Source organism: Streptomyces sp. NPDC096205 (genome assembly GCF_044763135.1).
In the GTDB taxonomy this organism is placed as follows: domain Bacteria; phylum Actinomycetota; class Actinomycetes; order Streptomycetales; family Streptomycetaceae; genus Streptomyces.
On record NZ_JBIWFS010000010.1, the window covers coordinates 1 to 56,783 of the forward strand.

Consider the following 56,783-nt stretch of genomic DNA (forward strand, 5'->3'; position numbering starts at 1 on the left):
ATCAATCCGCCACGACGGCTCGGGATCCTGTGACGATCACTAGATCAGCAGCTCAACGCATCACTCATGCAGTGATCCTCCGTGGATTTGTCAGATGACCGATAACACCACCGTGGCCGCGGCCGCCGCCGCGTGTCTCAGCATGCCGTCCCGCCCTGGGGGTTGATGCCGGTCACCATCCAGGGGCCGCTCCGCCGTCGCCGTGACGACGTACCGCCTCGGCTGCGCGGTCGGCAGCGGAACCACCTTCTTCGCCCGCGTGTCGTACGTCTCGTAGCGTGAGAGGTCGACGCAGTCCTCGAGGAGCGCCTTCGGCGTCTTCGCGTCCAAGGACATGCTCGTCGCCTTGGCGTCGTGGCCGACCTCGCCGCGCACCACGGCCCCCGACTGCCGGAGCCGGGCGATGTCGTTGCGGATCTGCCCGAGCGCATCAAGGGTGGCGTACCTCTCCAGTGCGGTGCCCTCGTCCGACGCCTGCCGGTACACCCGCGCCTGCTCCCACCAGCTCAGAGCACCACAAGCCCGCCAAGCGGCACCAGCAACCCGTTCTCACCCAACCCGCAACACCCCAGCTCACCCCACACACCACACCTCAACTCCCACCCCCACCAATGTCAGGAACCCGTCGTGGCCGGCCGACTGGCAACGCCACTACGCCGCCCTCCACACGATGGTCGCCGACGAGGACGGCCCCGTCGACGTCCCACCAGGCATCACCCTCCACGGCATGGACATCGGCAAATGGCTGGCCCGGCAACGCAAGCCCGAGGTCTGGGAGGCCCTGACGGACGGGCAGCGCGAGCGCCTGGAGCAGCTCGGCATCACACCGCTCACCCCGGCGCCGGAGGACCCCGTCAAGGCATCCACGACGCCCGTGAGCGCCTTCGAGCGGGGCATCGCGCCTGACGCAGTAAAGACCCCGAACGGGCTCCGTGACCGTCCCCAGAGGCCACGTAGAGGCGTTGCCGGACGGGGGCGAGGTCAAACTCGGAGTGTGGATCATGAACCAGAAGGGACGCCGCGCGAAGCTCACCACCGACAAACTCACCGCACTCGCCCACCTCGGACTCGAATGGGCGACGACACCGCGCTCAAGGCATCGTCCCTGTCCCTGTACGCGGCGGAGGGCCGGAACAGGGGAAGCGAACTCCAGCAGCTCGCCGCCCTCGGGCTCAACTGGGCTGGGCTGTGAGTGCGGTCCAAGCGCTGGCCGAGGTGCGGCACCAGCGTGCCAGGCCCACCCTCGTTGAAGACGGCAGGAGCAGGGCGTTTCCTGTGGCCCAGCGCCCTCGTTGGTCGGACCGAGCCGCCCGGGGCCGTCCTGGACAGGACGGCCCGAAGCCAGGCGGTCCGGCAACCAGCGAGGAGGCAGCGATGAGCAGCGGTTTGAGCGTCAACGAGGACGTGGTCCTGGAGCACAAGAAGCTCAAGGAGGGGAAGATCAACTACCTGCTGTGCAAGGTGGCCGACGACAGCTCCGCGATCGTCGTGGATCGCAGCGGCAACGCTGGCTACTACGAGTTCCGTGACCTCCTTCCCGGGGCCGCCCCGCGCTTCGCGCTCTACAACTACGAGGTGACCGCCGACGCCGCGAAGACGACCAAGACCGTGCTGTTCGTGTGGCAGCCCGAGGGCGCACCCGCCAAGGCGGAGCAGATGTACGCGGCCGCCCTTCCCTACTTCAGTGCGGCCCTGGACGGCATCGCCATCAAGCTCCAGGTCGGCGATCCATCCGACCTGGACCAGCAGAGTGTGGAGTCGCGCCTCCGCTTTAACCGCTGACCCACCCGCGGCCGGGCACGCCGGCCGCACCCGCCCCGGCGCCCCGTCTTGAGCGGCACGCTCCGACTCAACGCGGTCGGTGTCGGACACCTCCAAGGTGGAGCTGTCCTGGCCAACGTATCCGGCGAACTGGGCGAACAGCGTGGAGTCGGCGGCGGTGAGACCGGCGACAGGACCCCGGAGCGCACGAGCGGCCCGGGGTCCTTCTCTGTCCGGGCCAGCGGCACCGCTCCCAGGCCCTACACGCACTGGGGTGCGATGCCCGAGGGTTCTGAGCCGCGAGCATCGCACTGGTGTGCGTGTAAGCCCTGGGATCTTCAAGGCACTCCCCCGGCGAACTACGTGGTGGCCGGAGCGGGTTCGGTGAGGCGGTCCTGCCGGGTGTAGAGGGCCCGCACGAGTCAGGCTCGGTTCGGGCTGGGGTGGAGCCAGGAGGAAGCGGCCCAGCGGCTGGGCTACCGGGCCCTGTCGACGGTCAGCAAGATCGAGAACGGCACGCAGGGAGTCAAGCTCCAGTCCCTCGCCCACTTCTTCGAGGTTCTCCAGATCCACGACCCCGCACCCTCGACACCCAAAGCATCCTCTGGCAGTACGAGCCCGAGCGAATAACCCTGCCGTCAGGCGCGCATTACCTGCCGGACTTCTGGCTGCCCGAGATCGGGACATGGCTTGAGGTCAAGGGACCAGCCACCCCGCGCAAGCAGAAGGCCGTCGAACTGGGCAAGGAGCGCGCCTGCCGCTGCGACGGCCCCTACGCCTGCGCGTGGCCTCAGCAGCGCCGGGGCATGGAGATGCGGCCGGCCCCACCGGACTGGCTGATCCAGTACGGCCTCAACCGCACCAACGTGGACGCGGTGCACACCGGCGACTGCTGGGCGGCGGCCAAGAGCGGCCGGTGCAGCCCGGCGTCCCGGCAGCAAGCCCTCGACGCTCTGCGCCAGCAGGTACCGCCGTGCATCCACTGCCGGCCCGACACAGTCCTCGGCGTCCTTGACTGGGAGCCCCGCTCAAGCCGCGGTGGTCACTAGTAGCAGCGGGTGGGGCCTGGTTCCTGCGGGCGGGCAGCAGCACGCTTCTCGTCCGCGATCCGCTGCTGGTCCCGCTGCTGGGCGTCCGCTCGGGCCTCGGGGGTGAGGGGTGGACCGAGGGTGATCGCCTCGGTGCCGGTCACCGGGGTCAGCGAGTACCGGAGGGGCGATTTGCTGGAACGCGTGGGCAGGTGAAGTCAGGCCACACCTGCCGGGAGCTCGGCACGCAGCGCTCCGTGCCAGCGGATCCACAGCGATGGGCGCCCGCGGAGTGCCTCGTCTCGGAGCTTGTCCACGGCGGTGCTCTCGTCGGCGCGGTCGATCTCCATGGCGATCGGTGGGCCGTCTTTGCGGATCACGCGAAGGTCAAGGTAGGCAGACCAGGACGGCGACCAGTAAGCGGTGCAGCCTCCGTCCTTCAGGCAGGGCGGGTCGATGTAGCGCATCTGCGCCTCCGTTCTGCACCTCCACCCGGACGCTCCTACCCACTGCACCACCGCCCGGGTGATGGACTGGGTCGCCTCCTTGCCGGTCAGGCCACTGAAGGAGAAGCCGGTCTCGGACAGGTACGTGCGTAAGGAGACGGCGAGGGTCTCGGACTCGCCGGCATCCGTCGGTTCATGGGCCATCCGGCGATTCTCCACTCGCCCACTGACAACGGCCGGAGGCATCGTCAGGGCGCATGACCGGACTCTCCGGCGGTGATGCGCTCCAGCCTGGTGACCTCGGCAAGGGCATGTCAGTGGCGCCCCCTACGGTGCGTGCTCATGACACGTCGCACCCGTTTCCTGGTCAACGAGCACCCGGCCATCGCCGCCCAGTGGCATCCGGAGTTGAACGCCGACCTGGACCTGGCGCAGATCGGTCCCGGCTCTCACAAGGCTGTGTTCTGGCAGTGCGACGACGGGCACGTCTGGCAGGCCCAGGTCCATTCCCGTGTCGCCGGAACCGGCTGCCCGCAGTGCGCCGGGTACGTGCCCCGTGGCCGGACCACGCTCAGCGAGCACTCCCCTGACCTGGTAGCAGAGTGGCACCCGCGCAACGACGCTTCACCGGACCAGTTCGGGCCCGGCTCACAGCGCAAGGTCTGGTGGCGCTGTCCGGCCGGGCACGAGTACCAGGCGCGAATATCCAACCGCAGCCGCGGCACCGGCTGCCCGGCCTGCGCGAGGGCCGGCCGCGACGCACCGGCCAGGCGTTTGGCCGACATGCCCGAGCTGTTCGCGCAGGTGGACCCCGACACCGCACCGGCCGACGCGGCCGACGTGGCAGAACTGCTGGTCAACTCCCGCATACGGCTGGGATGGCGCTGTTCCCGGGGCCACCGCTGGGAGGCGAAGGTGAGCCACCGGACCGTCGCCGGGTCGGGCTGCCCGGCCTGCGCCCGCAGGAAGCGTGCTCCCGCTCTGCCCGAGGCACGGCCGGACCTGGCGGAGCAGTGGCACCCCGAGCGCAACGACGGACTGACGGCCGAAGCCGTCACCGCCGGTTCTCACCGCCTGGTCTGGTGGAAGTGCACCGTGTGCGCCGGCGAGTTCCGGGCCAAGGTGTTCCACCGCGTCCGCGGCATGGCCGCGTGCCCCTCCTGCTCCGGCAGGGTGCGCTACCAGGCGGTGTCGAGCGAGAGCCCCGAACTGGCGGCGCTGTGGCACCCGTCCCTGAACGGGGCCCATACCCCGGCAGAGGTGACCGCCGGGGCCAACGTGCCGGTCTGGTGGCTGTGCCCCGCCGGACACGAACCTTGGTCCGCCCAGGTGGCGCACGTGTTCATGGAAAGGCAGGGCTGCCCACGCTGCCGGAAGCGGACAAGCGTCTCCCGGCAGGAGACGGAACTGTTCGCCGACCTCCAGCTCGTCCTCACAGGCGGAGAGCAACAGTACGCGCTGCAGACGCCGCACGGCCGCTACCGGCTCGACATGCTCTTCCCAGCAGACCACGACCAGGCCGTGGCCATGGAGTTCGACGGCTCGTACTGGCACCGCGACGGCGAGGAACGCGATCGGCTCAAGGCATAGGCCGTAGAACGCCACCGGCCCGGCTGGAGGGTGGTGCGGGTGCGTGAGGAGCCCCTGCGGCCGACCCGGCATGGCGACGTGGTCGTGCCGTACCTGGCAGACCCGTTCACGGCAGCCAGCATCGTCGTCGAGCACCTGATGCCGCTGGCGTCGTGGCCCGACAACATCCGCCGGCGTACGCGCGCCTACCTCAAGGGCGGGCGCCGTCTGGGTGCTGCGCTGGCCCAGCGTCTGATCAACGAGCGGCAGGCTGCTGCTCCAGCGGCCGACGACCGGCCCGCACCCGGGCCTCTCTCGGGACGGATAGCAGGCGTGCAGTCTGCCTTGTGGTGAGGGCGGGCTACTCGGTCACGTTGTCGGGGTGGGGCAGTCGGGGCGGGAAGTGCCGCTCCAGGATCTCCGCCCACTCGTGGAGGACGACGAAGCCGGTGGTGCCAGCCTGCGCCTGGACCAGCTCGGACAGCCTAAGGATCATCGTGCGGCTACTGCGAAGCCTCCCGGGGGGCGCATTGCCTCCCCAGCCCCCACTCACAACCGCCGACAAGGCGCTGGCCGACCTCGGGCTGGAGTGAGAAGCATAGGGGGCCAGGATATGGAGCGTGGGGTGGCGTTGGCGTCACGGCCGCACCCACACGCCGGTCAGATGCCGCTCAGAAAGATCACATGCTGGTGAGCGCAGATGGACAGCGCTCTGGCTCGGCACGGACAACAAAGACGCCTGGTCCTTCGGGTTCCGAGGCGCGGCGCACCCGTTCTTCCCACATGGCAGGCCAGCATGTTTCCGCACTCCATCTCACTCCTTCGAGAGGAATCCATTCCAGGTCAGTACTGCGAAGGTCGCTGTCCACGAAGTCGCTCACGATCTCAGTGAGTGCCTCATGCACCAAGTGCAGATCACCTGCCAAGCGCAGCACCTCCTGGCAGGCACGGACGGTGTTGGCAGGAAGCTTGTACGAGAAGGCGTCGGCCATGGCACGCGTCATCGGCCCAAGGCGATCATTGCCATGAGCCAAAGCACGGACGCGGGCGAGGCTGTAGGCAAGATCGCGTCTGAGAGCGTGTGCCCACCGCCCAGCCCCCTCCAGCGAACCTACGTCCAGTGCTTCTGCGAGCGCGTTGGCGTCGAGCGTCGCTTCAGCGAAGGTGCGGACGATCTCCAAGACCGTGCTACGCAGCTCCATGCGCATTGCCGGGCTCCATGACCATAGTTGGCGGGCCTCGTCAGCAAGGGAGCCAGAGCGGGACCGGTCGAGGGAGCAGGTGGGACCGCTCGTTGGTGTGGAGCGCTGGCCCGCAGCATCGTGGAGCCGCTCGCGGATGCGGTCTGGGATCTGCTCCCTGACGCGGCAAACGTGCTCGGTCCCAAGACTGGAGGCGTCCAGCAATGCCTCGAAGTCATCGGTAGCTGGCGCAGTGTTCTCACCGTGCGTTGTGGCCATGGTTACTGACCTCCCGCCCGCTCGTCGAGTCCCAGGGTGCGAAGCTTGTGGCGGCTTCGGCTCAAGCGCCGTTCCATGGCCTTTTCGGACAGCCCAACCGATGCCGCTGCTTCCCGTTGGTTGTATCCCAGCGCGCGCCTCACCAGCCCATTACGCAGCTGCTGATCCGAAAGGGCAGCGAGTGCGCGCCTGACTTGATCCTGAATGACAGCAGCCCGAGCCGGGTCGACCGCTCCCTCGTCTACGAGGTCCCCGTATGCGGGCTCATCCTCATGCAAAATATTTCCCATCACCGTGCTCTGCGACCGATCTCGGAACCACTGTTCGTACACAGGACGGAACGACCGGACGCAGGCCCCCACGTAATAGGTCGTCAAACTCGCGCCCCCTGCCTCTTGCCACCGCCTGCCTACCAGCCCGTAGGTCCGGAAGAGCTCCAGACCGGCCATCACCGTCTCCGTCGCGAGCACGTAGCGGTCATCCTGGCCCCAGTCGGGGACATGCCGCACGCGAATCGGCCGCCCCGCCAATCTGCTCTGCCGAAAGATCTCCCCGCTGTGTATCCAAGCGAGCATGATCGGCCACCCGTACTCCATCAGCCGATGAGCGAATCGGTCATAACGGGGGCCAGCGAATCCGTCGCCCCGCAGCGCCGCAACAAGACGGCCATCGGCTGCAAGGCGGGCCACCCGTTCATCAACGGATAGGTCTCTGTCCCCCAGGGACGGAAGGTGTTGAACCAGCCCCCCGCCTGCTCGGGGCGGCTGTCCGCCGTCCGCTTCCGGACGGTCGGCATCGATCCCTGGACTGTTCCTTGACTCGTGACGCCTGAGAACGTGCCGAGACGGGCGTGGTTCGCTCACATCTACGGTCTTAGCGGCCGGGTAGGCCAGTCCCCCCGCGAATCACCAAAGTTTCTGAGCAGAACCTCGTGACATGGAGCACAGGGGGGAGAGGGTCGCGAACGGGCTACAGCATCAACACCGGAAGCCTGGCGATTCTGTAACGTCGCCCCAATCAATCGGAGTAGATGTGAACAGCCAAGGGCAGGGCCCTCTTCTGAGTCAGCGGGCTGCCATCGTGTTCGTCCTCGGCACACTTGCCGGGCTCAGTGCGGGCGTGCTCACAGCCTTCAACGGCGGCAGTCCAGCTGCTGCACTTCTCGCCGGAGGCGCGGCGTGCGCGGGCGCCGTCCTGTTTTTTCACACGATCATCGGCTGACGTGCAGCCCAGCTATGCGCGCACCCCCGAGCCGAGCCCCAGGGACGATTGTGAAGCATTTCCCAGTCCTGGGGAGCCGGAGCGGCGGCCGCCGTCCTGGAAGTAGACCTCCTTGGCCAGGTCGCCCCCGTCAGCAGAGCCGAACCCAGTTCCCTGCCCGGACCGGACCGGACCGGCGCGGGGCCGAGACGCACGGGCCCCACACCAGTCAGTCGAGGACGCCCAGCTCCGTGTCTGGCCGGCATGCGCCGCACGCTGAGGCCGCCGGTGACGGGTGATCTGGCGGGCGCGGCGCGTGCGCGCTGCGGCGCGCCCGTTCGGGGAGGGCCCTGGGCCAAGGGGAGAGCCTCACAGGCCCAGAGCCTCCCGCCCGGAACACAGCCCCTCGACCAACCGACCCAGCCGCTCGAGGTGTGCATGCGCCGCGCTCCACCCCGTCCAACGAAACGATTCTTCTCAGGACACGCCAGGCCACCGAACGGGATCACGTGCGTGTGCCGGGCCGCGGCTGTGGGACCACAGCCGGGAGGGATGTCCCTGCGCCTGGGCCCCGGAGGAGTCCTGGAGGGAAACGTTCATGCCAGGACGCCGACCACCAGCGCGGCCATCACCGTCAGCACCGCGACGGGCAGCAGGAACCCCCGCAGCCGGCCCATCCCGCCAGCGGTGCCCTTCTCGGTGTCCGCTGCCGACGGACCGCTCGCGGTCCTCGCCCGCTGCTCATCCGGGATGGCCCCCGGATGGTACCGGAGGTACCATCGGTACCATGACTCAGCCCAAAGCGATGAACCTACGTTTCCCCGATCCGGCCCAGCGGGCCGCGATCGAGGCCGCGGCGCGGCAGGAGGGCGTCAGCCTGCAGGAATACATCCTGTCGGCGGCCTACGCTCGTGCCACCGCCGTGGAGACGCACTTCCTCGAAGCCTTCCGCGCGTCGATGGCCCGCAGCGGCGACGCCTTCGCGGAGGCCGCCGACGCGGTCGGCGACGGGGAGCGCCGGGCTGAGGAGCTTGCCGCACGGCGTGGTCTTGAGGAGCAGGAGCGGGGTCACGCCGCGTGACGCAGCACGAACCGCTTCACCCTCTGGATGTGACCTTCCTGCTGCACGCTGCGGAGTTGCTGCCCGGTGATCCGCAAGTGGACGACTACGGTCCTCTGTACGCGGCTGTCGCCCGGGTCAATGCCCGGGCGATGGAGCGTGACGTCTACGGGTCCCTGCATCTGAAGGCGGCGGCGCTGCTGCAGACGCTGGTGCGGCTGCCGTGCCTGGAGCACTCCAACGAGGCATTCGCCTGGCACTGCGCGGAGGCGTATCTGGTGCTGAACGGGTGCCGTCTGGAGTATCCGCCGAAGGAGGCGGTCGCCTTGGTGCGGGACGCGGCTTCCGGCGTGATGGGGGTGGGCCTGATCGGCCGTCAGTTGCGTGTCTGGAGCGCTGCCTGACCTGGCTGATGTCTTGAGCTCTCTCGGTGCTCGGCGTTCGTTGCGCTCCAGGGGGGGAAGGCGAGCTTGCCTGAGGGCTTGCCGAAGGTCGGTGGAACTGCTTTCCGCATCATGACAGGTGTGCCCTAGTCTCTCGTTGACTCAGGGGAGGCAAGGGGTGGGAACGAAACGTGTAGTTGCCGTCGTCGCGGCTACCGTTATTGCGCTGGGTGCGTCGCTCGCGGGCTGTGGTGAACGGAGAGTGCCCTACGGCAGCCCGGAGGAGGTACCGGAGAAGCTAGCGGCCGACGGCACGACCATCGTCGTCGGGGATCCGTCGGCTCCGGTGACCGTCCATCTGTACGAGGACCCTCGCTGCCCGTTCTGCGAGGAGTTCGAGACTGGTGGCGCAGCGCAGTTGCGGGAGGCGACCCTGAGGAAGAAGGCGGTGGCCGAGTACACGCTGGCTTCCTTCCTCGACGACCGGGTGGGCGGCGGCGGCTCCAAGAGGGCGGTCAACGCCCTGCGGGCCGCCCTGGAGGCGGGCAAGTTCGCCGAGTACCACAAGGTGCTCTACGCCCACCAGCCCGAGGAGGCCGTCGACGGTTTCACCACCGCCTATCTGCTCGAGCTGGCTGACGAGGTCGACGGACTCCGCAGCCCGGCCTTTGACTCAGCGGTCGAGAACATGAAGTACCGCGCCTTTGTGGCCGCTTCTCAGAAGGCCTACCAACGCGTGGGAGGCACAAAGGAGCCCGAGGGACCGGGCACACCCACCGCGGTCATCAACGATGTACGCCTTCCGCCCAACTTCACGAGCCTGATCTTCGACGGTGACGCCTTCGCCGGACTCCTGGAGGGGATCCAGGACAACCCCGACGACTGGCAGGACCATGAATGGCCCGAGGTCGCCTGAGACGCACGAGCGAGCGCTGCTGCCTGGGGGTGATGGCGGGCTCTTTCCCCGGCCCGGTGCCAGCGTGCGTGCCGCCGCCAGCGGCTCAAGGCGACGAGGGCGACAGCCGTGACCTCGAGCTCATCCCCGCGTCGGGGCGCAGCCCTGCGCAGGAGCGCGGGCCGGCATGGGGCCGGCCGGCACCAGCACGGATGACAACGGCGCACCCCAGGCGAAGGAACGGAAGCAGCAGGGCGGGAGGCTGAGAACGGATGCGGTCCGCACCCGTGCGTGGTGGTCCAGGCGTCACGCCTTGACGTCGTGGTCGTCTGCGTCGACAGCCTCGGTCCAGTTTCGCAGGCGGAGCCAGGCGGTCGCCCCAGAGCCGCAGGCAGCGGCCGCGGTGCTGAGTCTGGCTTTGTTCACTTCTACCGGCAGCATTTGTCCGCCGGTTTGGGCATCAGTTGCGGATCTTGGTGCCGGTGAATATTCAGGAGAAATAGCAGCGCGAGCGACGCGCGGCGCGTCGCTCGTCGTGTACGCGGGGGCGTCACTGCTTGGCGTGTGGCCGGGTGAGTGCGGTTCCGACCTTGGTCAGCATCTGCCCGAGCAGGTGGAGGGCTCGTGCCCGTGTCGGCACCCCGCGCGCTGTTCCCGTCCAGTACGCGTCGGTGAGCTTCTCTGCCGCCGCGCCGGTCTGTTCCTCGTCCTGGGCGGCCAGCACAAGGACGAACCGCACATAGTCGCCGATGTCGGTGCCCTGGGGGTGCTGGTGGAGGAAGGTCTTCAGGCGCGGTGTCAGGGCGGGCAGGGTGCGGTCCGTCGGGAAGACGACGGCAAGGCCGGCGAGGGCGAGGCGAACCGCAGGGCATTCGGCCGACCAGCGGGTCAGTAGATCTGGAACGTGAGCCCGGACTGCGCTGCGGGCCCGGGCCTCGCTGCCGGGATCGGCGTGTGGCGGGGTGGTCGGCCAGGCCTCGGCAATGTGGCGCTCGGCGACGGTGGCGGCGCTGAACAGCAGGCCGAGGGCTTGGAACCGGTGATGGGCGGGAATCCGGTCATCGACGGCGAGGGTGGCGGCCAGGGCAAGGCCGTCGGCAGTGTCAGGCCGACAGGTGTCCTGGTGGAGGATCTCGTTGTAGAAGTCGCCGAGGAAGCTCTGGTCGTCCCAGTAGGGGTCGACCTCGGCATCGAACAGCATCGCGGCCTGAGGCGGCCTGGGGCTCGGCAGGCGATCGGCGATGACGTCCCGGAAGAGCCGTCGGATCGGCGGACCGGAAGCGATCGCGTTGCTCCGGATCTGTTCGGGTTCGGCGCTCGTATTCATGGCCAGCGCAGCCTACTGAAGCACCTCCGGCTGATCGCCCGATCCCTGAGCGAACCGGCAGGCCGTCGGTCACCTGCCAAGGACCCCCGTAACGTCAAAACTCGGTTCTGGCACAGATCTTGGGGAGCGGTAGCGGAGCGTCACCGGGGCAGGACGAGTTGGGTCAGCCCGCAGGGAGGTTTGCCGGGATAGTTCAAATTTCCGGGCACTCTCGCGAGCCGTGTTGGCATCGTATGAACCATGACCGCGATAGATGACACATCCGAACCTGACAGCCCTGTCCGCAGCGCCTATCCGCCCCTGGAAGAGGCAGCGTGGCTGTATCAAGCGGATCAGATGTGTCCGGAAGACCTGCCGATGACCGCTGCCCAGGCACTCGCCATGGGAATGGACAGGCCGAGCCTGTGCGAGCTCGCCGGCCTGCCGCGTCATGCGGACCCTCGGGACATCCGCGATACATTTGAGCAGGCTCTCGAAGAATTGGGGATCATTCTGCCCGATCACCACCTGGCCCGACGATACGCGCTGCGCAAGCTGGCCACGCGATTCACCACCGGGGAGGTCGATCTCGCCGAGCTGGCATCGGACGAGTGGTCGGAGATGCAGGTCGAGACCGCTGAGGCCGTCGATGATCCCGGTCTTCCCGCTGGCGCCGAGATGGTCGACCACGTCGGCCAGGGTCCGCAGCCGCACGCCGGGGCTGACGCTGCAGCCTCGCTCGGCGAGCAGGGGCCGCATCTCGCCGATGGCCCGAGTGATGGTGGAGCGGTCGACGCCGAACCAGCAGGCGAGCACGTCGTGCGTGGTGGCGTGCTGGAGATGCACGAGCGCCGCCAGGAGCCGGTCGACGAACACCAGCCGGTGCTTCGCGCCCGCGCCCACAGCCCGCTTCCGCGGCCTGGATGCGAGCTTGCTCTGGTGCCGCTCGTGCCATAACGGGCCTACCTCAGCTACGAGTTCAGCTATCACATCAGCCGACAGGCCAGTGATCCTCCGGTCGCTGATGATCGCTGCACGAGACGCGTTCCCCACCACATGACCATGATCGACGATCAGGAGCGCGACGTCTCGCCGCTTACCGTGCACGAACTCGTAGAGGTTGTCCCGTAACCGGTGGGGTGGTTGGTGCGTTGGCTGGGCATGGGTGGGGTGATCTCAGCGGATGATCCGAAGTGGATCGAGCCGTTCTCCGGGCTGACCGAGGTGCAGTTCGCCAGGCTGGTGGCGTTGGTGCGGCGTCGCGGTGGTGACGTTCAGCGTGGCCGTCCCTGGCGGCTGCCGCTGGAGGACCGGGTGTTGCTGGTGGCGACGTACTGGCGCACGAATCTGACGTTGCGGCAGGTGGCGCCGTTGTTCGGGGTCTCGAAGTCGGCTGCTGACCGCATCCTCGATCACCTGTCGCCCCTGCTGGCCATCTCGCCGGCCCGTCGGCCACGCAAGGACACCGTCTACATCGTGGACGGCACTTTGGTGCCCACCCGCGACCGCAGCGTGGCCGCGTCCAGCAAGAACTATCGCTACTCGACCAATCTGCAGGTCGTGATCGACGCCAACAGCCGCCTGGTGGTGGCGATTGGCCTGCCGGTGCCCGGCAGCCGCAATGACTGCCGGGCCTTCACCGAGTCCGGCGTCGATCGGGCCTGCCGCGGAACCCCGACCATCGCCGACGGCGGCTACCAGGGCACCGGCCTGCTTATCCCGCACCGCAGACGGCGGGGTCAGACGCACCTCAGCCCACAGCAGGAAGCGGAGAATGCCGTCCACCGCCGGGCGCGAGCGCGGGTGGAACACGCCCTGTCGCGGTTGAAGAACTGGAGGATCCTGCGGGACTGCCGACTCAAGGGCAACGGCGTTCACCAGGCCATGCTCGGCATCGCCCGGCTCCACAACCGGGCCCTCACCGGATAACTCACGCCCCATACGGGACAACCTCTAAAGGGTGTTGCAGAACAGGCTGTGAAGATCGCGCAATGCCTGGCACGGGAGATCAACGAGCGTCGCCAGTCGCCATGAAACTGGACAGAACGACTCGTGTGACGGACTAGATCATGGCGGGAAACGAGCGCTGATCCGGTTCTGCAACACCCTTTAGGCCGTGTTTTGGAAGCCGATCATCTGGCGGCGGTCGGCGATCCTCGCGGGATGCCCGTCGGGTCCGGAGACACGCACGTCCGTGCTCCGCAGTCTGGTCTGGTGGATGCGAAGTGGATGATGGTTCGGTGACGAACATCAGTGACGACCACGTGAAGGTCCATTTCCGCATGGAGATAGACGAGGACGGATGGCCGCCGGCGAGTGTCGAGAGCCTGTGGGCTGTCGACCTCGGCGACGGCACGGTGCGGCTGGACAACACCCCCTGGTTCGTCCGCGGAGTCGCCAGTGGTGACGTCATCCGGGTTCAACCGGATGATGATGGCGTTCTCTGGGCCGGAGAAACAGTGCTGCCTTCGCAGAACTGCACCATCCGGCTCATCGTGCTGAAGGACGCCGGCTCAGCCGCCGCCCGGCAGAGCGTGCTGGAGGTCTTCCATCGCCTCGGCACGACGGGCGAAGGCATCGAGCGGTTCGGGATGGTGGCTTTGGAGGTCCCGCCGCAGGCAGACCTGCTGAAAATCCGCGAGCTGTTGGAGCACGGCGAGACGAAGGAGTGGTGGCACTGGGAAGAAGGGTGTGTCACTGCCGCCTGGGAAGCCACTGCGCGACCGTGAGGGCAGCGGTGCCCCGTCCCAGCCCGCAGTGAGCCAGGCTGCATCGTTCTCGTGCAGGAACCGACCCGCTCGGGCCCGTCGACGCCTACGGCATCCATCGCCGAGCCAAACCAGCCCGCGACACCATCGTCATCGACCACGAGGACTCCCTCGACACCCAGACCGGCCGGGAACGCGACATCCTGCACCGCGCCGAGCGCGGCGACTACTCCTGATCCACCCGTACGAGCCGGCCTCAGGGCGGCTGAACGGCAGCTGAGCAGTCGATACACGCCGGGCGCCTCCCCTGGAAGGGGAACCGGGCCGTGCTTGCCCCGGCGCCGTCAAGGCGCCCACGCCCACGTACCGCTCCCCCGCCTGAACGCCTCGGGCCCCATGCACAGGTCACCGAGCGGGGTGGCGCCGTAGTCGAGTTTCCTGCCTCGCTGGTGGGTGCGTCGGGGATGGTGCAGCCGTCGGTGACGTGGGAAGGCCGGAGTCCTCGGCGACGACGGCCGCACGGTGCCGGTCACGCCCACTGCCGGCTGTCCCGAGGTCCTGGAAACAGCCGTCGCTCGATCGCATGGCGCGGGTTGTTTTGCCCGCGTAGTCTCGAACAGCCCGCCCGAAGGGCGGTGGAAGGGGGGCGCGATGGGCATCGCGGGGGCTCGGAGGAAAACGGCCCGTGTGGCGATGGCGCTGCGGCGGCCGGGTACGACCTCTGCCATGCGCGGGCTGGCCCGCGATCTCTCCACAGCGCTCGGAGCCAGGCCTCGGCCGCCCGCCGATGTGCACGAGCTGTGCCGCGTGCTGTGCGAGGAGATGAGCGCGCTGCGCGGCGGAAGGCCCGTGAAGCTGCGCTTCGAGCGGTTCCCGGACGACATCGAAGTGACCGGGCTGTGCGTGCAGTTCCGCGACTTCGACCTGGTGATCGTCGAGGAACGGGCCGAGGCCTCCCAGCAACTGGTCATCCTGGGGCACGAGCTGTGGCACCTGCACGCCGGCCACCGCCACCACCACGGGGTGAACGAGGCGGCCGCCGCCCGGGCGCTGGCCCGCTGGGGCGGCTCCCCGCTCGCCGTCGCCGCCCGCAATGGCTCCCGACAGGCCGACGAGGCCCAGGCCGACGACTTCGGCCACCGCCTCGCCACCGCCATCCGCCCCCTGCTGTCAGACCGCCCGGAACCGCACGCGCCGCTCGATACGGTCCAGCGGTCCATGGGCTACCGGAGACGCGGGAGTTCGGCGCAGTGACGTACATCCCCCTCAGGCGTACGCAGTCGCTGGGACTGGAGCCGTTGCGGCTGCTCACCGACCTCAACGTCTCCGTCTGGCTGGCGGCAGCGGTGCTGGCCGCCGCGCTGGTGATCAAACTTCCCAGCATCGTCAAGATGTGGCGGGATCCGCTGCTGCGCGCCGTCGGCGGCCTGCTGCTTTTCGGCTGCGTGCTCTTCGTCTTCGCCGCGCCCTCGACGATCGCCTGGACCAACCGGGTCACCGGCGTGCCCAACATCGCGGCACCCTGGGTGTATTCGCTGATGACCGCGCTGTGCGCGTCCTGGCTGCTGCTGATCGTCGTCTGGCGCAACGGCCCTGACCGTGCCGACGTCACCCGCAGGGTGACCCGCTGGGTCGTCACCGTCTACGCGGGCGTGGTCGCCACTTTGTGGATGCTCTTCGCGCTCGCCGACGCCCCCGTGGAGCGGACGCGGGACCTGGACACGTACTACGCCAACACGCCCTTCATGCGCGAGCAGATCCTGCTCTACCTCCTCGCGCACACCCTGGCCTGCTCCATCACGGCCCGGCTGATCTGGAACTGGATCCGCGGTGACGGCCTGGATGCCTGGCTGCGCTGGGGCCTGCGGATCCTCGCCGTCGGCTACAGCCTGAACCTGCTGTACGACGCGACCAAGCTGACCGCCGTGACGGCCCGCTGGGCGGGCCATGACCTGGACTGGCTGAGCACGGATGTGGCGTCCGCGGCCGCATGCGTGGCCGCGATCCTGGTCGCGATCGGCTTCATCGTCCCGCACGCCGGCCAGTACCTGCAGGAGAAGTGGCGTCTGCGCACCCTGCGCCGCCGGCTGCGGCCCCTCTACGTGCTGACGCGCTCCGCCACGGGCAGCCGCGAGCCCTTCAATCCGAGCGCCACCGGGGATCTGCGCCTGCTGCGCCGCGAGACCTTCATCCGCGACGCCCTGCTGCAGCTGTCCCGCTACCTCGACGAGGACCTGCACGCACGGTCCCACACCGCCGCCCTCCGCCTCGGCCACGGGCCCGAGCGGGCCGAGGCGCTGGCCGCCGCGGTGACGCTCCTGGACGCCGTGGACAGGCGGCGGCGCCACCCGGACTCCGAGGGCAACGGCTCACCGGACACCGCGTACCTGATGCGAGAGATCCAGGCCGTGTCACAAGCCCTACGCCACCGTGACGAACTCGAGGCGGTACGCGCCCACGCGACCACCCCGGCAGAGAACGCCCGCGCATGAGAGAACGTTCCCTCTCCGACGGCCTCCGACCCTGACGCGCCTGTACGAGGTACTGGACTGCGAGCCAAGCGACCTCCTCAGTTACCGCCCGCCTGAGCACCGACCCAACGAGGAAACCAGGTCAAGGGCGACAGCTCGCGCACGGAAGCAACAACCAGCGCGAACTCGGCCGCGGTAGAGGAGCCTCTGTCGATCAGCAGCAGCACGGTGGCGAAGAGTGCCATCGGGAAACTAACGCCGACTCCTCGGCCAGTCGCTCGAGCGGTGGCGCCGGCGCATACCGGTCCACGGTGCGATCACGTCGGCCAAACTTCCATGGGCTGGTTTCCGATACCTGACTTACAAGGACCCATCGGCGATCCTTGGCACATGCTGCTTCCGATCGCCCATGAGAAGGCCCAGCTGATCGAAGTCGTCTGCATCACCGATCCGGTGGGACAGAGCATCGCAGAGGACTTGACCGGTGACGAGGTCGCTGTCTGGTCAGGGACCCAGCTTGATCGGGCCCTGGCTCTGATCAGCGACCTGCCAGGCAGCGACTTGATGCGCTGCTTTTTCCCAGGCTGGGGTGTCCGGGTTCGCAGCACCACCGAACTGCTCTTTCAGATGGCCTTCTGCTACAAGTGTCACGGAGTACGGCTGTGGGGCCCGCAAGTACCGTCCGGACAAGTGGGATTACATGCCTTCGACCCAGACAGCACCCCCGCCCGTGAGCTGCTTCGGGGGTTCCGCGAGGCCGGGTCCGGCTGAGTCCTCTGGCACTCGCAATGCGGCGGAGGTGGTCGATCCGGCACCGCCGGCAGGTTCGGCATCGCGACTGTGCTCGCCTGCTGAGGTGGCCGGGGACGGACGCCAACGCGAAGGTAGGTGACGCAGTCCTCGTCGCTCCCCTCGTAGAGCACCCCGCCCTCCGCTGGACACCGGGAAGAGTTGGCCGCCGCCGAAGCCCGCAACCTTGCGCGTCACAGACCGGCCGGGGACGCGACATCCTCCACCGCGCCGACGAGGCGCGACTGCTCCGGTCCCGCCCCGCATGAATCGACGTCAGGGCGGCTTTATGGCAGCTGACCAGTCGATGCCAGGCGGGCCCCCGCCGTTCGCAGGGGGCCCGGCTGACGGTGTCTCCGGCTTGGGCACCTTGCCTGCGCAACTTTCGTCAAGCGCGGAGACAGAGGGCCATGCAGCGCTCGTTGGTGCCTCGCGACAAGCCGGTGGGCTGTTGGCCTGCGCCTGTAGCAGGCAAGGAGTGACGTCTTCCTGACCGTCACCGATCGCCACGACGCCCCCTCCCACGCGGAACGCAGCCTTTGTCAGCACACGGTGCCAGCCGGGCCGCTCACACACCTATGTAACAGCCGTCGTCCACCGCATGTCGTGCCGGGCGCCCGAATTCTTACGGGTTCGTCAGGATGCCAGTTCCGAGTACACCCTGCTCGACGGAACACTCATCAAGTGCGACCGGCTCGGCGGCAGCCGGGCCAGCTTCTCCCAAAACAATCACCGCCACGGCATGAACGTGCAGGTCGTAGCCCACCCACGGGCACGCTGCTGTGAATCTCCCCTGCACTGCCCCGGCCGCACTCACGACCCGACCGCGCCCCGCAGCCACCGGATCATCCGGATCTGGGGCGTTCTTGCCCTCGCTGACCGCGCCGACATGAGCCGGTTCCTGGGTAACCACGCCGATCAGACGGCTTCCTCCATAGGACACAACCCCGACCCGGCGGAGGACCAACCGAGCCCTGTTCGCGGGGCGAGCACCGGTCGAACGAAGCGTCGCGAGGCTGAAGATCTGGCGTATCCTTCGCCGGGCCCGATGCAGCCACAAAAGCCTCTCGTTAATCTCCGCAGTCGTTCTCACTCTGAGCGCCGACGGCGAAAGGTCTAATGGTTGACGTCTATGACGATCCGATTTGGAGCGGTCAGCTTGAAGACCTTGTACGAGGAGTGCGCCCCCAGGGCCAGGCCGAAGGTATTGCTGTCCTCGAAGCTATAGACGAGAGCCTGTCCCTTTAGGCTTGGGTAGTTGAAGGACTGGTAGCTGGGGCTGTTGTACGTGGACTTGTAGTTCAGGTCGAAGGTCTCAGCAGGCAGGAGCGTGACCTTCAGGTAGGAGTCACCGCTGATCGGTACCTGCGTCTCGCTTCCCTCCCAACCCCAGTAGAGCGGGGTGTCCTGGACAGTGGTTGTCCAGCGAGGTATGTCGCCCTCACCGAAGTCGATGACCAGACGGTCATACGTGTCATGCGTTGCCGTTCGTACACCGAGGATGCAGATGTCGGCACAGGCGGGAGTCGTCCCCACCGCCGCAGCCGCAGTGGTACCGGACAGAGCGGCGGCGAAGGCGATCGTGCTTGCCAGAATGGCGAGTGCAGTCTTGTGCATAGCTAACTCCTCCTAATTTGAAAACCGTCAGGCTGTGGTAGCTGTGACATCGCTCCGCTTCTTCGTGACTCCGTGAAGCTTCGTCACTGACTCTCGGCGGTACGAACGCCGGGCGGCTACGCCGATTACGCCCCAGCGCTGTTCTGTCCAGTCGAGCGCCGGCCGTGCTCCTTCTGCCCTCGCGTGTGGTGCGGAGCCGGACGCGGTTCTCGAAGGAACTGTCCACCGTCGTCGCGCTGATCCGGGTGCAGGTATCAGACGCGTGGCCCTTACACAAAGGACAGAGCTCCACCGAGCAAGGCGAAGAGGGCGCAGTATAGGAACGTTTCGACGCTGCTGACGCCTGCGTCGTGGATGAGGTGCCCGCCGATGAACGGCCACATCAGCCCGCCGCCCAGCACGAGCAGATAATTGTCACGCTCCGCTGCCATACGCATCCCGGCCCACAGCGCCACAGGCATAGAGACCAGTCCAATGAACAAGGCCGTCAGGCCCTCCCCGAAACCCGTGCTGAAACCGGAGTCCGGCCTGTCCCCCGCGTTGGTGGCCCACTTCGCCGCCGAGTTCCAGACCCAGTAGCAGGCGGCTGCCGCCGCCGCTGATACCACCACGCCCTTTACCATGCGGGCAGTCCTCGTTTTTTTCATGTCTTCACGATTTCACGGAGCGTTAGCCCGGGGGCCGACTTTGGTGATCGGCCCCCGGGCCGTCACAAGTGGTCGAGGTCAGTTGCCGGCGAGTGTGTTCTCGAGGGCGTCGGCGTACAGCGCGGTGCCGGAGACCTTCGGGTGGAAGGACTTCATGGATGATGGCGCATCGTCCGCCCGTGAGTGTCCGGACAGGACGATGCCGTGGACCGTCTCTGGGTCCCCGCAGACTGCTTTGTCGGCGAATTCGTCCCGGGGATCCGCGAAGATGGCGTTGGCACGATGGAGCTCGTTGGCGTCGTTGACAGCGCCCTGCATCTCCCATGCCAAGAGGTTGGCCATGTCGTTCAGCCAGGGTGCCTCTTCCGTTCCGACGCCCGTGGCACCTGCGCAAGCTGTGTTCTCTATGAGCCGGGGGTAACCCATGAGAACGATCTTGGCGTCCGGCGCCCGGTTGTGGATCTCGTTGAGCGTGGTGACAAGGCGGGGTCGAACCGTATCGTGGAGCCAGCTGGGCAGCCATTGGTCCAACGGCCCAGTGTCTCCATCGATCCTCTCCCCGGTGTCTGGGCTTCGATTCTCGATGGCATGACTCTTACACACAGTGGCAGACAGGACGCAGTCCTTGACGATGTCGCCGAATCGAGCATCGTTGCCGCCTACCGACATCGTCACCAGTGTTGTGTTCTGGTCGAGGTAGCCCTGCCCGATCTGCGGAAGCTCCCCGTTTTGAGGCCTGTTGAGAATGTTGTAGTGGCGTGCACCGGAGCATGCGATGAAGTGGAAGTCCATTCTGGCGCTCCACACGTCGGCGAGTTCACCTACGGTGAGTTGCTCGCCCGGGAGGACGGCGCGGCGGGACCAGGCATGCTTGGAGCGGTGGCAGGAGTTCTTTGTCTTGTCCCCTGCCACTTCGTTGTAGTAGTCGGTCTCGGAATAGTAGTCGTCGCCGCCGGGGTCGGAGGCTCCTTCGCCGGAGGTAAATGAGTCGCCCATTGCCACGACTGTGTGATTCGGCTTACCGGGAAGGGGCTGGAAAGCAACGGAGTCCCAGGCAACGTCCTCGTCAGCAGTGCCGTCCGCAGTGGTGTTGGTGAGGGTGACCTGCGGGGCGCCGGTGAAGCGGAACACGCCGAGGCTGACCCACCGGTTTGCCCGCTGCGGGACGTGGCGCTCCTTGCTTGTCGTGTCGGCGCCGCCGATGACGTACTTCGCCTGCCTCGTGTGTGCGCCCGTGTCGGGAAGGTGGACCAGGACGCGGGCCCAGGAGACGCTTCTGTCCAGGGTCCAGGTGCCGTCGATGGTCATGCGGCCGCCATCGCCGCCGAGGTGCGCGCTGTCGCGGGTGTGGGTGTACCAAAAGTGGCCGCCGTAGCCGCCACCGATCTGGTGCAGGTCGCCCTTGGCCTCGTACGGTCCGAGACCTGGACCTGTCGATTCCGGGTTGCGATAGAAGGTGAACTTGAAGTGCCCGGCGTCGGTGCCGGGTGCGCAGCCACCGTAGGTGTCGGTGGTGTCGGGAACCGATTCCACGATCAAGGCCCCGGAGGGCAGCCCGTCCCGGTCGTTGGGGCACTTCGGGGAGCCGTACTGCAGCCGGTAGCCGCGTCCTGGCTCCTCTCGCAGCGTGACGTATTTGATGTTCTCGTTGCCGCAGTCTGTGGCGCAGTTCGCCTTCCAGGTCACGTTCGCGCCGCACCACCAGTACTGCTGGTAGCACTCTGCATCGGGGCAGTTGGGCGGGCTGGCGGCGTTGCAGTGGTCGGTGGCGTTGCAGAACGCGTCGAGCGGAGGCTTCACCAGGTCGCGCTGGGCGGGGCTGACCCACCAGGCGGGCCGAAACCCGGCTGTCGAATAAACCGACTCGCCGGGCCAGTCCTGCCGGCCGTCGGTGGAGTAGGAGTAGCCGGTGTCTATGGACCATGCGGCCCAGCCCATCACCTTCTCCTGGTACGGCCACTGCTGAGGCTTGGCGGCATCGCGCGGATCGGCCATGAACGGGTGACGGGAGGGCGGGTAGAAGGGGTTCGCAGGGTTGTTGTACCAGCCCAGCCCCCACGGCTTGCCATCACCTTTGTTCTCGTTGAAGCCGAGGTTGTAGTTCCACAGCGCGGCAAACCAGTTCTCAGGCTTCGAAGGGTCGTCGTTGTTGACGGTGATGGTCTGCCCCGCGGTGTGCACCTGGTTCCACTTGTCGGCGAGGATGTACATCGACGCGGCGATGTTGACCGCGTAGTCCAAAGCCACGGCTTTCTGCTGCGCCGGAGGGAGCAGCGTCTCGTCGGGTTTCGCGTGGCCGGCGAGGCGCATGCCGTCGGTGACCTGGCCGACGCCGTAGCCGCAGTCTGACTCGTGCCAGCGGATCTTCCAGTATTCCTCGGACGTTTCCCCCTTGTGGCCGTAGAACCCGGCCACCGCCGCAAGCGGGTTGCCCATCTGGCCGGGGACGGCACCGGGCTCGGCCTGCCACAGGTTCGACTCCTGAGCGAGCACACCCAGCAGCACCTGCGCCGGGATGCGTCCTCCTCCCTTCAAAGCGGGGGGCGGGAACAGGCCTTGCGGGTCGACGGTGCTCAGGCCGGCCTGGTTCCGCCATCCGCCCTGCTTGATCCACTTCGCTCGCAGCTCACCGCGGATCGCCATGTTCACAGCCCACTCAACCTGATTCGGGGTGGGTTGCAGCGCCAAGGCTTTGACGTCGTTACGGGGAACCGAGCACCAGCGATCGGTATCGACCGGATTGTGCGCCCTGTCATCGTCGGCTGCCGCGGCCAGCCCGGACTGGCGAGGTGTGAGCAGCGCAGGTGAGAAGGATTCCTTCCCCTTGCCGCTGGACGCGTCCTCGACTGTCTGGCTGATCTTCTGGCCGGTGACGGTCGCAGTGCTCGTTATCGTAAGTGGCCCAGGGCCCACGTCTGTCGGGTCCTGTGACCCACTCGTCTGGGGCGATCGTTCAGTCTTGGTGAAGCCCATCCCGGCGTTATTGATGTGGTCCAGGCCCGCCCGTACTCCCGGCGTGAGAACGGGGTCGACGGCCAGTCGACCGAGGCTGGAGAGATCGGTATCCGCCGAGACCTTGACGCGGGTCACAGAGCTGCCGGCAAGGTGCGTATCCGTGGTGATTCCGGTGAGGAACACCCGGCCTTTCATGCCCTGCTCGAGAGCCAAGTCTCCGAGCTTGCCCGCCGCGACAGTAGAGGTGCTGCGACCATTCCACAGTAGGGCTCTGGCAGTGGTACCTGCTCGGTCCAGGAACGCTATCCCGCTGCGGGTAGGGCGAATGTCGAACGGCACCCCGTGTGTGGAATCCAGCGCCCTGATCTTCTTGGTCTCCTGGTTGATGTGCACCAGGTGACGGCCGCGTGCGGCGACGAGTCCGTCCTCGATGGGAACGGAAGAGGTCACTTGCCCGCTGATCGAAGTGTCGTTGCTGGTTCTTCCCTTGGTGTCGACAGTGACCAGGCGGCTGTTGTTGTCCCGGAACGCGGTGAATGCGGCAGTGCGGGTCTGGGGGTTGCAGGACGGGGTGAAGTAAGCGAGGGACGCGGTGAACGGCAGCTTCGTCACCCGCCCGCTCTTAAGGTCGATGACGGCGGTGAATGCGCCGCCCTCCATCAGATCCGGCTTGTTGGTGAAGGAGCGCGGCGCGTAGACGGCGGCCACGTGCTCCTGGTCCATCGCGCAGGCGTTGCCGATCCAGGTGTCCGCTGGCATGGCCGGCTCGGCGAGCGTGGCCGCCGTCTTCCACGCGTATGCGTTGTCGCTGTCCGCAACGAGAATCTTGAAGCCGCCGGAATCTGCGGCAGTCGTGATCGCCCGGTCCTGGACCGTCTTCCAGTCCTTGCCGAGCTTGTGACTGGGGTCCTGCACGCGGACCGGTGGGCTGGGCTCAGGGCTGCTCTCGACGGGACCGGGCGCGGGTACAGGTGCGGCAAGGGCCGCCGGCGCACTGTGTAAGAGCCCGGCCGCTACCGCACAGGCGGCAATCCCTGCTGTCAGGGAACGGACTCGTCTTGGTCTATGCAAGACGTCTCCTTCGATGAGGGTTCAGCGCTGAGCAGGCCGCCGCAGCTCCGTAGGGGGGCGAAGGCTACGGCGGCCTGGGCTGGTGGACGGCAAGCAGAAGCTTCCTCGAGCCGCAGAAGGGTCTGACAGCGTTGCGGGGTCAGCCGGTTTGCTGGCACTCGTCCGTATCCAGCTCGATCGTGAGCTCGCTCAGCGCCCCTGCTGCCATGAGGCCCCTAGCGGGTGCAGGCTGGGAGTGGTCCTGGCCAGGCCGTCACTTGGCGGCTTCGGTGGGAACGGCGCGGGCCGCGGCAACCAGCTTGGTGCTGCGGGCCTTTTCGTGCTGCAGTTCCTTGCCCTGCTGCTGGATCTGCTTCTCCTGGCTGCGGTCTCGGCCTCGTACCAGGTATCCACCAGGCTGGCGGTCCGCTTGCAGGCCACGGTGGCCGTCGCCAGGTTCACCTCATCGGAGCTGGGCTCGATGCCGGATGGCTTGGGGGTGGCGAACCGTGCTCCGGCGTCGTCGAGCGTGTCGACTTGGTGCCCGAGGTTGCCCATACGGGTCGCCCAGCAGGCGAGGGCGTTTTTGACTGCCGGCTGGCTGTGGATGGTTTCGAGGGACGTGCTGATCTCCGGCGACGTCATTGAGGAGCAGCACTCAACCGCCAAGGCCCGACGAGCGTTGTCTGCTCACCCCTCAGCCGTGAATGAGCGGGGAGCCGTTCAATTGCTGGGTGATGGGACCGTTTGCGTCGCCTTCAATGTCGTACACAATCGTCGAGTCCGACGACCACCACAACTCGCCATCGTAGAGTGTGGAGGGAGCGATGCATGTGTTCGCCGGGCCGTCTGCAGACCATGAGTAGTAGTCATTGACGATCGCTGTGAGATCACAGGTTCGACTGGTGACCACGTGATCTTCAGAGGTTTGGGTGAGGCGCTCCTCGATCCGCGTCGTGATCTTGAAGCTGGTGAACCGCTTCGATCCGTCGACCACCTGGGCGTCGAGAATACGCCAATAAACGACAGACTTGCCGGTCATCGTTCCTTTGGTGATATTGAACGCGCCGACGTTCTCCACCTGGTAGGTCGTCTGCGGCTTCTGACCAGGGAAGACGACATCGAACTGTGAGCTGCCCGTCGCGGCAGCCGCCGGACTGGCCAGCATCATTCCGACCGTGAGAGCGGACGAGACGAGGCCGGCCGAAGTCAGCATCTTGCGCATTGAAGTCCTCCTGTATAAGCCGAAGTCGAATGCAGTCGTGCCGGGTTCGAGGCTCCCGCGCAGGCGACCACGAAGGTCGCGGCGAGTCGTGGCAGGCCGCAGGTACTTCCGCGGAGTTGCCGTGCGGGGGGCCGCTGGGCACTGAACGGGCGATGCGTCGGCTGCCGGAGTGCCTCGGAGTCGCCTGCGGCCAGCCGTGAGGGCTGCCAGTGGCTTGGAGCGGGAAAAAGGCCGTGACCGAGGGCAAGGGCGGCCGGGAACTTCATGTGAACTGGAGGGGTGTCGAACTGACGGTCATTTGCAATGGCGCTTACTGACGTGCCATGTCGCTCGCCTTGGAGACGGCATTCTCGGTGTTGGCGACAACCTGATCGAGCTCTTCTTGGTGCACGGTGATGGCAGCCTGCTGCAGCTTGGCTTCGGCGTCGAACCATGTCCTCTCGACCTGGTACTTGTCGCGACACTCGATGTCGGCCTTCGCGGTGGCGATTTCCTTGTCCGTGACGATGTTCGGATCGGCGAACGCCGGGTCGTCGTTGGCGTCCATCGGCTCGGCGTAGTCGAACCCCTTTCCCTCCATGCAGGAGGACCAGTCAGCGAACACGTCGACGACATCTGGCTCGTTTTGGGACTGCAGGAAGGACTGTCCGCTGATCTGCTGCACGAGTTCGGCGCTGGCCGTAGCCGGCACCTCGCTGTCGACCTGGGAGACACAGCGCTTCATCGTCGCTTCGTCGGCCCCTGATGAGTCGACAGCCCCGATCTCGATGGCGGCGTCGTACTCCTTCTGCTCTTGGGCATCGGGGTGGTAACCGCGTTCGGCGGCGAGTGCCGCGTCATGGATGCCGTAACGCCAGTCCGTGAGCGTCTTCCCCCCGATCGGCGGGAGGTCGGGGGCCGGCCTCCAGTCGGGGTATCCGGCGCCTGCCATGCATGTGTCGAGCAGATCGTCTCGAGTGCTGGTCGTGATCCGTGCCTGTGCTGTGGTGGGCATATACGCCTCGATGGGCAGCCGCCAAGTGGCTGGGTCATCGGGATCGCCAGTCGTCGCGAGGACTGCGGGAGACTGAGGAGCACCATCCGCGTTTGCGCGCTCCGGGGGCGCGGTAGGGGTGCCCACGGCCGCACTCACGGTGGCCGCGGCTGCCAGGCATAAAGCCGCCGCCATTGGAACTGCAGCGTTGGCCATCCGATTCCTGATCTGGTTCATGCCGGTTTCCCTTCCGGGCGAGGTCGTATCAGGTCGAGGTCCACTTGAACGATGCGTTCTCGTTGTAGACGTTCCGGAATCGGTCGATGTGCTGGTAGGGGGCCATCACGTCCTGAGGACCTTTGTAGCCGCTGTTGAAGTAAATTCTTGCGTAATACTTGTAATGGAAGTTCTCGCCTGAGGCGGCGTTGTTCTTGATGTTCAGCCCTGAGCCAGGCCAGGGGGAGCTCGCGCCGTTGATTACGCAGAAGCGCAGCGGATGGGTGCCGGGCCAGTCCCCTCCCGGACGCAGAGCGCCAAAATCGTAGACGGAGTACCCGATGTTCCGCCACGCGCCGCCCTGACTCGAGTTGTAGTACAGGGCGAGCTTGAAGGCTGATGCCCCCGGCCACTCCTGGCACGCCTCCATGCTCATGAGGTTGGATTCGTCCGTGTTAGCTGCTGCCGGCGTCGTTGAAATGCAGAGCCACGCGGCAGCTCCAGCCACAGCTCCCAGGATTCTACGCAATTGGCTTCTCCCGCTTCGTGTGTTCACGGAAATCAAGAGCGTCTCGGATATGGATTGACCCCTCCCGTGAAACGCTCACAGCATTGCTGCACGCGGGGCTTGCGCCCCGGGCGGAGCCGCTTGATAGCCCTCACGGCTCCAACCCATGGACCGCGTCACGGATTTCTCCGGTTGCATGGTTACTAGGTTTGCCGTCGGCCGCTTCGAACGGAGAGCTTATGGAAGCTCCGGGTGAATAGACACCCCCGCAAGCCTCACCAAATGGGACATACGGCAATATTTTTACTGGCGTCTTTATGTCATGATCAAACGTAAGGTGTGCAACGTCAGCCAGACGCTCCAGGCACCTCAAATGGCTCAGTGATATCGCTTACCGGAAGTGCGTCACCGTCGCGGCCATCGGCAGAGGGTTCGAAGTCGGGTGCCCGAAACTTCCGACGGTCGACAGGCTGCCCGTGGGAAAGAAAGCGGCATCTAAAGGATGATCAGTCGATCTTCGGATCCAACACAGCAAGCACCTGCTCGGATGTGACCGCCTGCTGTCCCTGCGGGGGACGAACGGTTACCGGTTCGCCGATTTCACTGACCCGGATGGAAAACACCCGCCCGCCCTCGACGCTGTACTCGGCGGCACGCACAACAGGCTGCCCCTGGCCTGGTATCCACACACGGATCTTGACCGGCCCCTCGGTCTTGGTCAGCGGCCAGAGGCGTTCGCCGTCGCGTTCCTCTGCTGCTCCATCGATCACGGTGCCGGCGCTTGTCGCAGCTCCAGCAAGCAGCTGGCCGACCTGGCACACCGGGGCTATGCCCTCAACCTCAGCGACGTTGCCGGGGAGATTGGTCACCATGTATGTTCCGCGCAGCATTTGGACCGCCGCCCATGCCCGGTCTTCCTCCTCAGGCGTCGTCGGGTCGGCGGCCGTATCTGAACCCCCGGGGAGTGAGGCCACCGCGTCGTCGAGCGTGTCGTCGGCCCATCTGGTCCATACCCGCTGCCCCACGAGCACGCTCTCAGCCGTGCCCACGGTGCCCTTGCAGGCACCGTGACCGTCAAGGCGTGCGTCGAAGGGGGTGGTCGCCCCATCAGGTGCCCTGAACTGTCCCACCATTCTGAAGGATCCAGGGCTCTGCAGGGGCTTCAGAGCTTCCTGCAGCCTGCGTTCGTCGCTGCTCGGCGCGGGCGTGCACGACGCCAGGTTCAGCACCGTCACGAAGGCGGCGGCTGCACCGATGGCTGCAGGGAACCTGCGGTACCAGCTCATGTCCCTCACCTACGTTGATCACGGAGCAGCAGACCGAAACTCTTGCATACGGCTGTGCCGGTACGCCGCCCTGCTCGTGAGGTCGTCCGTTTCCGCAGCACACAGTGGCCGAAACCCGGTGTGCTGCAGCGGAGTTGGGCGGGATAGTCGCCTCAGACCAGTGCCGGAGGGTGTTGCCCGGTCGTCATCGTGTCCGGCTACGCCGAGTCCCGGTGCAACGCGACCACCTGGGTCCGGAAGAGGGCTTGTATACGGATGTGCCCGCGTGCGGCCGGCAGTACTGGCAGCCGGTGTACTCGTGGAGGTGGCTCGAGCGTGCTGGCTTCCGCCCTGATCTGCCTCTATCGCGCGAAGGGGCAGGCAGTCGGGCACGTCGCGGCATCAGGGAACTTACAGACCTGAGCTGGAGGCTGTCGGCCGTAGCGCGCCCGATCTTGCGGCGTTGCAGTGGTCAAGAGGCGTTGCTGTCGCCTGCGGCTTGCCGTGAGAGTCTGCGTGGAAGACGAAGCGGTAGCAACGGTGGACTCGGGTGTACGACGTTCCGAACATGCTGGAGTCTTCGTATGCGGCGAAGAACTCGACCACGGCGGTCAAGCCTTCTTCAGACCGGGTGTAGGAGATGAGTGAGCCACCGTTCTGTTGGGCGATGCCTGCTGTGCGGGCCCGACTCGGGTGTCGGCCTGCGCCCTGGGCCTGTACGGCAGAGGCGAAAGCGGCAGCCTGACTGGTCGTCCGGCGCAAGGCCTGGCTGCGGTTGTGATCGTTGGTGCGGTCCTGCCGATACGCCAGGATCATGACCACTGCCGCAATGAGCAGCGCACATACGATGGGTGCCATAAGAGCGACGAGACAGCCGCGCGCGGGTGCCCCGCCGCGGCTGTTCCGCGGCGGGGCATGAAGAGTGGGGTTGTCGGGGATCACTGAGTCTCTTGGCGTAGTGCAGTGGGGCCCACGGTCATGAACGCCTCTGCGTACGCCGTCGTTCCGGTTCTGTTCGGGTGGTAGCTCTCACGGCTGAGGCACGTGTCTCCGGTGAACCACCAGCACAAGGAGGTTTGGGCGTCGTCATGGTGGAAGTCGCCCTCTCCGTTCGGTCCGGCCACGATGCCATTGATTCCTTCAGCAGGGTCGCAGATGCGCTTCCCCTCGAACGCCGGCTGTGGGGAGCGGTAGCGTACGTTCTGGCTGTTGAGTCGGTACGCCAGTTCGCGTTGCTGGTCCTCGAAGTACTGGGCCATGTCGTTCAAGATGACGCGCTGCGAGGCACTGACGAGGGTTGAGCAGGCCTGGGTGCGGCTGAAGAGCAGCGGGTACCCCATCAGAGAGATGGTAGCGTTCTTCGCTTTCTGATGGATCTCAGTCAGTACCTTCTCGGTCTCCCCCACAGCCGCTCGGATGTCTGCCTTCATCGACTCTTCGGATGGGCATCCGCTGATGGCGCAGTCCTGGAGCTTCTTGTCGAAGGCGGCATCGTTGCCTCCGATGGTCAGGAGGACCAGGGTCGTGTCGTCGCTGAGCACACCGGAGTCGTTCTGGAACTTCTCGTGGAAGTTTCCGTCGAACCCCCAGGTTTCCTCTTGGTTGCCGTTCACCGGGGTTCCAGATAACACTTGCCAGGTCTCGGCGCCCGAGCAGGCGACGAACTGGAAGTCAAGAGATTCGGCGTTGTCGTCCGCGAGTGTTCCGATCGTTCCCGCCTGGCCCGGGAGCTTCACTTTCCGAGGCCACGCGTTATCACTGCGTCGGCATGCGTTCCAGCTGGGTTGCCCGTGATGGAGGTCGCTGGCTGCATCGTAGTTGCCAGCCCCTTCGCCTGAGGTGTAGGAGTCGCCCATGGCGACGACGACGTCCTTAGGTTTGGCCGGCAGGGGCTGGAAGGCGATGGCGTCCCAGGCGATGTCGTCGTCGGCTGTGCCGTCGTCGGTCTGGTTGTCGAGCACGACGCGTGGTGTGCCGTTGAACTTGTACACACCGAGCGGAACCCAGGTGTTCTGCCGGTAACGCGTGTTCAGGTACCGGGTGCGCGTCGTGTTCGCATCCAGATGGATCCGGTATCTGGCCTGCTGGGTGTGAGCTCCCGTGTCCGGCAGATGGACGAGAACGCGAGCCCACTGATTCAGGGATCGGTCCAAAGTCCAAGTGCCGGTGACCTTCATCTTGGCGATGTTCGTGGTGTCTTCACGCGTGTGGGCGAACCAGAAGTGGGATCCGAAGCCGCCGCCGACCTGCTGGAAGTCCTCCTTGCCCTCATAGGTGGGACCTGCTCCGTAGTCAGTCGCTTCGAATTTCCACTGGAGTGTGCCTGCGCTGGTCCAGGACTTGGTGCAGTCCGTGCGCATGGTGGGCACGGACGCGGCGACATCGTCGATTATGAGGGCGTTGGATGGCAAGCTGCCGGTGCTGCATGTCGGCTTTCCGCTGCTGCCGCGGCCGGGTTCCGAGCGGAGCGTCTTGTACGTCAGTGTCTCGAACCCGCAGTCGCTGATGCACGTCTTCCATGTGGCATTGGCGTCGTACCAGTACTGGTGGTAGCAGGCCTCGGTGGTGCACACCGGCGGGCTTGAGGCGTTGCAACCGTTGTTGTTGTTGCAGAACGCGTTGAGTGGTGGCTTGATACCGAGCGTGCGGTAGCTGGCATTGTTCCACCAGGCAGCTTGGTAGCCGTGGGTGTTGCTGTCGTCCTCCACACCGGAATCGTTGTAGGCGCGGCCGGTGTCGATGGGATAGGCGGCCCAGCCCATCACCTTCTCCGGGTACGGCCAGTGCTGTGGGTGGGCGGCATCCGCGTAGCTGTTGTTGTCGAGGAACGCCTTGCGGTCTGCCGGGTAGCGGGGGTTGGCAGGGTTGTTCAGCCAGCCCAGGCCCCACTTGCCAGTGGCGTCGGGCGTATTGAAGCCGAGATTGTAGTTCCAGACTGCGGCGAACCAGTTCTCGATGTTGCGCGGGTCGTCGTCATTGATCTCGACCCGTTGTCCGTCGGTGTGCAGTTCGTTCCACTTCTTGGACAGGGTCTGGGCTGCGACGGCAACGTTGGCCGCGTAGTCGAGGGCGATTGCTCGCTGCTGGTCGGCAGGCAGGGCCGGCGGCTTGCCCGGCTGCTGACGGGAAGCACTGCTCATGCCGTCGGTCTGCTGTCCCATCCCATAGCCGCAGTCGGCGTCGTTCCAGTCGATGGTCCAGTACTTGGCGGGGTCGTACCCGGGTGTGCCTGGGTAGATGTTGGTGCCGTAGAAGTTGCCGATGAGCGGATTGCCGGTCTGGCCGGGCAGCACGTGGTGCGTGGCCTGCCAGAGGTTGGATTCCTGGGTGAGGACGCCAAGCAGGACCTGGGCGGGTATGCGTGAGCCGGCTGGGGCGTCCCTGAGAGCGGGCAGGGGGAACATGGTGGACGGTGATACCGAGGTGCCCAGGCCGGCCTGGGTGCGCCAGCCGCCCTGGGTGATCCATCCGCTGGTGAGCTCGCCGCGGATGGCCATGTCAGCGGCCCACTCAACCTGGTTGGGCGTCGGTTGCAGGGCCTGGTAGTTGGGGTGGTTGCGGAGGACACCGCAAGTGGCTTCAGGGTCGTAGGTCGTAGAAGAGGAGTCGACTGCGGCCAGGGTTGTAAGCGGTTCGCCGGTGCCACGTCCTCGTGCCCCCCGGATGGCGTAGTGCCCCGCAACAGAGCCTGTGGCCGTACCGGTCCGCAGAGCGGGCGAGGGCAGTTCGGTTACCGCGGCAGTGGTATGGGGGACTGTGAAGTTCAGCGTCCTGCCGGTCTGCGGAACCTGGGCCTGGATCCGATACGGGAGCGCGACGCCTTCGACCACATGGTCAGCGAGCGGATCCGGGGAGCCGTGGGTGCGCAGGCCTGCAGAGACGGCTTTGCTCACAGCGATGCCGCCGTGTGAGGAAACTTGCCCTCCTGCGTCGACTGGCAGGTTCTTCACGCTTGGCGGCAGTGCGGTTAACCCTTGAGGCTGGCCGGTGATGAAAACGCGTCCTTCTGTGCCCGCTGCGAGCCCGACCTCGCCCAGGCGGCCGTGCGCGAGAGTACTGATGCGGCCGTTTGCAGCGCTGCGAACGTTGACCTGCCCCCCTTTGCGGTCGAGGAAGACAACGGCGCCGTCGGCGTCAGGATGCAGGCGGAAGGCGGTTGCCGAGGTTTTGCCTATCAGTTGAGCCTTACCGTCGGCCTCGATTCGGGTAAGCCGATTACCGATGGCCGCGACCATGGCCTCGCCAACCGGGACGGCGGAGGTCGCCTCCCCCGGCACGATCAACGAGCGCGTCACCTTGCCAGTAACTGCGTCCAGACGCATCAGCCGGGTCTTGGCCATCCGCTCGTCGGAGAGCTGGCTCAGCGCAACGGTCTCGTCCTTGCCGCACCCCGGATTGAAGTATGCAAGCGACGCCTGTTCTCGCAGCTTTGTCACCTTGCGAGTCTGCAGGTCCACCACGGCTACGAACGCACCCCGGTCGAGCAGGATCGGGTCGTTGGTGAAAGTCCTGGGTGCGTAGGCCACTACTGCCCTGTTCCCAGAGCCGGTCACGCACACGTTCCCGATCCAGGCATCTGCGTTGAAGCCGTCTTCACGCAGTGTCGCCGCTTCGCGCCACTGGTATGCCTTTAAGCTGTCGGCTACCAGGACATGTAGGCCTTGGGAGTCGCCGATGACAGTGACAGCCCGGTCGGCCGAGGTGCGCCAGCCTTGCGGCAAGTTGTTGTCAGGCCTCTCAACCCTTGACACAGCATTGCCGACTGGAGCGGTTTTTGTCTCTCCCAGGGAGGAGTCGCCCTGCGGCTCGAGGCTCATCTTGCGTTCAGTTGCCAGTCCTGGGGTTCGCCCCGGCTGGCCGGCATCCGCCCATGCGTAGGTCTGCGGAATGAGCGACACGGTTATTGCTGCAGCTACGAAAGCGACCCATTTCGTTCTGTACCGGTTTCCTGACCTCAAGAGATCTCCAAGATTTGAAGGTAAATCCGTGGCGTGAAAACTTGGCGAGCCGGGCGTAGAACGTCATACGCCTGCGGGACCTGCGATACTCCCGCGGCACGCTTCTGCGGAATGCGGCGATCCCTTCGATAGGCACACGTGATGCTCCGGCCAGCAACAGTTGCACCTTTTCATGCCGCGCTCGATGCATTGCCTATTCGAACCGACTGCGTTCGACTGAACGACGAGGGTGGGGGTTCAACTGAATTTCGCCGAACCGCTCCAAACCATAGGCTTCAGCGCCTCTTTCACCCGTCGCACGGAGCAGTAATAAGCAGGCTATGCATATGCGGGATTGGAAAGGGGTGGCCACGCTCAGCCTTGACGGTGGGACGTGGGCAGCAGACCAAGCTCCTGAACACGAGCCCCCAAGGCGACACGTCCAGTCACCCCTAGCAGCGTCATGAGACGGCCGACACGGCGCTGAACAGTCCGATGGCTGATACCCAGTTGCCGTCCGACGCTCGCATCACCAAACCCCTGAAATAGGAGCTCTAGAATCCTCCTATCCTTCTCCTCCAGATGTGGCATTTCCGCGTTCATCAGACCCTCCCGGCGCAGCAGGTGACCCCTTGGCACCCGCCCCTGCATCCAGGCAATCCTAGGAAAATCACGCGGCCACCAGTAGCCTTACAAGCCGGACAAAATACACATATTGAGCATTTCGAATGCGGCGTAAATACGTCACTCCACCCACCCTCATGCGGCAGGGATCCGTTTCAGACGAGCGGAATGGCGAATTCTGCACTCTGCCGGGTATCGACCCCCCTCATAAAGCCTTTCAGACGCTCGATTTGATACCGGTTACTGAACTTCCAGTCTCGATAAAGATCGTTTGCGTCAATGCCGGGGAACCCCATCACTGACTCCAAAAAATGCGAATCGATCATGCGAGTGAGCTTGGTTGCTCGTTCTTCGTTGTGGCGTTCCAGATACCGCGTGGACCGTTAAGGAGGTCGGGGGTGGAGAGATATTGGCTGGCATCGTCGATGAGCCAGCACAGAATTCCTGGCCCCTCGTCGCGAACGAGTTCATAGGCGAGGTTGTCGATGCACCGGTCAGGGGGAACGGTGCGGGTAAAAGGCACGAGACAGGTACGGCGCCAGAACTCTAAGCCGCGGGTGGACACCTCTGGAGGGTGGTTGCCGAGCAGCCACAGATGGTGGGTTGGTCTGAAGGAGTAGGAGTCTCGCCGAATCCGCCGGGGCCGAATCTTTTTGCCGGACGCAAGGAGACGTATCTGTCCTTCGTCGAATCCGTCATCGGGTTTGAGTTCTGAGCACACGACCAGGCGGCGACCGTGGAGTTCGGCAGCGTGCTCGGTATAGGGGTTGCGCACGGTAAGGAGGCCGGGCGGGGCTGCGGACGCGTAGTCCCCCAGGACCTACATCACGGTGTCCAGCAGGACCGACTTTCCGCTCCTGCCTCCGCCGTACAGGAACGGCAAGACCTGCACCCCGACGTCCCCTGTGATCGAGTAGCCGAACAGCCGGCGCAGAAAGTCGATCATTTCCTGTCCTGCGTCGTCGTCGCCGAAGGTGTCGGCCAAGAAGCGCAACCAGCGGGGCGTGGGCATGGCCTGCGGCGTGACACTGGTCATACGGGAGTGGAAGTCTCGGGTTGGGTCAGGTTTGTGCAATTGGCCCGTCCGCAGGTCAAAAATGCCAGCGGGGGTACACAGGGTGTAGGGGTCACCGTCGAGGGCGTTGGGGTCGAGGGTGATCTGAGGAAGGTTCTTGGCTTGGGCAATCAGCGCGTTCGGGTCGCTGTCGGGGTGACGTTCGGCCACCTCCTTGGCGGCCCGGCAGGAGGGCCCTTTCACCTCCGACCCGCTTCCAGCGGTGGTCATCCCACACGAACCATCCCAGGCCTTTGGCATGGCGGAACTGGTCTCCATAGAGGTGAGCGAACTGGCGGACACTGCCATGGTCGATTGAGGGCGGCGGGAGCCGGAGCTCCGTCCTGCCTCGTAATGCGGCAGCGTCTGTGGGCAGCGGCTCAGCTGGTTGACCATCCGCTTGAACCGCGGGCCCCTGCAGGCCGGTGCGGCTCGGCACGCTCTCGCTCCGTGTGCTGCTCATGTACGTCCTTCAGGGTAGAACGGGCAAGCGGCACAGCGACAGCCCGTCATCTCTGTACTCATGTCTTCACTGCGCGGCCTCAGGATGCGCGTCCGGCCTCACACCGGCACCAGGCTCTGGGAGGAGACGCCCACGTTCTGGGTCACCGCGCTCTCTTGGCGCGGTCCCCATGTATGCGGCGTGCGGTTTCACGAGGACGCGACCCCTCGCTGGCCTGGAGCGATCCGCGCGGCCCTGCTCAGTGCACGTCTGTGTGCCTGAGCGTGAATCTTGCGGATGCCAGCTCGGGTGCGGTTCAAAGTGCGTGCGAGGTGGGCAAGGACCTCGGATGCTTCGCTGAACTGGCCGTCCGGGCCGGGGGCGAGAGGCTGCCAGATGTCGTTGGTGTCGTATCTGGCTCCTATGGCCGCACAAGTCGACACGAGTTCTGCCATGAGGCCTCCCACGGCTTTGACGTCGTCTGTGCTGAGGCCGAGCGTGGCCGGCTGAACGACAACCCGATCGTCACCCGCGGTACCGGGAGAGTCGGGTGGCAGCAGCCGTTGCTTTGACGCCCCCGTTCGGAACTGAACATAGGTCGTCTCCTCAACAGCCGGGTCCGTATGTGTGGCGTTCGGACAAGTTGCAGTTCGGCCGAGCGGCGGGATGCTGAGGTCGGGGCATGCACGATCGTTGACTGACCGCGAGTCGTGTGGCACTGCGTCGCTGTCGACCGTGGAAGTGGCTGGTGCAAAGCTCACGACCAGGGCTTTCGCTGCTTCGTCCAGCGTGGTGTCACAGGCACTCGCGTTGTCTCCGAGAGCGACCCAGTGTGCCAGGCGGTCCCTTCCGCTGGCCCATTCGACGCTGTTCACTCGGCTTCCGACGTGCTGTGTGAGGACGGCGCGTTCCACCGGCGGCCGGTAGGCGGGGGTGGTGAGGGCCAACTCGGAGATGCCGCCTGCCGTAGAGGCGTACGCGAAGTGGACGGCTGCCGCCTTTTGGCGGGAGGGGGCCAGCGTGGGTGGTTCACTGTTGGCCAGAGCGGCGGCCACCTGTGGCAGGCTGATGCCAGTTGCTCTCTTGACGAGCAGGGGAATCAGGTCATTTGCGGGATTGGCGCTGACATCTGTGACGCAGGGTCCTCGCGAGGTGAGCGTCATTTCGATGTGAAGGACGCACGAGGTGACAGAAAGCGCGTGAACCGTCCGCTCGACTGTCTGTCGGATCTGGCGGTTGTGCAGAAGTTCGTCGTGGGCGTAGACGCTGTGACGTAATGCTTGCCGTGCGGGGGCAGGACCGTCAGTCGTGCGGGTGACGGCGATCAGCTGGCAGCCTCCGTCGTTGAACACGACAACCTCCGCGCAGATGCGAGGGCCGCTCAGGTGCGCCTCTACGATCACTGTGTCCAGGGGCGACGTAGCGTCGAAGACTGCCTGACGGCCGCGTGCGTACAGAGCCAGAAGTTCGCGTCGAGTGTGCGCCGGCCCAATGGGGCCGGCGGGTTCGTCAGGCCACCTCAGAGTGACTGGGTAGCCGATGGAGTCCGCGTGATCTGCCAGGGATTGTGCGCCGTGGGCCATGGTCCAACGGGGCTGAAAGACGTCCCGCTTCAGAAGACGGCGGACGGCTGCGGGCGAACTGCATGCTGCCAGGCCGTGCGAGTCGTGTGCGTGCGGAGTTCTGGCTGAGGTTACGTAGGCGACCGTTGCGATGGCCGACCGGTCCATGGCGAGGACTCCGCCCAGTTCGTGTTCGGCGGCGTGCCGTCGCACAGCGTCGAGCACAGTGGGCGGGTCAGCAAGATCCACTGGTAGGTGATGTGCCAGGTAGGGGCGTGCCCACAGCGGCACATCCTTGTCCGCCAGCACAATCGGATATGCCTGTGCAACCTGTGACAGCGTGAACTCGGCGTAGTCAGCGGGGCCTCCGACGCCGAGGACCAGCAGCGGCCTGGGCATGTGCAAACCTCCGGGGTAAGGGCGGTACCTGCAGGATGTGCATGTGTGTCCGTGCCGCTGTCGAAAGCGGCGTGTGGTTGGTGGCGGCCTGGACGCCGAGGCAGTAGAGCGTTGGGGAGGCTGGTGATCGGCGGCGTCATGACCCTGATGCAGTGCGGGATATCCGATCACGGTGCTCTTGTCCTGCAGTGCGACGTGTGTTGACGATCAGACTTCGCCCCACAAAGGAGGGGCGGCAGTGTCGTCGCCTGTTGATGCCTCTGGTCTGCAACATGGCTGGTGTGGCCCCAGCCGACAGCGCTGTTCTGAGTAAGCAACGGCGCTAGGGACCCTGCTGACGCCGCCACGGTGTCTGGCTGACAGACGGCAAGGCACTGGGCGGTAGTCGCCTCCTGCAGTCCGTCTGCCAACAAGCTCATGGAATAGACGCCGCTGCCCCCAGCGACGAGTCGCTGCCCAGCGCTGACCAGTCGAGGCCCAGCGGAGACCACAGCACTCAAGTCCTTCTGCGGGCGGATCGCTTGAATAACCACCATTCGCCGCTCGTCCCTCGCGTCCGGAACGATGAAGCTCTGGTGACCGATGCCGGCTCGCCGCGGAGGCCTGACTGCAAGGACGGAAGCTGTCCGTGGCGCCATCGGGTGGCGCGCCAGATTCGCCGTGACACGGTGTGCAATGCCGGCCTCGCCGTCCACGGAGGACTCGTAGACGGCCATACGCACAGCTTCGACAGCATCGGAGGGGGCCCACTCGACCAGGACCAGGAGTCTCCCGGCTTGGGGCCGCAGCCGCATGTCGGTCATGTCGAAGGGTGTGCGACCGAGCACAGCGCCGATCGCGTCTGTCCCGGAGGCAGGCGCCAGGAAGATGTGCGGGGTGGGCGGTCGTACGAGAGTTTGAGAAAGAGTGTCGCCGACGGGACGGCGCATGATGGCTTGCGTGGGCTGCGCGGCAGTAGCCGCCGCTGGCGCTGCGAGGAGGCGTTCCGATTCACTCAACGACGCTCGGACGCTTCGAACCACTGCTGACCAGTCAGCCATGCGCCGCACGGACTGAGGACCAGCCAGTGGCGCCAGCAGTTCACGCACAAGAGAGATCAACTGGGGTGCACGGTGCTCGACACGCGTGACGTCGGAGGACGGTAAGTCGTGGCAGGTCCTGTCTAATCGTCCAACTGATGCGTTGCGGACCATGGGGGGTATGTCGAGTCGAACAGTCAGGTCGAGTGCGGCCGGAGGGTGAGGCTGGCGCCGATCGGGCTCATTACTGACCATCGGGCCAACGCCGCCGTCACGGTTGAGTTGCTCAAGCGTGCAGGTGGTTCGCCTGTGGAGGCGGGCAGGGCCTGTGTCGGTGAGCGGGATCAAGGAGCCGTCGAGGAGCTGCGAGGGCGGCTCGTTCGCCAACGGCTCCTCCGGCGTCAGGATGCGCGCATCCGTGGTTTCCGTCATCTGCGACGTCGCGGAGCGTAAGTCGACGGATGGCGTGCCCAGGGCTAATCCCATGCCATGGACATCCGGGCGGCCCCCCAGCACCTGCTCCACCACGGGATTTTCCCTTCGTCTTGTCAACCGGACCAGGACTTGAGTTGGGTGGTGCACAGACATGAGGAGGCGATGCTGTGGATGGCCCTCCCTGACGGCACGATCGCTGCACAGCACCGCAGTTCAGCGGTGAGGACGACACCGATCGGACTGCGAGAATGGCGCTGTCGGGCTAGAGCAGATCTTCATGGCCGGGCTGCCCGAAGCACCCAGCTGTCAACGATCGTGTCACCTCGACGGAGAGATGTCTAGTACATGCCACAGCTGTGGCAGGGTCTAGCTGTGCAGCCGCCGAGCCGTTAGCCTCCGAAACGGCTCAGCCTCATGCGGTACGGCCCGCGCGACATGTAGGAGATCGATCGGTGACTGATGCTCTTTCGGCTTCGGAGCGTGCGGCGATGGCGGCGCTTGCCGCCACCGTCGGGCGTGTCACCGAGTTGGCTGACAAGGTCGGTCGGCCTCACGAGGAAGTTCTGGACAGCGAAGCGCTCCACCTGGATTGCGGTGTTCCCGTTGACGTCATCGATGCACTTCTCCAGGGGCGCGCGGCCGGCGAGGAGAACATCCAACTGCGCTTCCTCCAGCGCTTGCAGATGCTTCAGCGGACCCAGCTGCGTGAGGACGGCCGCAAGTACACCCAGGTCGACATCGCAAAGGGGACAGGCATTTCTCGCCAGCAGATCAATGCTCTGTGCAACGGCGAACGACGCCCTACTATGGATCACGTAGCCCTGCTCGAACAGTTCTTCAACCGTGATGCGGGCTGGCTCCAGTCGGGGGATGCGGCCGCCTTGAACACTGCTCTGCTGCGGCGAGAGAAGGCTCTACTGCAGCAGTACGCCGACTCTGAGTCGTCAATCCATGACAGCACTCCGGATCTTTTCAGCCGCCTCGGAGTGGAGAACATCGCTCTCCGGGCCGCTCTGCTGCCCGACGCCAGGGCTCGGGCGAAGGTCGTACGTTGGCTGGACCATTTGCTCGCAGAGGAAGCCGACAAGAAGGATCAGTAGCTTCTCTCGGCCCGGGCTCCGAAGGCCACGTATCGCATACCGAACGCGTCCCCAGCGGCTGTTCGTTGCCGACCCGTCGGGCCTGATGCGTCCTGGCCGGCCGTGCTGACTTTAGGCGTCAGCTGCGAGCGCCCCGCGTCGGCGCCCCGCGAGCGGCCTTGCGGCCGTCCCTCGGGGTGGCTCGCAGAGCAATTCCACCGACAAGCGGAACGTCTAGTTCTCACCGCTCAGCGAGTGTTTGGGCCCGAGCCTTTTGTACGATGCCCCAGATTTCGTGCCTGCGATTCTGGGATGCGCAGACGCCGTGAAAACCTCGTAGGGGGCCTATCGACAGCCGTGATGTTGGGTGAAATCAGACATTTAGTCCAGAGCGGAGGGTGCGTCGGGCGTCTCGATGCGCCGCGGTGGGGAGAACGGTGTTCTTAAAGCGGAACATGAAGAAGCTGCTCAGCGAGTTAGTCGACGGCGTCAGCCACCTGCAGGCGCCGGTGAAGGCCGAAGTGCTGTGCCGTGAGCTCTGCGGCGTCATGGCCCGGCGCCGCGGCAAGCCGATCGAGTTCCGTACATCCTCCTTTCCACCCGGCACGGCGAGCGGTCTGTGGATCAGTCTCGGTGATCGCGACCTTGTGGTTGTGGAGAAACGGACCCAGCCCGTCCACCAGATCGTCATCACAGGGCATGAACTGCGGCATATGGACCAGGGGCACTGCAGCCGCCACCTTGTCCAGGGCGCAGCCGCCACACGTCTGCTGAGTCACGAGCCCGACCTCGCTGCAACAGTCGAGGCAATCCTCTCCGTCGCAGGCCGCCACAGCCCCATCGTGGCAGACCAGAGCGGCTCGCCGGAGGACGAGTACGTCGAGCATGAGAAGGACGCGGAAAGGTTCGGCATCCTCTTGGCCACGCGCGTCGGCCTCATGCTGGACGGCGAGCCGGAGGCGCACGATCCCCTCGCTGACCGGATCCAGATGGCCTTCGGTTACCGCAGCCCACGGGGCTGAGCGTGTCCGACTCCAGCCTCTATAGGCCCGCCGTCCTGATGCTCGTGGCCTTCCTGTTCAAGCTGCCGGGGGCCCTGCGTCACCGCCGAGATCCGCTGGTACGTTCTGTAACCGCCTTGCTCGCTGTTGCCAGCGCGGTCCTCTTCCTCGCCGGCACTCCCTCGCCGGCATGGGTCAACCGGCTCTCCGGTGCGCCTAATTTTGCTGCGCCACTGGTCTACGGTCTGCTCACTGCGTGCAGCGGCTGCGCCATCGTCCTTCTGATCCGGTGGCGCGGCGGTCCGCCTGTCCAGGTCCGAAAGCGGTCGCGGTGGTGTCTGGGCGCTTACTCCTTCATCATCGCGGCACTGTCCGCTTTGTCCGCAGCGGGGGACACGCCGGTCGAACGGCTGAGGGACTTCGACACCTACTACGCCAACACCCCGTTCATCCGAGAGATAACCTTCCTCTACCTGGTCGCGCACATCGCCGCGGCCCTGGTGGTGACTGTCCTTTGTTGGCGCTGGTCTCGGTCTCGGTCCATCCCCGGTCTGCTGCGCGCGGGCTTGGTGTTGCTCGTCATCGGCAATGTGCTCAGCCTGGGCTACGGCACGTTCAAGTTCGCTGCGGTCGGAGCCCGTTGGGCGGGTGTGGACTCGGATGTGCTGAGCACTGACGTAGCTCGTTCACTGGCCTCGAGTTCGGCGTTGCTCGTCGGCATCGGATTCCTTGTGCCGTTGGTCGGTCAGCGCTTCGCCGGCGCCTGCCGGCCATGGGCCGCCTATCTCGCGCTGGGCCCGTTGTGGCGGGCCTTGCACGAAGTCCTTCCTGCGGACGGTTTGCGCATCGGCATGCGGCCGTCCGGCAAGCTGCAGCTGATGCGGCGAGAGTCTGTCATCCACGATGGGCATCTGGCCCTGGCCCCGTACGTCGACCCGTTGCTGCGGGCGCAGGCCTACGACTACGCCCGCTCACGGTCTGCCGCACCCGACCAGGCCGAGGCACTGGCGGACGCTGTCATGGTGGTCGCCGCCCTGCGCGCACGGTCATCCGTCTGTGAGCTCGCGCCGATCGTTCCGGTCGGTCAGTACGCGCCCGGTAGGGACTATCGACCTGGGCATCTGGCACGTGTCTCTCGTCATTTACGCGGCTCCTCCTCCACTGCTTATGCATGTCTGGATGCACTGGCCTCACCTGCCGGGGTCGCAGTGTGAGACGGCATACCCATGAGCTGTCCTGCGTCTATCTGCCAGTGACCGACAGGGACATCCCTGGCCGGATGTTCCCCGCCCAACTGCGGCTCGTATGGGCTGCTACCGCTTCCGGGACTGTGTGATGAACGAGAGTGCGTACTACTACCCCGTAGCCATCACGGGGATAGCCTTCGTACTGCGGATCCCGCACCTTATCCGCGCACGCCGCGATCCGCTGGTCCGCTCCATAGCCGTCGTCATGCTCCTCGGCACAGCCGTCTTCTGGTTCGCCGCGCCGCCTTCCATCGCTGCGGTCAACAAGGCCACGGGCGTGCCCAACTTCTCAGCGCCGCTGGTGTACAGCCTGCTGAGCGCGTTCAGTGCCGCGCAGATCATCCTGATCATCAGATGGCAACAGAGGCCTGCGGAAGAGGTTCGCGCCGCAACGTGGAAGTGCGTGAGCACATACGGCTCCGTGATGGTGGCGCTGTGGCTGCTGTTCGCTGCGGGGGACGCGCCGGTCGAACGCCTGAGGGACCTGGACACCTACTACGCGAACACGCCGTACATCGGGGAGATGATCTTCCTCTACCTGGTAGCTCTCGCCGTCGCCGCTCTGGTCATGACGTCCCTGTGCTGGAAGTGGTCTCGGTCGGTCCATGGCCTCTTACGCGCTGGACTGGTCCTGCTCGTGATCGGCAACCTGCTCAATTTCGGCTTCACCGGCTGCAAACTGACAGCCGTGATCGCACGGTGGTGCGGGTTCGTCCTGGACGACTTGAGCACGTTCGGGGCGCCTCCGCTGGCCGCCTTGTCCTCGCTGGTGCAAGGCATCGGCTTCGTCCTGCCGATGACCGGCCAGCGAGCGAACCGCACATGGCAGGCCTGGGATCGCCACCGGGCACTGGGTCCCCTCTGGAGCGCCTTGCAAGGCACGCTGCCTCGTCGGCCTGTCCGGTTTCCGCTGTGGTCGGCCGCCCAGATCCGACTGCAGCGCGAGGCAGAGATCCATGACGGCTTGCTGGCGCTGGACCCGTACTTCGACGCCGGCATTCGCGTCATGGTCAGCGAGCAGGCGATGTCCGCGGGGATGCAGGCGGAGCGAGCACAGGCGCTGGGCGCAGCCGCGATGGTCAGGGCCGCTCTCGCGGCCAAGGCGGCGGACCCGGAGGGAGAGGTGGTCGCCTCGGCCGAGACCTACCAGCCGGACACCGTGGTCGGGCCCGATCTGGCCCTCGTCGCGCGAGCCTTCTCACAGCTCCAGGCTCAGGCACCGGGTGCCCCTGTATCAGGAACGTCACGCCTCAGGAAGGCGTGATTCCAGCGGTGGCCCGTACGGTTGTCCACCTCGCTGATCTTCCCGCGCCCAGCGGCCCGGGCACGCGTCTGACGCGTCCTCGCCCCTGCGCCCTCATCCGCCCCTCTCGATGTTTGTGCATTCCAGCCGAGGAGAGAAAAGATCGTGACCGAGACTACTCGCGCCGCCGGCACCGCTCGCGTACGACGTGCAGTCATCATCGGTGGTGGCCTTGCCGGGATGCTGGCAGCCGCAGCCGTACAGGACAGCGTCACCGAAACCGTCATACTGGAACGCGATGTACTCCCTGCCCGGCCGGAACGCCGCAAAGGGCTGCCCCAGGCTCAGCACGCGCACCTGCTGTGGGCCGGGGGTGCCGAAGCCATCGAGACCTTGCTGCCCGGCATGAGACGCAGCTGGCTGGAAGCAGGAGCCCGCCGCATCTCTCTGCCGACCGGCCTGGTATCGCTCACGGCACAGGGCTGGTTCCGGCGCTGGCAGGAGACTCAGTACATGATCGCCTGCAGCCGGGACCTGCTCGACTGGGCGGTCCGCATCCGCGTGCTGGCTCTGCCGGGTGTCTCCCTCCTTGAGCGCACCGAACTGCTGGAACTGACAGGGAGCGCCTCTCGCATGACCGGGGTGCGCTACAGGGACAGCACCGGGTCCGAGCAGCACCTTGAGGCCGACCTCGTCGTTGACGCCAGTGGCCGCGGCTCGCGTGCACCTGTGCTGCTCAATCGCCTGGGCATCTATGGGGTGAGGGAGAAACAGATCGACTCCGGCCTGGTCTACGCCACACGCATCTTCCGAGCACCCGCCGACTCCAGCGACTTTCCCCTGGTCAACGTGCAATCCAACGCCCGTGAGCCCCGGCCGGGCCAGTCAGCGACGATCGTGCCCATCGAGGGACACCGGTGGCTAGTCACACTTTCCGGGACCCGCGGAGGCGAGCCCTCCGGCGACCCGGAAGCGTTTGAGGACTTCGCACGTTCAGTACGCCACCCCGTTGTCGCCGAGCTCATCGCCGGCGCCGAGCCTTTGACGGATGTCGTGGTGAGCCGAAGCACCGTCAACCGCCGCCGGTACTTCGAGAGCGTCCGACACTGGCCCGACGGTTTCGTCGTGCTCGGCGACGCAGTGGCCTCGTACAACCCCGTTTACGGGCACGGTATGTCCGTTGCAGCTCAAGGCGCCGTTGCGCTGCGCCACTGCCTGCACGGATCTTCCCTTGACGCCCGCGGGCTCGCCCGCCGGGTGCAACGGGCCGTGGCCCGTCCGGTCTCGGTTGCCTGGAACCTGTCCACGGGCCAGGACATCTTCTACCCGGATGTAACCGGAGGCTCCCCCACCGTCGTGGACCGTGTGCTGGGCCGCTATGTGGACCGGCTGCAGCAAACGGCGACCGGATCGTTCCGCGTCTCCGCCGCTCTCGTCGACGTGATGACGCTTCAGGCCCCCGTCACCCGACTGGTCCGTCCGGATGTGGTTCTGGCTGCCGTGCGAGGCCCACTGCGGCCACCGCTCGACAGGCCTCCTTTGACTCATGTGGAGCGAGCCGTCGCTACACGGCACGCTCGCTCGGCGAGCGCTGGGACTGATTCCGGGAAGGGCCTCGACGACTCATCCCCGACGCCTCAGTAGGCGGCCAGGAAGCTGGACAATCCTCACAACCGCAAACCACAGAGGCCAGGGTCCGCCGGCGCTGCCTTCCTGACCTCACGGCGCGCCCGCTGAAAACGCGTAGCTAGTCGCGCTGTGGGGCGATGGCAGCGCGTTTCCGGACAGCCTTGCAACCGCACAGCCATCGAGGTTGCCTCCCCGATACGCAGTGAGGGGTCGTCCCGCTGGCCACCCCCGTGCCACCGGGGCGGCCCCATCGCGTTCACCTTGACCGGGACCAGGCGAGGGGTCTGCACCAGCAGGAGAAGTGGCGGGGTCCGTGAGCGGTTTCGGGTGAGGCTTGCACGCGCGCCACTCAGCGACCGGGGCGATGCCCGGACTCAGACAAGCGGAGGCTGGCGTGCGTGGTCTTCCTGGCACCCGTGTGGGATCTGTTCAGCCGCAGCGTCACGTCGTCTATCCAAGGCGTGGAAGAAGCGTAGAGCGGCGCACTGACAGAAGCTGACTCGTTCGGCGGGGCCACGTGGAAGCCGGGCACTACGGGCGATAGGTGCTAGGTCTGCGCTATGGCGGCTGACCTGCGCTGGGAGCGCGGTGTCTTCGCTCCGGGGTATCTGGGTGCGATGGTGCGGGGGTCGACGGCTTCGCCGGGGGCGCCTTCGCGGTAGACGCCGTCGGGGATGCTGTCGCGGTCGTGCTGCAGGAGGAAGAAGACGCGTCGCTTGTACAGGCCGCTGTCGGGGTCGGGTTCGGCCTGGTCGTCGAGGGTGACGTAGCCGACCATGCGGCCGTCGCGAGCGTAGGGGGGTTTGTTGTTACGGCGGCGGGTCTTGTCCAGGGCCTGGCGGACGTAGTCGAGGTCCTCGAGATCTTCCAGCCACACCACCTTGTCCTCGTGGATGAGGTCGCTCTCGGTCAGCAGCGAGCTCATGGCTGCAGTCCCTTCTTCGTTGGCCGGCTCCTGCGCTGTGGTGGGGCCTGGCCTGTGGTGGTGTTGCGGTCGGGTCCGAGCCGGGGCCCGGCTGGGGTGGGCGGTGTGTAGGTGGCCGGAAATGCTGCGGCCTGTGATTCATCGTAGGGCGGGCGGATGAGCGGGGGTAGGGCGTGCGGCGCTCTGCTCGTGCGGTGGGTGCTGGTCATTGCGTCTCCAGCAGGGCGATGCCGGGGTAGTACTTGCGGCCGTTGGATTTGATCATGTCGGCGGGTGAGCCCAGGTTGAGCTCCTGGCGGACCCGGTTGGCGAAGACGCGTGGGGTTGCGGCGCGGACGCCTTCGCCGGCATTGCACCAGGCGGTGTACGCGGCGTACAGCAGGCCCTGTTCCACGCGGAGGTCGGCTGCGGGGTCGTTGTCGCGGGTGCAGCATTCGCCGAGGAAGCGGCCGATGTGGTCTTCGGTGGTGGCGTAGGCGGTGGTGGCGAGACGGACGCGGTCGGGGCCTTCGAGGGGGTCGCGGGTGGCGAGGTAGCGGCGGGCGCCGTCGATGAGCCACTGCAGGATGCCGGGGCCTTCGTCGCGGACGAGTTCGTAGGCGAGGTTGTCGATGCGCCGCTCGGTGGGGACGATGCGGGTGAAGGGCACCAGGCGGATGCGGCGCTAGAACGCGAAGCCGCCGGTGGACACTTCGGGGCGATGGTTACCCAGCAGCCACAGATGGTGGGTGGGACTGAAGGAGAAGTAGTCCTGCCGCATCCGCCGGGCTTTGATCTTGTCTCCGCCGGTCAGCAGCTTGACCCGCGTCTCGTCCCATTTGTCGTTGGGTTTGAGTTCGGAGCACACGACCAGACGGCGGCCGTGGAGTTCGATCAGCTCGGTGGTGTGCTCGGTGTAGGAGCCGCGGTCCATGAGGAATCCGGGCGGGGCGGCGTCCGCGTAGTCCCCGAGGATCTGCATGACCGTATCCAGCAGGACCGATTTGCCGTTGCGGCCCTCACCATGCAGGAACGGCAGGACCTGGGCGCCGACGTCACCGGTGATGGAGTAGCCGAGCAGCAGGCACAGGAAGTCGATCATTTCCCGGCCCTCGGCGTCGTCGCCGAAGGTGTCGGCCAGAAAACGCAGCCAGCGCGGCGTGGGCATCGTGCACGGGGCGACGCTGGTGGCGCGGGAGTGGAAGTCGGTGGTGGGGTCCGGCTTGCGCAGGGAACCGGTCGGCCTTTCCGGGCCGGTCGGAGTGTTCGTTCAGCACACCTGAGAAGGCGGGGCTTGTCCTGTCCGTGGGCGAGCGGCTATCAGTGGCCGCCCCGCTGTGCGTGTGCCTCGGCAAGGAGGAGGTAACTGCTGGCGGTCCAGGTGTAGGCGCGGTCGCGAAGGCCCTTGCCGGTCAGGGCGTCGAAGTTTTCGGCGAATCCGTGGGTCTCGCACAGGGCGCGGAAGCGAGCGCTGATCTCGTCCGCCAGGGCATGGTGGCCGGCGCGCCGCAGGCCGTCCTCGATGAGGACCGTGGCGGGGGCCCAGATCGGTCCCCGCCAGTAGCCGTCGGCGAGGTAGTGCGGCGAAGTCGGCAGCTCGGTGGCCAGGCCGTAAGGGGTGAGGTGTGCCTCGATGCGTTCGGCCAGCACGCCACTGATCTCGTCCGGCAGGTGCTCGCCAAGCACGATGGGCACCAGGTCGAGGAGGCTGCGGCTGTGCCAGGTGTCGCCGCTGCCGACTCCCTGGGCGACGAACCGGTCACCGGTCCAGAGCTGGTCGAGCATCGCCTCCTGGGTCGCCCGGGCAGTCCGCGTCCACCGGCGGGCCTCGTCGGGCATGTCCAAGTGCGCCGCCAGATCAGCGAGTTCATGGAGCTGGAGAGTGAGAAATGCGGCCAGGTCGGCGGTGACGGCGACGCGTTCGGGGTCGAAGGTGGTGGCGTTGTCCCAGCCGCTGTCGTTGCCGTGCTGGTAATGGGGCAGCGCGGTGTCGGGGGCGCACCGTGCGGTGAGCCAGAAGTCCGTCCAGCGTTCCAGCCTGTGGTACGTCTCCGCCAGTTCCGCCCGGTCCGGGGGCGTGGTCAGCCGACGGCGCAGGTGGGCGAACGCCCAGCCGTGGATGGGCGGTTTGACGAAGTTGTTGAGGACCTCGGAGTGGGTGACCGAGTCCGGCAGCGCCCCGGTCTCGTCCTGGTGGTCGAACGGCAGGTGGTACTGGTCTCGGGCCAGTTCGGGGCAGCCGGGGGCCAGGGCCAGGGCGTTGAAGCAGTGGTCCCAGCTCCAGACCTTGTCCATCCAGTGCTTGGACATCAGTACGGCGGGGCGTCCGACCAGCCCTGCTGGGCGTACGGTCGCGGACCACACGACATAGGCGGCGAGCTCGGCGGCCGGGGTCGCGGACGAGCGCCAGGGAGCCACCGTGTCGGCGAAGTCCGAGAAGGAGTTCTGCGCGGCCTCGACGATCTTGTTGAAGGGCGCCGTGGAAGCGTACGGCGGTCGGGCGGTGTCGAGTTCCTCGACCGCGATCTCCCAGAGGGGCTCGGCATCCGTGCGGTCTGCCAGGGTGAGGCCGCGGTCGGCGTCGCCCAGGGCCTGGCTGCCGAACGCGTCGGCCACCGTACCGGAGAGCACGGTGACGCGGTAGCGGCGGCCGGTCTCGTACGACGTGAACACGTACGCCCCGGCGGCCGCGTCATGGAAGAAGTAGGTGCCGCTGAAGGGGGTCAGCGTCCGGGCCGCCGCGCAGACGCGCAGCGGCATCCCCGCGCCGCGCAGGCGCACGGTGTCGGGCGACTCGTAAACGAGATCGACGCGCCCGTCCGGGCCGATCCAGCTGAGCAGGCCGGGTCTCGCCTCGACGCGGGTCTCGGCGCGGTCGCCGGTCGCCGCGTCGAGCGGCACCAGGCGTAGGACGGGGTGCATGCCGTTCTGGTGCGAGACGAGGTGGAGGTCTTCGGCGTACGTCTTCTCCGCCACAACGGGCGAGATGCCGAACCAGGATCCGTACGTGCTGAACGGGATGTCGTGGACGGAGAAGGCCGGGCCGGATCGGTCGGCGGTCATGAGGTGTCACTCGTTTCTCGAGCAGGGAAGGTCGGGGAGAAGGGGATACGCCTCGGGACAGCCGGGTGGATGTCAGTCCTTGACGGCACCGGCGGTCACGCCGGCGGCGACGTAGCGCTGGGCGAGGACGAGGATGACCGCGGCCGGCAGCGAGGCAACGACGGCGGTGGCCATGATGGCGTTCCACTCCTGGTTGTTGTTGCCGATGTAGTGGTAGATGCCGAGGGTGATCGGCTCGTGGACGCCGCCGTTCGCGAGGGTGCTGGCGAAGACGAAGTCGGACCAGGACCACAGGAAGGCGAACAGGGACACCGTGACGACGGCGTTGCGGCTCATCGGCAGGACGATCGACCGGAAGGTGCGCAGGGCACCGGCGCCGTCCGTCTTCGCGGCCTGGAGCAGTTCGCCGGGGATGCCGGACATGAAGGCCGTGAAGATGAGGACCGCGAAGGGGACTGCCAGGGTGGAGTCGGCGACGATCAGGCCGGGGACGGACTGGTGCATGCCGAGCTGCAGGTAGATGGCGTAGAAGCCCATCGCCATGATGATGCCGGGGATCATCTGGGCGACCAGGAGAAGGAAGCTGAGCATGCCTCCGCCGCGTGGGCGCAGTTTGGCCAGGGCGTAGCCGGCGGGGGCAGCCAGGGCCACGGTCAGCGCGACGGTGCCCAGGCCGATGACGAGACTGGTGCCGAGGTAGGGCAACTGCTCGCCGAGAACGGTGCGGTAGCCGGCCAGGGTGCCGTGGACCGGCACCAGGTCCGGGGGGCTCTTGCGCATGTCCTGGTCGCGGGTGAAGGACACGTTGAGCATCCAGTAGACCGGGAAGAGCATGACCGCGGTCAGGAGCAGGCCGATGGCCGTCTTCCACCATGTACGGGTGCTGCTTCGGTTCATGACAGCGCCTGCTTTCGCTGGACCCGGACGTAGACGAGGCCGAAGACCAGGGCGGCGACGACGAGCAGGTTGCCGACGGCCGCTCCCGGTCCGAAGGCAGGCAACAGGCTGCCGAAGCCGAGCTGGTACGACCAAGTGGCGAAGGTGGTGGAGGAGTCCGCCGGTCCGCCCTTGGTCATGATCCAGATGATGTCGAAGACCTTGAGTGTGTACACCAGGCCCAGTAGCAGGGTGATCGCGGACACCGGGCGCAGCAGCGGGAAGGTGATGCGCCAGAAGCGCTGCCAGGCGTTCGCCCCGTCCAGGGCGGCTGCCTCGTGGAGACTCGCGGGGATGGACTGCAGGCCGCTGTAGAGCACGACCAGGTTGAACGGGACGCCGATCCAGATGTTGGCGATGATGACCGAGGCCAGCGACCAGGACGGCGAGGTCAGCCAGTTCACCGGGCCGATGCCCACGGCGTGCAGAGCGGCGTTGACGATGCCGGAGTCGCTGTTGAGCATCCACGACCAGGTGGAGGCCGACACGATCAGCGGCAGCAGCCAGGGCACCAGGAACAGGGCGCGCAGGGTGGCTGAGAGCCGGAAGTGCTGGTTGAAGAAGACCGCGAGCGCCAGGCCGATGGCGTACTGGAAGACCAGGCACACGGTGGTGAACACCACGGTGTGGACCAGCGCCGGGCCGAACGTCGGGTCGTCGAAGACCGTACGGTAGTTCTGCAGGCCCGTGAAGGGTGCGTCGCCCTGGACGAACGAGCGGACGGTGTAGTTGCGCAGGCTCAGGTCGATGTTGCGGTAGAGCGGATAGGCATAGAAGAGGACGAGGTAGAGGGTCACGGGGGCGAGGAAGGCCCAGGCGGCCCACTGTGGGGAGCCGGGGCGGCGCCGTGCCCGGGCCGACGCGGTGGGGTCCGCCCCGCTGTGGCTGGGCACGGGCCGGAGGGGCTGTACTTGGGTCGTGTGACTCATCGAAGGGCCCTGCCGTGTGGTCATTTGACGGCGGACTGGGCGGCGGCCAGCGCGTCCTTCGGGGACTTCGAGCCGCTGAGGGAGGTCTGGACGGCCTTCCACATCTGCTCGGAGATCTTGGGGTACTTGGTGCCGAGGTCGTCGCTGGTGCGTCCCTTGGCCGCCTTGACCGCGTCGACCCACGGCTTCAAGTCGGGATTCGCCGCCACCTGCTTGTCCTGGACCTCGCTGGTGGGGGCCACGTAGGACAGGGTGGTGTCGGTGTCGTACAGGTTCTGGGTGCTGGTCAGGCAGGCCGCCAGCTTCTGTGAGGTGGCATAGCGGCCGGTGTCGCCCTGGACCGGTATGGTGACGAACTCGCCGCCGATTGGGGCCGCCGCGTTGCCTCCCGCGGAAGCGGGGATGGGCAGGACGCCGTAGTCGAAGCCGGCCTTCTCGGCGTTCGCAAGCTGCCAGGTCCCGTTCTCGGCGAAGGCGTAGTCGCCGCTCGCGAACTCCTGCCAGCTAGTGGTCTGGGTGTTGTTGAGCACCGAGTTGGGCGCGTAGCCCTTGTCGAGCCAGTCCTTCCACAGGGTCAGCGCGGAGACGGCCTGGGCGGAGTCGAGTTCGGTCAGCTCGGCGCCCGCGCCCCAGAACCAGGGAAGGAACTGGAAGCTGCCCTCCTCGGTCCCGATGGCGGAGAAGGTGATGCCCTTCTTACCGGCCTTCTCGACCTTCTCCAGCGCCGCCGTCAGCGACTTCCAGTCCTTGATCGTGGAGACGTCGACCCCGGCCTCCTTCAGCACCGTCTTGTTGTAGTAGAGGGCGAGGGTGTTGGCACCGATCGGTGTGCCGTACGTCTTCCCGCCCGACTGGCCGGCCGCCAGCAGGTTGGCGTCCACCTTCGAGGTGTCCAGCTTGTTCTCGGCGGTCGTGGTGAGCACACCCGCCTCGGCCAGGGTCGAGACGACCGGGTTGTCGACGACGAGGAGGTCCGCGGAGTTGCCCTGCTGGGCCGCCAGCAGCGTCTTGTTGGTCAGGTCGCTGGTGTCGAAGCCGGTCCGCTCGACCTTCACTCCGGCCTCGGTGCCGCACTTGTCCAGCAGCTTCACCCATGCCGAGCCTTTGGCGAACTGCGGGTACGGGTCCCAGACGGTGTACGTCCCGCTGTCGGCGTCTTTGGTGTCGGTGCTGCCCGAGCCGGAGCCGCAGGCGGTGGCACTGGTGCCGACGGCCAGGACGGTCATGGCCGCGGCGGTCAGGCGGCGCTTTCTGGAGAAGCTGCTCATGGCGGTTCCTTCGTTTGGGGCATGCACGTGCCGAGGGCGCGGGTCGCTGAGGGCGGGAACGCCGAACAGCGCCGGTGGCGGTTCGAGCGTTGGGCGGGCGGGGAGGAAGGCGGGTGGGTGTCCGGTTGGGGGGTCAGGGCGCCGTGGCGGGCCGGGCGTCGGTGGGAGGTACGGCACCTGCGGGGCCGGTGCTGGCCCGCAGGGAGATCGGCGGCACGAGGAGATGGTGCCGGGGCGGTACGCCGGGATGGTCGAGCCGCTCCACCAGCAGCTCGACAGCGCGCCGGCCCATCTCCTCCGCCGGCACGTCGGCCGCGGTGAGCTGCGGTGTCACCGTCTCCGCCCACCGGCTCGCCACCACTCCGGTGACGGAGAAGTCACGCGGCACATGGCGGCCCGTGTTGGCGAGCCCCCGGTAGAGACCGCCCAGAGCGGCTTCGTTGAGCGTGACCAGAGCAGTGGTGGCCGGGTCGTCGTGCAGGATCCGCTCCACACAGATCTGGCCCGAGGCGGCGTCGTCGCCACAGCAGTACGTCCGGACCGTCAGGCCCCGCTCGGCCGCGGCCTTGGTGAAGCCGTCGAGCCCTCGGTACGCGGACTCGTACCCGGCCCGCAGGAGTTGTTCGGGGCGGTTGACGAAGGCCACCCGGCTGTGGCCGAGATCCGCCAGGTGGTGGACGCACGCCGCCGCCAGCGCGGTGTGGTCCAGGCCGACCCACCAGCCGCCCTCCGGGTCCGCGGTGCGGCCGATGGCGACGGAGGGGAAGTCCAGCGCGGCCAGGTGATCGACCCGGTCGTCCTCCAGCCTGATCTCCATCAGGATCGCGCCGTCCACCCGACGCTCCCCCAACAGCCGCTGGAACGAACGGTCGCTGTCCATGCCGCTCGGTGACAGCAGCACGTCGTAGTCGTAGGCCGCGGCGGCTTCCACGACGCTGCCGATGAAGTCCAGCTGCATCCCCGTGTAATGGTTGCCGGCCGGCGGGAAGACGAGGCCGATCGTGCTGGTCCGACCATTGGCCAGGGCACGGGCGCTCGCGTTCGGGCGGTAGCCCAGTTCGTCGATGACCTGCTGGATCTTCCGGCGTGTGTCCTCCGAGACGGGGCGCTTCCCGCTCAGTGCGTAGGACACGGTGCTTCGCGAGACACCGGCCCGTCGGGCGATCTCACCGATGTTCACGGGAACTCCCTGCTCGAAGCTCGAACCGGTTCGACGCTTCGGAGGGAAGCGCTCGTCGGCCATGCGGATATGGAGTGGAAAGCGAGATGCGCGGGTTGGCTGTCGAACCGGTTCGCGTGAAGTGACGGTAGGAACTGCCCGTCCGCGTGTCAACACCTCGGACCACACTACTGCTCCGAGGCAGGAGACTGGAAAAACCTCGCGTCGGAGGGATTGATGGTGCGGTTTCCCGGTGCTAGCTTCCCCGAACCGGTTCGATGAAGCGATCCTTCCGATGACCCGACCCGAACAGTTCCCTGAGCGCGGAGCCGCCATCCCCGCCACCTTGCAGGGTTTCTCGCCTTTGCGTGGTCGAACCGGTTCGACGTGTGCTGCTCCCCCGGCTCTCCGCGCTGGAAACACCATGTGGCCGCGCATCCGACCGAGGTGGGCCGACCGGAACTCGTTACTCAAGGATTGAGGACGCTACCCATGCCATCCGCTGACAGATCCGCCTGGCGCCGGGCCCCGGCCGCCGTGGCACTGACCCTCGGAGCGGGCCTGCTGGCCGCACCGGCCGTCCCCGCGCAGGCGGCCGAGGCGCCCCGGCCCACCGCCCACTACACCTTCGACCAGGACGACCTCGCCTCCGGCAGGATCACCGACAGCTCCGGCAACGGCCTGACGGCAAGCCTGGTGAACGCCTCCACCGCCCGGTCCGTTGAGGGCACGGGCGGCGGCAAGGCGCTCGCTCTGCCCGGCGGCGCGCCCGACTTCAAGGGCGCGTACGTCCGCCTCCCCCGCGAAATCCTCAGCGACGCCACCGACCTGACGGTCTCCGCCCGCGTGAAGTGGAACGACGACAAGTCCGCCTGGCAGCGGATCTTCGACCTGGGCACCGACAACACCAAGTACCTCTTCACCACCCCCTCCAACGGCAGCGTGCTGCGCACCGCCGTGACCGCCGACGGAGGCGGCGCGGAGGCACAGGTCAGCGGCTATGCTGCACTCCCCGCGGACGGATGGCGGACCGTCACCGTCACCCTCGACAGCTCCGCCCACCGGGTCACCACCTACCTCGACGGCGTGGCGGTCTCCTCCGCTGCGACCGACGTCAAGGCCAAGGAGCTGTTGGAGAGTTCGGCCACGACCGCCGGCTACATCGGCAAGTCCTTCTGGCCGGACCCGCTGTTCAAGGGCGCGATCGATGACTTCACCGTGTGGCACTCGGCGCTCAGCCCCGAGCAGGTGGCCGGTACGGTCACCACCGTGCCCACGCTCCAGGAGCTCTCCAAGGCGTCTTTCGAGGTCCGCACCACGGTCGGCACCGCCCCGTCCCTCCCCACCGCCGTCCGCTCCGCCTTCTCCGACGGCTATGACCGTGACACGCCGGTCACCTGGGACGCCGTACCGGCCGACAAGTACGCCCGGGCGGGGGCGTTCACCGTCGCCGGCACCGCGGCCGGACGCGCGGTAAAGGCCACCGTCACCGTGGTCCGCGAGGGGCAGCTCACCGTCGACCTCGGCTCGGACACCGGCACGTTCCACGGCGGCGCCTCCGGCACCCTCTACGGCGTGTACGGGCCGGACGTCCCCAGCAACAACCTCATCGAGGGCATGGGGCTGCGCACGGTCTCCACCAAGGCCCAGGACGGGCCGCAGCACCCCGGTGCCGACGCGCTCGAGGTCGTCAAGCCGCTGGCGGACTCCACCGATGGTGACGTGTACATCTACATGACCGACATCCACCGCGGCTTCCCGTACCAGTGGCCGGGCGACACACCCGAGGAGAAGCTCAAACTCTACAAGGAGAAGGTCGCCAAGCAGGTCGACCAGGTCCTGAAACTGCCCAAGCAGTACCAGGACAACGTCGTCTTCGTGCCGTTCAACGAGCCCGAGGGCAACATGTTCGGCACCGGCGAGTGGAGCTACAACAAGGTCAGCTGGCTCAACGACCCGGACGACTACTTCGCCGCCTGGGACGACGTCCAACAGCTCATCAAGGGCAAGATGCCCGAGGCCCGCATCGCCGGTCCCAACACCAGCGTCCTCTTCGACCAGGTGAAGGGCTTCCTCACGCACACCCTTGCCGCAGGCACCCTCCCGGACGTCATCACCTGGCACGAGCTGAGCCACCCGGAGGCGGTTCGCGACAGCGTCGCCAAGTACCGCGCCTGGGAGAAGGACCTGTTCAAGGGCACCGACCGCGAGGGCACCCGACTCCCCGTCAACATCAACGAGTATGCCTTCAACTACCACACCTCCGTCCCCGGCCAGATGATCCAGTGGGTCTCCGCGATCGAGGAGTCCAAGGTCGACGCCGACATCGCGTACTGGAACATCGACGGCAACCTCTCCGACTCCGCGGTGCAGTCCAACCGCGGCAACGGCCAGTGGTGGCTGCTGAACTCGTACGCCTCGATGAGCGGGCACACGGTGAAGGTGACCCCGCCGTTCCCGGGCGAGAACTACACCATGCAGGGCGTCGCCACGCTCGACGAGAAGAAGAAGCAGTCCCGGCTGATCTTCGGTGGCTCCACCGGCAAGGGCCACATCATCTTCGACAACGTCCCGAAGAAGCTCTTCGGCGACCGCGTGCACGCCTGGGTGAAGGAGATCGAATGGAGCGGGCAGGTGGGCGACAACTCCGGCCCGAAGCTGCTCGCGGAGCAGAACCTGAAGGTCGGTGACGACGGCAGGGTCGTCGTCGACTTCGGCGACGGGGCGCTGCCGAAGCTGAAGGAGTCCTCGTCCTACGAGATCGTCCTCAGCCCGGCCGGCAAGGCGAAGGACACCCAGTCCCCGCCTGTGCGCTGGAACGCCTCGTACGAGGCGGAGGACGCCGCCCACACCGGGGCCGGCTACTCGAAGAACGGCCCGGAGGGCTCGCCCCGCGACGTGTCGAAGTTCTACACCTCCGGCGGCTACGACGTGGGCGGCCTGCGCACCGGCTCGGACGTCACACTCGACTTCACCGTGGACGTGCCCGAGGACGGCACCTACGACCTGAGCGTCTTCGCCAACTCCCTCAACACCTTCGACAAGGTGAAGGAACAGGGCCCCACCAATGTCTTCCTGCGCGTAGACGGCAAGGCGGACAGCGAGCAGGAACTGCACCTGCCGCCGGCCTACAAGTGGGTGGTGTGGGACCACACCGACGCCACGGTCCGGCTCACCAAGGGCAAGCACACCCTGACGCTCGCCGCGAAGAGCGCCGACGGCAAGCGCGCCACCAAGGGTGACGCCATCGTCGACCGCCTCACCCTCTCTCTGTCCGAGGCATCGGCCGGCACTCAGGTCTACGAGGGCGAACTCGCCTGGCTCGGCGGCGGGGCCGCGCCCGTCTACGGTGAGGCCAAGCACGCCAAGGCCCCCGCCACCGGATCCGGCGCGGCCCGCCTCCCGAAGAACGGGACCGCCACGTTCTGGGTCTACTCGCCCGCCGACCGCGAGGCGACCCTCGAGGTCGACACCCTCGGCGCCGCCAACGCCCGGCTCACCGTCAACGGAAACGAGGTCCTGCGCGTCTCAGGGGATAAGCGCAGCGTCGCGGTCTCCCTCTCGGGCGGCATCAACAAGGTGACCCTGACCGGAGCTTCGTCCACCACCCTCGTCGACCGTCTCACGGTCACAGCCACCGACGACGCACTGCCGGCGCGTACCTACGAGGCACAGGACGCCAAGCTCGCGGGCTCGGCCACGCTCAGCCCGCTCTCCCTGGCCACCGACGGCACGGCGATCACCGGCATCGGCGGCGGGCCGGGCAACGGCAACACGGCGACCTTCGCCGTCGACGCCGACCGGGCCGGCCGGTACGCGCTGCGCATCCGCTACTCCAACCCCGAGCAGTCGGAGGCCACCCACTACAACCCGGACCCGCTCGCCCGCCACGCCGACATCATCGTCAACGGCGGCGACATGAGGCGCGTCGGATTCCCGCACAGCTTCCACCAGAACAACTTCTGGGAGCTGACCGTCCCCGTCCACCTCAAGAAGGGGCAGAACACGATCACCTTCCGGTCCGAAGAACTGCCGAACTTCGATGGCACCACCTACGCCTCGGAGACGTTCCCCGGGATGCTGCTCCGCTCCCGCTACGCGCCGCTGATCGACCGGATCACCGTCGCACCCTATGCGCGGGAGGTGCGACGGTGAGGTGACCAGCGCCGGCGGTGACGCAGCGAGCACAGGCCCCGCCGGCCGGGCGCTCGCCCTCGTCGCCCGTGCCGCCCAGTCGCCCGCGCCCGCCACGATCGGCGGGTACGGGCGACTGGCCGTCCCGGATGCCACCCGGGGCCGGCCGCGCCGAACCCGTCCCTCG

48 protein-coding genes and 2 pseudogenes are annotated in these 56,783 nt (G+C 66.6%); 21 read left to right on the forward strand and 29 right to left on the reverse strand.

Annotated elements, in window-relative coordinates; genetic code table 11:
- Positions 1 to 90: 90 nt before the first annotated feature.
- Positions 91 to 486 carry a hypothetical protein gene (locus ACIQ6Y_RS31835; protein ID WP_404044200.1) on the reverse strand — a complete coding sequence of 132 codons (396 nt, stop codon included), beginning with the start codon at positions 484 to 486 and terminating at the stop codon, positions 91 to 93.
- Between the two features lie 184 nt (positions 487 to 670).
- Here ACIQ6Y_RS31835 and ACIQ6Y_RS31840 point away from each other — a divergent pair.
- The 4 genes and pseudogenes from ACIQ6Y_RS31840 to ACIQ6Y_RS31855 all read left to right on the forward strand — a co-directional run.
- A pseudogene (locus ACIQ6Y_RS31840) lies at positions 671 to 760 on the forward strand (helicase associated domain-containing protein); the annotation flags it as partial.
- Positions 761 to 1,374: 614 nt separating this feature from the next.
- Positions 1,375 to 1,782, forward strand: a complete 408-nt coding sequence (locus ACIQ6Y_RS31845; RefSeq protein WP_404044202.1) for a hypothetical protein — start codon at positions 1,375 to 1,377, stop codon at positions 1,780 to 1,782.
- Between the two features lie 417 nt (positions 1,783 to 2,199).
- Positions 2,200 to 2,391 (forward strand): multiprotein-bridging factor 1 family protein, encoded by a 192-nt coding sequence (locus ACIQ6Y_RS31850; protein ID WP_404045097.1) that lies wholly within the window; start codon positions 2,200 to 2,202, stop codon positions 2,389 to 2,391.
- Between the two features lie 176 nt (positions 2,392 to 2,567).
- Positions 2,568 to 2,810 (forward strand): DUF6233 domain-containing protein, encoded by a 243-nt coding sequence (locus tag ACIQ6Y_RS31855; protein WP_404044204.1) that lies wholly within the window; start codon positions 2,568 to 2,570, stop codon positions 2,808 to 2,810.
- On the opposite strand, the gene ACIQ6Y_RS31860 is transcribed toward ACIQ6Y_RS31855, so the two are convergent.
- A complete protein-coding gene (locus tag ACIQ6Y_RS31860; protein ID WP_404044206.1) occupies positions 2,807 to 2,953 on the reverse strand; it encodes a hypothetical protein in 147 nt (48 codons plus the stop codon). The genes ACIQ6Y_RS31855 and ACIQ6Y_RS31860 overlap by 4 nt on opposite strands.
- A gap of 54 nt (positions 2,954 to 3,007) precedes the next feature.
- Positions 3,008 to 3,439: a hypothetical protein gene (locus tag ACIQ6Y_RS31865; protein WP_404044208.1), complete on the reverse strand. Its 432-nt coding sequence runs from the start codon at positions 3,437 to 3,439 to the stop codon at positions 3,008 to 3,010.
- Between the two features lie 138 nt (positions 3,440 to 3,577).
- Here ACIQ6Y_RS31865 and ACIQ6Y_RS31870 point away from each other — a divergent pair, with 138 nt between their 5' ends.
- Together ACIQ6Y_RS31870 and ACIQ6Y_RS31875 are read left to right on the forward strand one after the other, a co-directional pair.
- A complete protein-coding gene (locus ACIQ6Y_RS31870) occupies positions 3,578 to 4,825 on the forward strand; it encodes a zinc-ribbon domain-containing protein (protein WP_404044210.1) in 1,248 nt (415 codons plus the stop codon).
- A gap of 39 nt (positions 4,826 to 4,864) precedes the next feature.
- A complete protein-coding gene (locus ACIQ6Y_RS31875) occupies positions 4,865 to 5,158 on the forward strand; it encodes a hypothetical protein (RefSeq protein WP_404044212.1) in 294 nt (97 codons plus the stop codon).
- Between the two features lie 7 nt (positions 5,159 to 5,165).
- On the opposite strand, the gene ACIQ6Y_RS31880 is transcribed toward ACIQ6Y_RS31875, so the two are convergent.
- Both ACIQ6Y_RS31880 and ACIQ6Y_RS31885 read right to left on the reverse strand, forming a co-directional pair.
- Positions 5,166 to 5,300 (reverse strand): hypothetical protein, encoded by a 135-nt coding sequence (locus ACIQ6Y_RS31880; protein ID WP_404044214.1) that lies wholly within the window; start codon positions 5,298 to 5,300, stop codon positions 5,166 to 5,168.
- Positions 5,301 to 5,484: 184 nt separating this feature from the next.
- Entirely contained in the window at positions 5,485 to 6,012 is a 528-nt protein-coding gene (locus tag ACIQ6Y_RS31885) for a hypothetical protein (protein ID WP_404044216.1), read from the reverse strand.
- Between the two features lie 2,239 nt (positions 6,013 to 8,251).
- Between ACIQ6Y_RS31885 and ACIQ6Y_RS31890 the strand changes: the two genes are divergently transcribed.
- The 3 genes from ACIQ6Y_RS31890 (at position 8,252) to ACIQ6Y_RS31900 (ending at position 9,823) form a co-directional block, all read left to right on the forward strand.
- Positions 8,252 to 8,545, forward strand: coding sequence for a DUF1778 domain-containing protein (locus ACIQ6Y_RS31890; protein WP_404044218.1), 294 nt, complete (start codon positions 8,252 to 8,254; stop codon positions 8,543 to 8,545).
- Positions 8,542 to 8,928 carry a fic family toxin-antitoxin system, toxin component gene (locus ACIQ6Y_RS31895; protein WP_404044220.1) on the forward strand — a complete coding sequence of 129 codons (387 nt, stop codon included), beginning with the start codon at positions 8,542 to 8,544 and terminating at the stop codon, positions 8,926 to 8,928. Before ACIQ6Y_RS31890 ends, ACIQ6Y_RS31895 begins: the two co-directional genes overlap by 4 nt.
- A gap of 241 nt (positions 8,929 to 9,169) precedes the next feature.
- Positions 9,170 to 9,823: a thioredoxin domain-containing protein gene (locus ACIQ6Y_RS31900; RefSeq protein ID WP_404044221.1), complete on the forward strand. Its 654-nt coding sequence runs from the start codon at positions 9,170 to 9,172 to the stop codon at positions 9,821 to 9,823.
- Between the two features lie 529 nt (positions 9,824 to 10,352).
- Here the strand turns inward: ACIQ6Y_RS31900 and ACIQ6Y_RS31905 are convergent.
- Both ACIQ6Y_RS31905 and ACIQ6Y_RS31910 read right to left on the reverse strand, forming a co-directional pair.
- Entirely contained in the window at positions 10,353 to 11,129 is a 777-nt protein-coding gene (locus ACIQ6Y_RS31905) for a hypothetical protein (protein ID WP_404044223.1), read from the reverse strand.
- A gap of 69 nt (positions 11,130 to 11,198) precedes the next feature.
- Positions 11,199 to 12,215: a transposase family protein gene (locus tag ACIQ6Y_RS31910; RefSeq protein WP_404044225.1), complete on the reverse strand. Its 1,017-nt coding sequence runs from the start codon at positions 12,213 to 12,215 to the stop codon at positions 11,199 to 11,201.
- Between the two features lie 54 nt (positions 12,216 to 12,269).
- On the opposite strand from ACIQ6Y_RS31910, the gene ACIQ6Y_RS31915 reads away from it, so the two are divergent.
- From ACIQ6Y_RS31915 to ACIQ6Y_RS31930, 4 genes are all read left to right on the forward strand, one after another.
- Entirely contained in the window at positions 12,270 to 13,037 is a 768-nt protein-coding gene (locus ACIQ6Y_RS31915) for a transposase (protein ID WP_404044227.1), read from the forward strand.
- Positions 13,038 to 13,348: 311 nt separating this feature from the next.
- Positions 13,349 to 13,837 carry a DUF4265 domain-containing protein gene (locus tag ACIQ6Y_RS31920; protein WP_404044229.1) on the forward strand — a complete coding sequence of 163 codons (489 nt, stop codon included), beginning with the start codon at positions 13,349 to 13,351 and terminating at the stop codon, positions 13,835 to 13,837.
- Positions 13,838 to 14,467: 630 nt separating this feature from the next.
- Positions 14,468 to 15,070, forward strand: coding sequence for a toxin-antitoxin system, toxin component family protein (locus tag ACIQ6Y_RS31925; protein WP_404044230.1), 603 nt, complete (start codon positions 14,468 to 14,470; stop codon positions 15,068 to 15,070).
- Between the two features lie 5 nt (positions 15,071 to 15,075).
- Complete coding sequence (locus ACIQ6Y_RS31930; RefSeq protein WP_404045100.1) at positions 15,076 to 16,308, forward strand: MAB_1171c family putative transporter; 1,233 nt, start codon at positions 15,076 to 15,078, stop codon at positions 16,306 to 16,308.
- A gap of 77 nt (positions 16,309 to 16,385) precedes the next feature.
- Here the strand turns inward: ACIQ6Y_RS31930 and ACIQ6Y_RS31935 are convergent, their stop codons facing one another.
- Positions 16,386 to 16,532 (reverse strand): hypothetical protein, encoded by a 147-nt coding sequence (locus tag ACIQ6Y_RS31935; RefSeq protein ID WP_404045142.1) that lies wholly within the window; start codon positions 16,530 to 16,532, stop codon positions 16,386 to 16,388.
- 145 nt (positions 16,533 to 16,677) lie between these two features.
- Here ACIQ6Y_RS31935 and ACIQ6Y_RS31940 point away from each other — a divergent pair, with 145 nt between their 5' ends.
- Complete coding sequence (locus ACIQ6Y_RS31940) at positions 16,678 to 17,058, forward strand: hypothetical protein (protein WP_404044232.1); 381 nt, start codon at positions 16,678 to 16,680, stop codon at positions 17,056 to 17,058.
- A 619-nt stretch (positions 17,059 to 17,677) separates the two neighbouring features.
- Entirely contained in the window at positions 17,678 to 18,196 is a 519-nt protein-coding gene (locus tag ACIQ6Y_RS31945) for a transposase family protein (protein ID WP_404044234.1), read from the forward strand.
- Here ACIQ6Y_RS31945 and ACIQ6Y_RS31950 read toward each other — a convergent pair.
- The 14 genes from ACIQ6Y_RS31950 to ACIQ6Y_RS32015 form a co-directional block, all read right to left on the reverse strand.
- Positions 18,193 to 18,693, reverse strand: a complete 501-nt coding sequence (locus ACIQ6Y_RS31950) for a hypothetical protein (protein WP_404044236.1) — start codon at positions 18,691 to 18,693, stop codon at positions 18,193 to 18,195. The genes ACIQ6Y_RS31945 and ACIQ6Y_RS31950 overlap by 4 nt on opposite strands.
- Positions 18,694 to 18,962: 269 nt before the next feature.
- On the reverse strand, positions 18,963 to 19,316 hold the full coding sequence (locus ACIQ6Y_RS31955) for a hypothetical protein (RefSeq protein WP_404044238.1): 354 nt from the start codon (positions 19,314 to 19,316) through the stop codon (positions 18,963 to 18,965).
- 102 nt (positions 19,317 to 19,418) lie between these two features.
- The gene (locus ACIQ6Y_RS31960) at positions 19,419 to 23,210 is read right to left on the reverse strand and encodes an SGNH/GDSL hydrolase family protein (protein ID WP_404044240.1); all 3,792 of its coding nucleotides are present in this window, start codon (positions 23,208 to 23,210) and stop codon (positions 19,419 to 19,421) included.
- A gap of 832 nt (positions 23,211 to 24,042) precedes the next feature.
- Complete coding sequence (locus tag ACIQ6Y_RS31965) at positions 24,043 to 24,570, reverse strand: hypothetical protein (protein WP_404044242.1); 528 nt, start codon at positions 24,568 to 24,570, stop codon at positions 24,043 to 24,045.
- A gap of 310 nt (positions 24,571 to 24,880) precedes the next feature.
- Positions 24,881 to 25,780 (reverse strand): hypothetical protein, encoded by a 900-nt coding sequence (locus ACIQ6Y_RS31970; protein ID WP_404044244.1) that lies wholly within the window; start codon positions 25,778 to 25,780, stop codon positions 24,881 to 24,883.
- 28 nt (positions 25,781 to 25,808) lie between these two features.
- Positions 25,809 to 26,267 (reverse strand): hypothetical protein, encoded by a 459-nt coding sequence (locus tag ACIQ6Y_RS31975; protein ID WP_404044245.1) that lies wholly within the window; start codon positions 26,265 to 26,267, stop codon positions 25,809 to 25,811.
- Positions 26,268 to 26,773: 506 nt separating this feature from the next.
- Positions 26,774 to 27,553, reverse strand: coding sequence for a hypothetical protein (locus ACIQ6Y_RS31980; protein WP_404044247.1), 780 nt, complete (start codon positions 27,551 to 27,553; stop codon positions 26,774 to 26,776).
- Positions 27,554 to 28,470: 917 nt separating this feature from the next.
- Entirely contained in the window at positions 28,471 to 32,430 is a 3,960-nt protein-coding gene (locus ACIQ6Y_RS31985; RefSeq protein ID WP_404044249.1) for an SGNH/GDSL hydrolase family protein, read from the reverse strand.
- Positions 32,431 to 32,844: 414 nt separating this feature from the next.
- Complete coding sequence (locus ACIQ6Y_RS31990) at positions 32,845 to 33,120, reverse strand: LuxR C-terminal-related transcriptional regulator (RefSeq protein WP_404044251.1); 276 nt, start codon at positions 33,118 to 33,120, stop codon at positions 32,845 to 32,847.
- 128 nt (positions 33,121 to 33,248) lie between these two features.
- On the reverse strand, positions 33,249 to 33,419 hold the full coding sequence (locus ACIQ6Y_RS31995) for a hypothetical protein (RefSeq protein WP_404044253.1): 171 nt from the start codon (positions 33,417 to 33,419) through the stop codon (positions 33,249 to 33,251).
- On the reverse strand, positions 33,416 to 33,868 hold the full coding sequence (locus ACIQ6Y_RS32000) for a hypothetical protein (protein ID WP_404044255.1): 453 nt from the start codon (positions 33,866 to 33,868) through the stop codon (positions 33,416 to 33,418). Before ACIQ6Y_RS32000 ends, ACIQ6Y_RS31995 begins: the two co-directional genes overlap by 4 nt.
- 45 nt (positions 33,869 to 33,913) lie before the next feature.
- Complete coding sequence (locus tag ACIQ6Y_RS32005; protein WP_404044257.1) at positions 33,914 to 34,318, reverse strand: hypothetical protein; 405 nt, start codon at positions 34,316 to 34,318, stop codon at positions 33,914 to 33,916.
- A complete protein-coding gene (locus ACIQ6Y_RS32010) occupies positions 34,221 to 34,610 on the reverse strand; it encodes a hypothetical protein (protein WP_404044259.1) in 390 nt (129 codons plus the stop codon). Before ACIQ6Y_RS32010 ends, ACIQ6Y_RS32005 begins: the two co-directional genes overlap by 98 nt.
- Positions 34,611 to 34,798: 188 nt before the next feature.
- On the reverse strand, positions 34,799 to 36,550 hold the full coding sequence (locus ACIQ6Y_RS32015; RefSeq protein ID WP_404044261.1) for a hypothetical protein: 1,752 nt from the start codon (positions 36,548 to 36,550) through the stop codon (positions 34,799 to 34,801).
- 1,906 nt (positions 36,551 to 38,456) lie between these two features.
- On the opposite strand from ACIQ6Y_RS32015, the gene ACIQ6Y_RS32020 reads away from it, so the two are divergent.
- The 5 genes from ACIQ6Y_RS32020 (at position 38,457) to ACIQ6Y_RS32040 (ending at position 44,218) form a co-directional block, all read left to right on the forward strand.
- Complete coding sequence (locus ACIQ6Y_RS32020) at positions 38,457 to 39,104, forward strand: helix-turn-helix domain-containing protein (RefSeq protein WP_404044262.1); 648 nt, start codon at positions 38,457 to 38,459, stop codon at positions 39,102 to 39,104.
- Positions 39,105 to 39,538: 434 nt separating this feature from the next.
- Positions 39,539 to 40,105: a toxin-antitoxin system, toxin component gene (locus ACIQ6Y_RS32025; protein ID WP_404044264.1), complete on the forward strand. Its 567-nt coding sequence runs from the start codon at positions 39,539 to 39,541 to the stop codon at positions 40,103 to 40,105.
- Between the two features lie 2 nt (positions 40,106 to 40,107).
- Positions 40,108 to 41,298: an MAB_1171c family putative transporter gene (locus ACIQ6Y_RS32030; RefSeq protein ID WP_404044266.1), complete on the forward strand. Its 1,191-nt coding sequence runs from the start codon at positions 40,108 to 40,110 to the stop codon at positions 41,296 to 41,298.
- Positions 41,299 to 41,419: 121 nt separating this feature from the next.
- Positions 41,420 to 42,595: an MAB_1171c family putative transporter gene (locus ACIQ6Y_RS32035; RefSeq protein WP_404044268.1), complete on the forward strand. Its 1,176-nt coding sequence runs from the start codon at positions 41,420 to 41,422 to the stop codon at positions 42,593 to 42,595.
- A gap of 144 nt (positions 42,596 to 42,739) precedes the next feature.
- Positions 42,740 to 44,218, forward strand: coding sequence for an FAD-dependent monooxygenase (locus ACIQ6Y_RS32040; protein ID WP_404044270.1), 1,479 nt, complete (start codon positions 42,740 to 42,742; stop codon positions 44,216 to 44,218).
- Positions 44,219 to 44,750: 532 nt separating this feature from the next.
- Here the strand turns inward: ACIQ6Y_RS32040 and ACIQ6Y_RS32045 are convergent.
- The 7 genes and pseudogenes from ACIQ6Y_RS32045 to ACIQ6Y_RS32075 all read right to left on the reverse strand — a co-directional run bounded on the left by ACIQ6Y_RS32045 (position 44,751) and on the right by ACIQ6Y_RS32075 (position 52,483).
- Complete coding sequence (locus ACIQ6Y_RS32045; RefSeq protein WP_404044272.1) at positions 44,751 to 45,128, reverse strand: DUF6009 family protein; 378 nt, start codon at positions 45,126 to 45,128, stop codon at positions 44,751 to 44,753.
- Positions 45,129 to 45,333: 205 nt separating this feature from the next.
- Positions 45,334 to 46,344, reverse strand: a pseudogene (locus tag ACIQ6Y_RS32050) (phage/plasmid primase, P4 family); the annotation flags it as partial.
- Positions 46,345 to 46,427: 83 nt separating this feature from the next.
- The gene (locus tag ACIQ6Y_RS32055) at positions 46,428 to 48,170 is read right to left on the reverse strand and encodes an amylo-alpha-1,6-glucosidase (protein ID WP_404044274.1); all 1,743 of its coding nucleotides are present in this window, start codon (positions 48,168 to 48,170) and stop codon (positions 46,428 to 46,430) included.
- A 72-nt stretch (positions 48,171 to 48,242) separates the two neighbouring features.
- A complete protein-coding gene (locus tag ACIQ6Y_RS32060) occupies positions 48,243 to 49,067 on the reverse strand; it encodes a carbohydrate ABC transporter permease (protein ID WP_404044276.1) in 825 nt (274 codons plus the stop codon).
- Positions 49,064 to 50,035 (reverse strand): carbohydrate ABC transporter permease, encoded by a 972-nt coding sequence (locus tag ACIQ6Y_RS32065; protein WP_404044278.1) that lies wholly within the window; start codon positions 50,033 to 50,035, stop codon positions 49,064 to 49,066. Before ACIQ6Y_RS32065 ends, ACIQ6Y_RS32060 begins: the two co-directional genes overlap by 4 nt.
- Before the next feature lie 20 nt (positions 50,036 to 50,055).
- Positions 50,056 to 51,303 (reverse strand): extracellular solute-binding protein, encoded by a 1,248-nt coding sequence (locus ACIQ6Y_RS32070; protein ID WP_404044280.1) that lies wholly within the window; start codon positions 51,301 to 51,303, stop codon positions 50,056 to 50,058.
- Between the two features lie 133 nt (positions 51,304 to 51,436).
- Entirely contained in the window at positions 51,437 to 52,483 is a 1,047-nt protein-coding gene (locus ACIQ6Y_RS32075; RefSeq protein ID WP_404044282.1) for a LacI family DNA-binding transcriptional regulator, read from the reverse strand.
- Positions 52,484 to 52,954: 471 nt separating this feature from the next.
- Between ACIQ6Y_RS32075 and ACIQ6Y_RS32080 the strand changes: the two genes are divergently transcribed.
- Entirely contained in the window at positions 52,955 to 56,617 is a 3,663-nt protein-coding gene (locus ACIQ6Y_RS32080; protein ID WP_404044284.1) for a LamG-like jellyroll fold domain-containing protein, read from the forward strand.
- The last annotated feature ends 166 nt before the right edge of the window (positions 56,618 to 56,783 follow it).

What these genes read in the sequence shown, in the direction of transcription:
- ACIQ6Y_RS31955 (WP_404044238.1), bottom strand. Translation starts at nt 19,316, where the DNA reads ATGGTAAAGGGCGTGGTGGTATCAGCGGCGGCGGCAGCCGCCTGCTAC.
- ACIQ6Y_RS31880 (WP_404044214.1), bottom strand. Translation starts at nt 5,300, where the DNA reads ATGATCCTTAGGCTGTCCGAGCTGGTCCAGGCGCAGGCTGGCACCACC.
- ACIQ6Y_RS31865 (WP_404044208.1), bottom strand. Translation starts at nt 3,439, where the DNA reads ATGGCCCATGAACCGACGGATGCCGGCGAGTCCGAGACCCTCGCCGTC.
- ACIQ6Y_RS31945 (WP_404044234.1), top strand. Translation starts at nt 17,678, where the DNA reads ATGTCGTGCCGGGCGCCCGAATTCTTACGGGTTCGTCAGGATGCCAGT.
- ACIQ6Y_RS31845 (WP_404044202.1), top strand. Translation starts at nt 1,375, where the DNA reads ATGAGCAGCGGTTTGAGCGTCAACGAGGACGTGGTCCTGGAGCACAAG.
- ACIQ6Y_RS31950 (WP_404044236.1), bottom strand. Translation starts at nt 18,693, where the DNA reads ATGCACAAGACTGCACTCGCCATTCTGGCAAGCACGATCGCCTTCGCC.
- ACIQ6Y_RS31925 (WP_404044230.1), top strand. Translation starts at nt 14,468, where the DNA reads ATGGGCATCGCGGGGGCTCGGAGGAAAACGGCCCGTGTGGCGATGGCG.
- ACIQ6Y_RS31965 (WP_404044242.1), bottom strand. Translation starts at nt 24,570, where the DNA reads ATGCGCAAGATGCTGACTTCGGCCGGCCTCGTCTCGTCCGCTCTCACG.
- ACIQ6Y_RS32035 (WP_404044268.1), top strand. Translation starts at nt 41,420, where the DNA reads ATGAACGAGAGTGCGTACTACTACCCCGTAGCCATCACGGGGATAGCC.
- ACIQ6Y_RS32055 (WP_404044274.1), bottom strand. Translation starts at nt 48,170, where the DNA reads ATGACCGCCGACCGATCCGGCCCGGCCTTCTCCGTCCACGACATCCCG.
- ACIQ6Y_RS32060 (WP_404044276.1), bottom strand. Translation starts at nt 49,067, where the DNA reads ATGAACCGAAGCAGCACCCGTACATGGTGGAAGACGGCCATCGGCCTG.
- ACIQ6Y_RS32065 (WP_404044278.1), bottom strand. Translation starts at nt 50,035, where the DNA reads ATGAGTCACACGACCCAAGTACAGCCCCTCCGGCCCGTGCCCAGCCAC.
- ACIQ6Y_RS31855 (WP_404044204.1), top strand. Translation starts at nt 2,568, where the DNA reads ATGGAGATGCGGCCGGCCCCACCGGACTGGCTGATCCAGTACGGCCTC.
- ACIQ6Y_RS32070 (WP_404044280.1), bottom strand. Translation starts at nt 51,303, where the DNA reads ATGAGCAGCTTCTCCAGAAAGCGCCGCCTGACCGCCGCGGCCATGACC.
- ACIQ6Y_RS31885 (WP_404044216.1), bottom strand. Translation starts at nt 6,012, where the DNA reads ATGCGCATGGAGCTGCGTAGCACGGTCTTGGAGATCGTCCGCACCTTC.
- ACIQ6Y_RS32025 (WP_404044264.1), top strand. Translation starts at nt 39,539, where the DNA reads ATGAAGAAGCTGCTCAGCGAGTTAGTCGACGGCGTCAGCCACCTGCAG.
- ACIQ6Y_RS31970 (WP_404044244.1), bottom strand. Translation starts at nt 25,780, where the DNA reads ATGAACCAGATCAGGAATCGGATGGCCAACGCTGCAGTTCCAATGGCG.
- ACIQ6Y_RS31940 (WP_404044232.1), top strand. Translation starts at nt 16,678, where the DNA reads ATGCTGCTTCCGATCGCCCATGAGAAGGCCCAGCTGATCGAAGTCGTC.
- ACIQ6Y_RS31890 (WP_404044218.1), top strand. Translation starts at nt 8,252, where the DNA reads ATGACTCAGCCCAAAGCGATGAACCTACGTTTCCCCGATCCGGCCCAG.
- ACIQ6Y_RS32015 (WP_404044261.1), bottom strand. Translation starts at nt 36,550, where the DNA reads ATGCCCAGGCCGCTGCTGGTCCTCGGCGTCGGAGGCCCCGCTGACTAC.
- ACIQ6Y_RS31935 (WP_404045142.1), bottom strand. Translation starts at nt 16,532, where the DNA reads ATGGCACTCTTCGCCACCGTGCTGCTGCTGATCGACAGAGGCTCCTCT.
- ACIQ6Y_RS32080 (WP_404044284.1), top strand. Translation starts at nt 52,955, where the DNA reads ATGCCATCCGCTGACAGATCCGCCTGGCGCCGGGCCCCGGCCGCCGTG.
- ACIQ6Y_RS31870 (WP_404044210.1), top strand. Translation starts at nt 3,578, where the DNA reads ATGACACGTCGCACCCGTTTCCTGGTCAACGAGCACCCGGCCATCGCC.
- ACIQ6Y_RS31980 (WP_404044247.1), bottom strand. Translation starts at nt 27,553, where the DNA reads ATGAGCTGGTACCGCAGGTTCCCTGCAGCCATCGGTGCAGCCGCCGCC.
- ACIQ6Y_RS32045 (WP_404044272.1), bottom strand. Translation starts at nt 45,128, where the DNA reads ATGAGCTCGCTGCTGACCGAGAGCGACCTCATCCACGAGGACAAGGTG.
- ACIQ6Y_RS31995 (WP_404044253.1), bottom strand. Translation starts at nt 33,419, where the DNA reads ATGATCGATTCGCATTTTTTGGAGTCAGTGATGGGGTTCCCCGGCATT.
- ACIQ6Y_RS31990 (WP_404044251.1), bottom strand. Translation starts at nt 33,120, where the DNA reads ATGCAGGGGCGGGTGCCAAGGGGTCACCTGCTGCGCCGGGAGGGTCTG.
- ACIQ6Y_RS31905 (WP_404044223.1), bottom strand. Translation starts at nt 11,129, where the DNA reads ATGAATACGAGCGCCGAACCCGAACAGATCCGGAGCAACGCGATCGCT.
- ACIQ6Y_RS32010 (WP_404044259.1), bottom strand. Translation starts at nt 34,610, where the DNA reads ATGAGCAGCACACGGAGCGAGAGCGTGCCGAGCCGCACCGGCCTGCAG.
- ACIQ6Y_RS31915 (WP_404044227.1), top strand. Translation starts at nt 12,270, where the DNA reads ATGGGTGGGGTGATCTCAGCGGATGATCCGAAGTGGATCGAGCCGTTC.